Source organism: Shewanella xiamenensis, from assembly GCF_014647135.1.
In the GTDB taxonomy this organism is placed as follows: Bacteria; Pseudomonadota; Gammaproteobacteria; order Enterobacterales; family Shewanellaceae; genus Shewanella; species Shewanella xiamenensis.
In genome coordinates, this window is the sequence record NZ_BMOP01000019.1 from 1 (window position 1) to 57,671 (window position 57,671).

Here is a 57,671-nt window from a genome sequence, read left to right on the forward strand (position 1 = left end):
ATGCACGGCAATTTAAGCTGGATGGTAAACGGGAAAGGGCATATCCACGAGTCCTTAAAATGAGCAAAAACAAGTTTCCGGTTAGACCAAAGAAAAATGCCGTTCACTCTTAAGTGAACGGCATTAGACCCTAGGTCTCCTTTTGGTGAACGTTTGGACTCAATTAACGAGTTTGTAAAGCCGCAATACGCTTCTCTAGAGGTGGATGGCTCATCATTAACTCAGCCATTGAACGCTTGCCGTTAATACCAAAAGCAGACATTTGTGCTGGCATTGCTGAGCTTTCTGGGCCTTGGCGTAAACGCTCAAGTGCTGCAATCATCTTATGCTTGCCCGCTAAGCGAGCTGCACCTTCGTCGGCACGGTATTCACGGATACGTGAGAAGTAAGCCACGATAATTGAAGCCAAAATACCAAACAACATATCAAGAACAAATACCACTGCCATATAAGCAAACATGCCCAAACCTTCGCCTTCTTCATCATTGCTCGAGACGAAGTTGTTGATAATGCCTGCTACAACACGCGCCGCGAAGATCACAAAGGTGTTCACCACGCCTTGGATTAAGGTCAAAGTGACCATATCGCCGTTAGCGACGTGGCTTACTTCGTGGGCAAGTACGCCTTCGACTTCGTCTTGACTCATGCCATACAACAGACCTGTACTTACGGCAACTAATGAGTTGTCCTTACTTGGGCCAGTTGCAAATGCATTCATCTCCGGCGATTGGTAAATTGCCACTTCTGGCATTTTAATCCCAGCTTGCTGGGCTTGGCGGGCAACCGTCTCCACTAACCAACGCTCAGTGCTATCACGTGGGGTGGTGATTACTTCACAACCCATGGTCTTTTTCGCCATCCATTTTGAAATCGCTAAGCTGATGAAGGCTCCGCCGAATCCAAAAATCGCAGCGAACACTAAGAGTCCACCCATAGTAGACGTATTCACGCCTAGAATAGACATTACAATTGAGGCTACTAGCAACACGGCTAGGTTAGTCGCAATCAATAAAAATATACGCTTCATATCAGCTCCTTTACGGCACAAAGGTGCCATTTATTTTGTTCAAAGACATAATATGTCCAATTAATCGAAATTCAAGGGGTAAAGGTAAGAGTTTTTCTAATCGCTAATTTTTCTCTCAATTTAGACACAGCCTTTCATGGCTCGTGAGTCTAGGGACAGTCTATTAAGCCAAACTTAAATCTAGGCGCTGTCAGTGTTACAGCCAAATTCATGTGTGTTTATCTATGTTTATCGTAATTAAACTTTGTTAACATGCCTGCACATTCTGAGATTTAAGGATAAAAAAATGACCGTTAATGCCCTACTGCTAAGCAGTTCACGTGTTGGTGACACGCCTTATCTTTCCCATGCGCTGCCTTTTATCAAACCACTTACCGCTCACGCACAAAAATGGATTTTTATTCCTTATGCAGGGGTAAGCATGAGCTACGATACCTACTTAGCGTCTGTAGTGACGGGACTCAGTGAGCTTAAACTCGATATTAGTGGTATTCATCAACACCCTGATCCGCGCCAAGCGATTAAAGATGCCGACGGTATTTTAATTGGTGGCGGCAACACTTTTCATCTTTTGCATGAGTTGTATAAGTACGATCTTGTGCAGCTTATTCGTAATGAAGTCCTTAGCGGTAAGCCTTACATTGGTTGGAGCGCAGGGTCAAATGTATCTGGATTAAGCATTCGTACAACTAACGATATGCCGATCATTGAACCGCCATCATTCGCGGCCCTAAACATAGTGCCTTTTCAGGTAAATCCACATTATTCAAACTACCGTGCACCAGGACATAACGGTGAAACTCGAGCTCAGCGATTACTCGAATTTACCCGTGTTGATCCGATCACGCCCGTCATTGGCATTGTTGAAGGCAGTGCGCTATGGCGACAGGGAGACACTTTATCACTGTTGGGTGATAACCCTGCCTATTTATTCTGTGGCGAACAGCAGGAGCTCCCAATTCCCGTAGGTAGCGATTTATCTCATTTGCTAAAATAAGATCTCGTTAGCGGCATTCATCGTGGTAAATAGGGTAACATTCATACTCAGCTAACCACTTAACATGCAAATGCCGCTCCTTTAAGAGTTGAACGCGACAAAAAACTAGACTGATTATTGACCTTGCACGCTATCAATATCCTTTCATCATGCAAGGATCGGCATATCTCCCGCAGGAGAAAAAACTTGCACCACTTAAGTATCTGCACTAATTTCGTTGTCGAACACCTTGATAAACAAGATTAATTTTTGCATTTACCCCTAGCTACATTCTGAAACAAATTTTCTAAGTTATTTAAAATTAGGGAGTTATGACCAAGGCACAGGAGTATTTTTTTACCCTTGGTCCATCCAAGTGAGGAGTTTTCATTTTGCGACTGCATTCAACATTGAACCATTCAACCCCGATGAACGGTCATAAAAAGACCAAATTAACACTTTTTTTTGGGTCTATACTGGCCGGCATAATGAGCATCAGTAGTTTAGCCCCCGCCTATGCCGCCACTGCAAGCGATGATAAAAAAGCTAAGGCATTCTCCCATGACACCGTCGTTGAGTTAGCACAGCAACTGGCTCAAAAACCCTTCAAAGAAGCTAGAAAGGCTCCGAAGGAACTGATCGACTTAGATTACGCCACTTATGGCAAGATCAATTATCAAGAAAACGCTGCGATTTGGGGCGGAACACCCACTAAGTTTTCAGTGCAACTTTTTGCGCCCGGTTTTTTATACAAAAATTTGGTGGATATTGATGTCGTTGAAAATAGCCGAGCTTTTCCTATCGAGTTAACAGAATCTTCCTTTAGTGTGCCCAATGATACCATTGAGAAATTGCTCACGCAGGTAGGACAATATGCAGGCGTTCGACTTCATTACCCCATCAATGACGATGAAGTCAAAGACGAGTTCATTATGTTTCAAGGGGCAAGCTATTTTCGTGCATTATCCAAGGGCCAAACCTATGGATTATCAAACCGCGGGTTAGCCATTGATGTTGCCCAACCTAAAGGTGAAGAATATCCCTTATTTAAACGTTTTTGGATAGAGCGACCCTCTAAATATCAAACAGCGATAGTAGTACACGCATTACTAGATAGTCAGAGTGTTACAGGTGCCTATCGCTTTGGTATTTATCCCGGAGCACCGACACGTGTTGATGTCGATGTCACCCTCTTTCCGCGCCGAGATATCGCCCACGTTGGCCTAGCACCACTGACTTCCATGTTTCTTTATGGTGGTTTAGATACGCCTGACAAACCCGATTATCGTCCTGCTGTGCATAACTCTGAAGGATTACAAATTGATCGAGGTAACGGTGAGCGTTTATGGCGACCACTCAATAACCCAAACAAACTGCAAATCAGTGCCTTTGGTGACGAAGATATTAAGGGTTTTGGCTTAATCCAACGCCATCGTAACTTCGACTACTATCAAGATCTTGGTGCGAACTACCAACAACGTCCTTCTGCATGGATTGAACCATTAAACGATTGGGGTAAAGGGCAATTAATACTGCTTGAAATTCCATCAAGCGCCGAAACCAATGATAATATCGTCGCCTATTGGGAACCTCAGGGGGGATTAAAGCAGGCTGAGCCCTATCGCTATTCTTACCGCATTACGGCGTCTAATGACAGCCCTAGTTTTACAAACAAAGCACGGGTAATTCGTAGTTCTAAGGGACAAAAACAGGCCAAAGGCAAAGAACTCCTTATCGACTACAGCAATATCAAGCCACAAGATATTGAAAAAATTACAATTGATGCCAGTATCAGTAAGGGTAAAATCCTCTCATCTCGGATAGTAGCTCACCCTGAAATTAATGGTGCTCGGATCTTCATTACGTTTGAGCCTGAAAGTACCAATGTGGCAGAATTGCGCATTCAATTGCGTAAAGATGAAAAACCTGTCGCCGCTACTTGGCTATATCGCTGGAACAGTGATGATTGGCCCTAGGCCGATAAACTAAGACTCGATTTGCGTTTTACTTAACACCATAAAAATCGCCGGAAATCCGGCGTTTTTTATGGATAAAATCAATATTTCCACACTCATAATAATAACCTTACAGTTAAGCAGTTTAATATTTCCGATAACTTATCACAGTATTTTTCGGAATAAGTAGGATTATTTTTCTCTAACAAAAATAGGGATTTTCAGTTCCAGTTTTTGAATCCTATTTAGCATCTCATAACATTTACACCCCAATCCTACGGCGTTATATTAGCCTCTCAAAAAAACTGAATATTCACACAAGCTACGTTTTTATAAGATATCTACCTATTGTGCTCATCCTATTCAGTGTTTAGTTATTTTTCGCATCATCAATATGTTAGAGAAAAAATGAAGTTACCTACATTAAATGCTGCGTATTTTCGTAAGCCAACGACAATATTGTTAATTACAAGTACGTTACTTATCTTATATTATTTATTACCAATGATTGGACGAGCATTTTGGCTAGCCTTAGTATTACTCAGCTATTTGCTGATTTAACATGTAAACAAGATGCTAACATGGCGATAAAGGTTAACATTCATCTTAATATTCTCCATTAATCTCGCTTGATAATGCTAAGTTTCTTCAACCTATCAAATCTAGCTGACTCATCATCTAGACGGATATTTATGCTATGCCATTTTCACACTTGAAATCAGTTCTCACGCTTTCGTTACTGTTTACCCCGAATGTCTTGGCAACTGCCGTCGATTTTAGTGACTATGGTCCTTTACGCAGCTATGCGCAATCACCGGCCCAAGCAGGCAGTTTAACACCGATGTTAAGATCAGGGTTTTCGTTACCTGAAGGTCAAAAAGAGCTGCACTTATCCGCAAGTGCAGCCAGTGTTTGGGCTGAAAGCGATGACTATTTTGCCGATTACTATCACAACACCCTTGAAGGGGGACTGACTTGGCAAGTCAATGATAAATGGATGATAGATACCAGTTATCACTGGCGTTTTAGTGGCGATAATCACTTAGACTCAGTAACTATGTGGTTTCATGATGCATTTGGTTTTAGTCAAAATGGTCGTGAAGATGCCGCTAAACATCAAAATCAAATATTTTCTAAAGATGGCGTTAATCAGCAAAATATCTCGGGCGAAAACCTCAATAATGTCGTCATACTTTATGTTGGCTACCAATTGTTTGAAAACCAATATCAGGGCTTATCTTTAGGAGGCAGCCTATATTATAACTATGTCGACTCAGGCCCCTTTGAAGATGAAAGCTTTGAACAAGCGTTACAGCTTAATTACAGCTTTGGTTATGAAAAACATCATATTCATTCTACCGCAGCTGTTAGTTTTAGGCAGGGTAATGAGGTTCTTTCGGGGATAAGCTACGATAATCATGCTTATTCCGTCAATCTCGGTTATGAATATTTAACGGGTCGCCATGGCTGGTTGCTTGAATTACATCACTATCAGGGCTTACTCGAAACCGAAAATGACTTTTCAAAAGCCTCTAACGAAATATTACTCGGCTACCGTTACTATTTAGATACCAGTGCAATAGAGTTCTCTATTGTTGAAAACTATTTCAATATGGATAACAGCACTGATATTGCCTTTAACATTGGCTATCGCGTTAAGTTATAATCACAATATTTTAAAACTATGCCAACAAAAACAGAGGCGACATAGCCTCTGTTTTTATATCAAACTTATTATTTGAATAAGCTTATTTCAGCAATAAGGATTGGATATCGATAAAGTTGGCGGCATGCTCCGCATCCGCCTGCTTAAGATGAGGAATACACCCGAGGAAAGGCGATACCATCATCTCTTTAAGCGACGCTAAGTTTTCATCGAACACACTCATATTGGGATCGACACAGTTTGCCACCCAACCTGCGACCGTTAAGCCATCGGCTAATATCGCCTCTTGAGTTAATACCGCATGATTTAGACAACCGAGCTTCATTCCCACCACAAGAATGACGGGTAAATTAAGCTGTTGTACCAACTCAGATAAGTAGCGCCCTTCCCCTAAAGGCAAACGCCAACCGCCAGCTCCTTCGATCAAACAAAAATCCGCCTGCGCAAACGCCGCACGATCAAGCTTGGCCAAAATTGCCTCAGGGAATAAATTAACGCCCTGCTGTTTTGCTGCAATATGCGGTGCAATCGCAGGTTCAAAACTAATCGGATTCACCTGCTCATAGCTCAGTTTAAGGGATGAAGCCGACATCAGTTTTAATGCATCACTGTTACGCAAGCCCTTTTCAGTGATTTCACAGCCTGAGGCAACAGGCTTTACCCCAAGACTTGAGCGCGAAAACCCTGCGCGCAGAACTTCACGGTTGAATGCGGTCAAGAGTGCAGTCGATACTAAGGTTTTACCGCTATCGGTATCTGTTCCTGTTACAAAAAACATGCCTTTTACCTGTTAATCTGTTGGCCAACTATGCGCCAAACCGTTGCTAGAAATTTATACCGAGCCGCCTTGGCGACGCACACGAAATTGGGCGATCTGATAGGTTAAAGGCAGGCCCTGTGCCTCACGAAATTGCTCTGCGCGTTGTTGTAAAGCCTGCCAATCGTCACGGCCACGCAATTTACCTAAATGGGCATCGGATTCAGAAGAAGTTAGACTCTGTACTGAGGATTGCACCGATGCGCCCACGCCTTTAATGGAATAGAGTAAGGCTTTAAGATCTTGAAAATAGACGGTCATTGGCATGAGCTTCACATCAAGAAATTGCCAATCTGTGTCGTCAAATGCCGCTTGTAAGCTTTCAAGGGATAAGAAACAGTTGACCCTCAAACCAAGATTGGATAACTGCTCAAGGCTGCCTGCCGCCACGATACTCAGGTGAGCTTCTCCACCCGATGTTAAGACTCTGGCCATTTCACTGGTTGCAGCCGAAAAGTCATGGCACCACTGCAGTGCCAAATTGGAGTAAATATTATCGATGCACGCATCGGCAAAGGGTAATTGCTCGGCATTACCGCAAACACACTGTTGATAAGGGTAAGTCGCGTTAAGCTGTTGCAGCATGCCCAAAGCGATATCGAGTGCATAGACCCTGATATCTGTGCCTGTGGCATTATGATCAAAATTGGTTCCCGGCCCTGCGCCAATATCAAGAATTGCGCCCTTGGCTACAAATCCCTGCAACAAACTCGCGCCGCTTAAACGCTGCAAACAGTTATGTTCTTGATAGCGCTTGGCCGCAGCAGAAAACCGATCGGCAATATGCTCGACCTGACTGGCAGACTGATGGGAATTAACACTCACGCCAAGCGGCATAGACATCACAGATTATTCTCACTTTTACATCAAACTTTTACTTAGAAGCTTTTACGTTCAAGCTCTTACTTTCAGACTCTTATCTTCAAGCTCTCAATACTCGAGCATTTCAAGAACTCAATACCCGAGCATTGAAGTGCCCTGCCTTTCACCTGATATGTGAATCAAGTACTGGCTTACCGTTCAGGCCGCTCAGAAACCCTCGGCAGTGCGCATTCCTTCAGCACAGTGGCAATACTACTGACGCAGCGCCTTATTACCGCCTCGCTATGGGATGCGCTTAAGGTGATGCGCAATCTTGCCGAGCCGACCGGCACTGTGGGTGGACGAATGGCGCCGACCCAAATGCCTAATGTCTTTAGCTTTTCCGCCACCAGCAAGGTTTGCGTCGCATCACCAATAATCAAAGGTTGAATTGCCGTGTCACTTCCTAGGAGTGGAATGTCCGCATCTTGGCACAACTGCTTGAACAATAAGATATTGCGCTGCAATTTTTGCTTAAGCTCAGGATGGGTCTCAGCGTATTCAACAGCGGCCAAGGCAAGAGCCGCATTAGCGGGCGACAGCGCCGTAGAATAAATATATTCCCGTGCATTGCTGACCAGAAATTCAATCAACTGCCTACTCCCGAGGATCGCGGCGCCCTGACAACCTAACGCCTTACCAAAGGTCACGATCTGGATATCGATAAGGTTTGAAGCTGGAGCCGATTCAACTTGAGCACTCACAGCATCCACCACGCCAAAGCCATGGGCATCATCGACAATCAACCAAGCATTATGTGCCCGGCAAAGGCTGGATAAGGCCATAATCGGCGCGATATCGCCATCCATGCTGAACACACTCTCAGTGATAAGGGCAGATACAGCGTTCTTTTCTAATAAACGCTCGGCACTTTCGATGGAATTATGTAAAAAGCGCTTAAAATCCGCGCCGCTGTCGCGCAATCCATCAATAATCGATGCATGGACCAGTTTATCGGCCAGTACCACATCATGCTTATCGAACAAGGTTTTACACAAGGTGGTATTGGCACTAAACCCTGAGCTAAAGAGTAGTGCCGCCTCAAATCCCGTTATCTTGCACAGCTTAGTTTCTAGCGCCAAATGCGCCTCGCTGTAGCCCGTCACCAGTGGTGATGCGCCGCTACCCACGCCATATTGCTTAGCGCCAAGGTGCAGCGCCTCGACCAATGCGGGAGCACGGGATAGGCCTAAGTAATCATTACTGCTGAAGTTAAGATAGTGCTGCTCCGCTAAGCCAAACTGAGGGCCATCCTTACTGAGTGCTGCCGCGCTCGACAGCGCCTGACGCTGCCTAAGCAAACCTTGCTCGGCTAACGCCTGCTGACGGGCGAGGATTTTTGAACTCAGTTTTGAGGTGAGTGATGAACTCATTTTTTCTTACTCAACTTGTCTTGCTCAACTTTTCTTGCTGTGCAATTTACTTTGCTGGCTTACTCGGCGTCTTGACTGGTTTTTCGCCCAGTCTCGGCACAACGTCAGCTCAAATGCTCACAGAGTCTCACCGCCGGCATCACTCTTTGGAACCTGCGCTTCGCCGCTTAACGAAGCGCAACTCCAAAAAGCGAGTTTTACTGAGGCGATAAGTTTTAGTTACAGCGCCGCCGCATCATAAAAAGGTGCCGAGGCTTTATCTTGGTGGGCCGCAGCTTTGGCTAAGACCGCCTGCTCATCATCGATAGTTGCAGCAGCGCCCTGCTCAGGGCGTAAGCCCAGACGGCGGAACAGCCCCATATCATCACTTTCTTCAGGGTTTGGCGTCGTCAGTAACTTGCAGCCGTAGAAAATCGAGTTCGCACCCGCAAAGAAACACATGGCCTGCAATTCGTCAGTCATGTTTTCACGGCCCGCGGATAAACGCACACGGGACTTAGGCATTAAAATACGTGCAACGGCGATGGTACGGACAAACTCCAACGGATCTAAATCATCGAGTTTTTCGAAAGGAGTACCGGCCACTTTGACTAGCATATTGATCGGCACAGAATCCGGATGCTGGGGTAAATTCGCCAGTTGTTGCAATAAACCCGCTCTGTCGGTGGCCTTCTCACCCATACCAACAATGCCGCCAGAGCAAACTTTCATGCCCGATGCGCGCACATGGCTTAAGGTATCTAAGCGGTTTTGATAGGTACGGGTGGTGATCACATCGCCGTAATATTCAGGCGAGGTATCTAAATTGTGGTTGTAATAATCAAGGCCCGCATCGGCCAACTCGTTGGCTTGCTCGGCGCTTAACATCCCTAAGGTCATGCAGGTTTCCATGCCGAGGGCTTTCACCTCTTGCACCATTTGCTTAAGGTATGGCATGTCTTTATCTTTCGGGTTACGCCAGGCGGCGCCCATACAGAAACGCGAAGCACCCGCGGCTTTGGCACTGCGCGCTTCGGTGAGCACGGTTTCCATCGCTAATAGACGCTCTTTTTCAAGGCCAGTGTCGTAACGCGCACTCTGCGGACAATATTTACAATCCTCAGGACAAGCACCGGTTTTGATCGACAGTAAGCGGCTGATCTGCACTTCGTTAGGATCGTACACTTCACGGTGGATACTGTGGGCTTTAAATAATAAGTCATTCATCGGCAGCGCAAATAAGGCTTCGATTTCTTCCCGCTTCCAATCATGACGAACTTGCAACTGCGACATTGAACACCCTTTTATTTTTGTATTTTACCTTGGCTAGGATAACCTCAGCCCTTAAACTGTCAACGCCAACCAGTGATACAGGTTTACCACTGATTAATTTTCAATCAACACTGTGAGCTTTTATGCGCAATTTACTCGACTTGGATTTTGATAGCGCCCATATTTGGCACCCTTATACCTCCATGACTCGTGCACTTCCTGTTTTTGGGGTACATAGTGCCCAAGGCTGCGAGCTGGAATTGGTCGATGGCCGTAAACTTATTGATGGCACCAGCTCTTGGTGGGCCTGCGTGCATGGCTATGGTCATCCGGCAATATTAACGGCGATGGAGCAGCAATTGCACCAACTCAGCCATGTCATGTTTGGTGGCATTACTCACGAGCCCGCCATTGAACTCTGTAAAAAACTGTTGGCGATGACCTGCGAACCCCTCACTAAAGTCTTTCTCTGCGACTCAGGCTCCATTGCCGTCGAAGTTGCTATCAAAATGGCGCTGCAATATTGGCAGGGGCAAGATTTACCTTTAGCGCAAAAGGCCCAAAAACAGCGCATTCTTACGGTGAAGAAGGGCTACCATGGCGATACCTTTGCTGCCATGAGTGTCTGCGATCCCGAAGGTGGCATGCATACCATGTTTGGTGAAGCAGTCACTAAACAGTGTTTTGTCGACGCGCCGCAAACGCCCTTTGGTGAATCGTTACACCAAGACGATTTAGCACCCATGCAGCGTATATTGCGCGAGCAACATCAAGAGATTGCCGCCGTGATTATCGAGCCGATTATGCAGGGTGCAGGGGGAATGCGCTTCTACAGCAGCGAATATTTACGCGGCCTGCGTGCCCTGTGTGATGAATATAATGTGCTGCTTATCCTCGATGAAATTGCCACGGGTTTTGGCCGAACCGGTAAATTATTTGCCTATGAACATGCCGACATCACGCCGGATATCCTCTGCCTAGGCAAAGCATTAACAGGCGGTTATATCAGCCTTGCCGCCACCTTATGCACGGATAACGTCGCCCAAGGCATTAGCCAATCGCCCGCCGGCGTCTTTATGCATGGCCCGACATTTATGGGCAATCCCCTCGCCTGCGCCGCCGCTTGCGCAAGCTTAGATTTAATCAATCAGCAGGAATGGCCAGCACAGGTTGCTGCCATCGAGCAGCAAATGCAGCGCGAGCTTGCCGATGCCATCAATATTCCCAGCGTAAAAGAAGTGCGCGTGCTTGGCGCGGTTGGTGTGTTAGAAATGCACCAAGCGGTGAATACCGCGGCGCTGCAGCAGCAATTTGTCGACCTAGGCGTATGGGTTAGACCCTTTGCCAACCTAATTTATATTATGCCGCCCTATGTGATAAGTTCGGCGCAGCTCAGCCAACTCACCCAAGCGATGAAGCAAGTCGCGGCCACAATTACACCATCGAAAACCACTTCGGATGACGCAAGTCGAGGCCAAAACATCTGCATCAGCCATGGCTAATCGCCATGGCTGCAAGTTATTAAGCCTTCTTGACCAGGCTTGATATCAATGCCCGCAGCGCTGCCGGTTTAATCATTTTGGCCATATAGTGATAACCGCGGCGCTGCACATCTTCCACCAGCTCTTTGCGAGTGTTCGCTGTGATTAAAATGCCCGGTAACTCTTTGCCATAGAGTGCGCGGATCCCATCCATCGCATCAACACCGTTTTGACCATCATCCAAGTGAAAATCGGCTAACACGATATCGGGCGCCACGCCTTTAAGGCCTAACTTAATCCTCGCGTCGGCTAAATCCTTGGCACAAATCACCTCACACTGCCAACGACTGAGTAAGCTCTCAAGCCCCGCAAGAATCGCCTCCTCGTTGTCGATACACAATACTTTAATCCCTGATAACGGTTGTAATAACGATGGCAATGCCTTCACCTGCGGCTGACGCACGGTTTCCCCTAAGGGAACCGTAATGGAAAACACCGAGCCACGCCCCAATTGCGAAGACACCTGAATACTGTGATTAAGTACCCGGCTTATCCTATCGGCAATCGCCAACCCTAACCCTAAACCGCTGACACTTTTACTACGTGGATTATTTAAGCGTTTAAATTCTTTAAATATTTCATGAGTTTCATGCTCATCAATTCCGCAGCCCGTATCGAGTACTTGGATCTCCAATTCGCTGCCGCGATGACGGCAACCAAACAGCACTCGCCCACCACGGGCATAACGGTAGGCATTGGTTAAAAAGTTTTGTAGCACGCGCCTGAGCAAAGAAGGATCAGAATTCACCGTCGCGCTGCAGGGGATCATCTTAAAGCGAATTTGATTGTCCGCCGCCATCGCCTCAAATTCGACCGACAGACCATTGAGTAGCTCAGATATAGCAAAGTCGCGGCGGTTCACTTCGACCATGCCAGAATCCAACTTAGAAATATCCAATAAGTCGGTGAGCAACTCGCCGGCGGTTTTAAGCGAGCTATTCACATGGGATAAGGTGGTGCGTGCCTCGCGATCCAAATTAGGGTATTGGGATAACGACGCAGTAAACAATCTTGCCGCATTCAGTGGCTGCATTAAATCGTGCCCCACCGCCGCTAAAAAGCGACTCTTAGAGGCGTTAGCCATTTCTTCCTGTGCTTTGGCCTCAAGTAACTCACTATTTAGCAGAGCTAATTCGTAGGTACGTTCTTTAACACGCGACTCGAGCGTTTCATTGGCTTCGAGCAACGCCCGTTCTTGCTCACGATATTGGGTAATGTCGGTAAAGGTCATCACAAAACCACCATCGGGCATGGGATTACCTTGAATTTTAATCACTTTACCGTCTTTACGTTGCCGCTCTGAAGTATGCGGCGTGCCATTACGCATATGCTGCACACGTTTTTCAACCTGTTGTTCTATATCGCCATCGCCACAATAACCTCTGGCGGCATTAAAGCGGATCACTTCACTGATAGGCATTCCTTGCTGTAAAAAGCCTTCAGGATATTGATATAACTCGACATATTTGTAGTTCCATGCAACCAAGTTAAGGTCGCTGTCGATCACGCTCATCCCTTCGTAGGCATGCTCGATAGCGCCGCGCAGCATATCTTGACTAAGCATGATTTTGGATGAGGCTTCATCCACAAGGCTAAAGACTTCATCTAAGGCCAAGTCACGCCCTTGTAAGACCGAATCCATAACTAAAGAAGCACTCGAAGCGCCGAGCACGCCAGCGAGTAAACGCTCGGTATGAGCAATCAGTTCTGGAGTCGCGGCCTTATGCCAACTGTCACTTTTAACCGCTTCGGTAGAGAATCGACTAAAACTTTCATAGGCGCGGGTTGGACTCACAAAGCGGCTGGCTAAGATCAATAAATCCTGCTGCGAGATAGGGCCGCTTTTCTTATTGGCATTATTTTTAAGCTTACCAGGGCTGACAAAAGCACTGGCCTGAATACGCTCGGCCACCCCGGCCCTGAACCAAATCGAGCCCAACACATAACAGGCAATATTGGCAAATAACGCCGTAAGCGCATCACGCACATTCGGTGTAATAGCATCTAATAGGTCGAAATTACTAGACATTAATGTCGCTGGGCTTTGGTTACCCGTCATGCCACTGAGCATGATGTAAAACCACAAGCTAAAACCCACACTGAGTCCTAAAAACACCCCTGCACGATTGCCGTGTTTCCAGTAGAGTCCACCCACTAACGCGGGTGCAAGTTGGGCAAAAGCACCAAAGGACAGCATCCCCAGATGCGATAGCGAGTCGCTATCAGCCAGCGCCAGATAACTGCCGTAACCCAACCCAAGGATGATGATAATCGCGAGGCGGCGGGCATTTAATAGCATCTGCGAAAACTGGCTGAAGTTTTTCTCGCGGATATTGCCAGTACGTAACATCACAGGGACGAGCCATTCGTTACTCACCATAACACTGATTGTCACCACGGCCACAATCACCATCCCCGTCGCCGCAGATAAGGTGCCTAATAGCGCAATCACCGCCAGCAGCGGATGATCTAACGCAAGCGGTAAATTAATCACATAGGTATCAGCGGCAACGCTATCGCCCAAGATCAATTTACCCGCTAATGCCAGTGGCCCGACAAATAGGCCAAATAAGGCCAAATACAGCGGAAACAACCAACGCCCTTTAGACAAAACAGACTCATCGGCACATTCCACCACCATCACATGGAATTGGCGCGGCATACACAAAAATGCCGCCATGCCGACAAGCAGTTCAGGCATCAAGGTTTCAATACGGGGGTTTGGGTGATGAATTAACGCTTTATCACTCGCCTGCTGCCAAATATCGCCAAACCCGTCAAATACGCCAAAGCTAATCACCATCCCCACCAGCAAAAATGCTGCGAGTTTCACTAAGGATTCGAACGCGATAGCCAGCATCATCCCGGGATTATGCTCGGTAGCATCGAGCTTACGAGTGCCAAAAAGAATGGCAAAAATGGCTAACAGCGCGGTGATCAGTAGCGCAATCATAATGCCATTTAAGGGGTCATCCGCGGGTTGAAATAGATTAAGGCTGAACACCATCGCCTTAAGTTGCAGCGCAATATAAGGCATGATGCCAAACAACGCTATCAGGGTAACAATGGCCGCCAAGGTTTGCGATTTACCGTAACGGGCGGCGATAAAGTCGGCGACCGAGGTAATATTTTGCGCCTTGGACACGAGGACCATCTTGCGCAACATGCCAAACCCTAAGGTGAAGATAAGAATTGGGCCGATAAAAATCGGAATGAACGACCAAAAATCCTTAGCCGACTGTCCAACCGTGCCTAAAAAACTCCAAGAAGAACAATAAACCGCCAAGCTTAAGCCATAAATGACCACTTGCAGCTTCTTGGTCACGCCGCTAAACCAGCGCTCCGCCCCCCAGGCTAAAAGGAATAAAAGTGATACATAACAAATAGCAATAACGGCGACGACTAAGGTGAGATTCATATTTTTGCTCTTTTTTCCATTATTGTGCGATAAATAATGGCTGAAATCTAGCCAGATTTTCGAGTGCAACAGCCTAAATATAAAGGAAATTTTAAAACTAGACCAAGGTCTAATGGAGTTGACTCCCTCTTGCATACCATACTCAGACCACGCAATTTTTCGAAAGGGAAGCCCTATGAGCTCGCAGTCTCTCTACAAAGTCTCCGGCAATATCGCTGCCAATGCACTTGTAAATAACGATCAATATAAAACAATGTACCAAGAGTCGATTGTCAATCCAGAGGGTTTCTGGAGAGAGCACGGCAAACGCATCGATTGGATAAAGCCATACACTAAAATCAAAAAAACCACTTTTGACGATCATAATTTATCGATTAACTGGTTCTATGACGGCACCCTAAACGCATCGGCAAACTGTCTAGATCGCCATTTGGCGGAGCACAGCGACCGCGTCGCCATTATTTGGGAAGGCGATAACGCCAACGAACAACGCAAAATCACCTACGGTGAACTGCACACTCAAGTATGTAAGTTTGCCAACGCGCTACGCAGCCAAGGCGTACGCCGTGGCGATATCGTCACGATTTATATGCCGATGGTGCCAGAAGCCGCCGTCGCGATGCTGGCCTGTGCTCGCATTGGTGCCGTGCATTCCGTTGTTTTTGGTGGTTTCTCACCCGATTCTATTGCCTCTCGGGTTATCGATGGTAAATCCAAAATCGTCATCACCTCCGATGAAGGTATGCGTGGTGGCCGCGCCATTCCACTCAAACGCAACATCGACGATGCGTTAAAACATCCCGATGTGACCAGTGTTGAGAAAGTCATTGTGCTTCAACGCACTGGCGGCAAGATTGACTGGGTAGAAGGTCGCGATGTGTGGTGGCATTCACTGGTTGAAACCGCATCCGAACATTGCGCTGTCGAAGAAATGGGCGCAGAAGATCCGCTGTTCTTACTCTATACCTCAGGTTCAACGGGTAATCCAAAGGGCGTATTGCACACTACTGGTGGCTATATGGTGTATGCCTCCATGACCCACGAGTATGTGTTCGATTACAAACCCGGTGAGATTTACTGGTGTACTGCTGATGTGGGTTGGATTACTGGTCACTCCTATATGGTATATGGCCCGCTTGCCAACGGCGCAACGGTGCTCATCCACGAAGGTGTTCCTAACCACCCAAGCCCTGCGCGTTTAGGCGAGATGATTGACCGCCATAAAGTCAATATTCTCTATACTGCACCAACGCTTATTCGTGCACTAATGGCCGAAGGTAAACAACATTTTGATAAGTACGATGGCAGCTCACTGCGCATCATGGGCTCTGTAGGTGAACCCATCAACCCAGAAGCTTGGCGTTGGTACCATGAAGTCATCGGCCACGAGCATTGCCCGATTGTCGATACTTGGTGGCAAACCGAAACTGGCGGCATTTTGATTACCCCACTGCCAGGCGCAACCGATACAAAACCAGGCTCGGCGACTCGCCCCTTCTTTGGTGTGCAACCCGCGCTTGTGGACAACATGGGTAACATTTTAGAAGGTGCAACCGAAGGTAACTTAGTGCTGCTCGACTCATGGCCAGGCCAAATGCGTACCGTGTATGGCGACCATGAACGCTTCGTACTGACTTACTTCAAAACCTTCCGCGGCATGTACTTTACCGGTGACGGTGCTCGCCGCGATGAAGATGGCTATTACTGGATAACAGGCCGTGTGGACGACGTGATTAACGTCTCTGGTCACAGATTAGGTACTGCTGAAGTAGAAAGCGCGCTAGTATCACACGAACTGGTCGCAGAAGCTGCAGTAGTGGGCTATCCCCATGATATTAAGGGCCAAGGTATTTATGCCTATGTCACCTTAACCCGCGGCACAGAAGAAAGCGAAGAACTTCGCCAAGAGCTGCGCCAATGGGTTCGCAAAGAAATTGGCGCCTTAGCCACACCGGATCTGATCCAGTGGGCAACAGGCTTACCTAAGACCCGTTCTGGCAAAATCATGCGCCGCTTCCTGCGTAAGATTGCCGCAAACGAAGTAACCAATTTAGGGGATGCATCAACACTAGCCGACCCAGCTGTGATTGAGACCTTGATTGAAACTCGCTTGAATCGCAACGAGTAATCGTTGTCCAACACTTAATCGTGATTTATCACGATTAAGTGTTGCTTTAGCTCCTGTTCATTTGAACACCTGTCCGTTTTAGCAAGTGTTCCTTTTAATCAAGTAAACCCTGTTGAGAAAGTGCCTGATTGCCCCTTTCTCTTAGTTGCCCCTCCAACCAAGGGGCATTTTTTTGGTTCTGTGTTAAGCTTGACGCCAAACTCAGTCGACCAAGAATAGCTAACAGCGTGTCAGTTAATTCCAGCCCAAGCGTTACCCTCAGGGATTACCAGCAACAAGCCGTCGATGCCGCCATCGCGCATTTCAAAAAAAGCACCGATTCCGCCGTGTTAGTCCTACCAACGGGTGCCGGGAAAAGTATCGTTATTGCCGAGCTTGCCCGCATCGCTAGAGGACGCGTGCTGGTTTTAACCCATGTGAAGGAACTGGTTGCCCAAAACGCGCAAAAGGTCGGATTACTGACGACTGAAGCCAGCATTTACTCCGCGGGGTTAAATCAAAAATCGACTGACGGCAAAACCGTCGTGGCCAGTATCCAATCCGCCGCGCGCGCATTAACTCAATTCGATGAGCCCTTCTCACTGGTGATTATCGATGAATGCCACAGAGTCAGCCTCGAAAAAACCAGCCAATATCAGCAGATATTAAGTCATTTACAGCTGCGTAATCCCAAGCTGAGGTTATTAGGCCTGACTGCCACCCCTTATCGACTCGGGACGGGTTGGATTTATAAACGCCACTACCACGGCAAAGTCGGCTCGCCCGAGCTTGGGGTCTTCGAGCAGTGTATTTTCGAGCTTCCCATCCGTCCGCTGATTAAACAAGGCTATTTAACTTCACCAACCTTATTTGATGGTTTAAGCGCCCAATATGACTTCAGCCGAATCAAACCCAATGACAATGGCGAATATCCCGAGGCCCAAGTCAATGCGCTGCTGAACCACGCTGGGCGCGCCACAACGGCGATTGTGAAGCAACTGATTGAACTGAGTCATCATCGCCAAGGGATCATTATTTTTGCCGCGACCGTGCGCCATGCTGAAGAAATTGTTAGCCAGCTCAACAAGGATCACAGCGAGCAAACAGCAATCGTCACGGCGCAAACGCCAGATAATGAACGTGATGAGCTTATCGAGCGCTTTAAAGCGAAGGAGCTTAAGTTCCTCGTCAACGTCTCGGTATTAACAACTGGCTTCGATGCGCCCCATGTGGATTTGATTGCGATTTTACGCCCCACCGCATCGGTGAGTTTGTTTCAGCAAATGATTGGCCGAGGCCTTAGGATCTGTGAAGGTAAAAAAGATTGTTTAGTGATTGATTACGCGGCCAATGGCTATGATTTGTATTTTCCAGAAGTCGGCCAAGCTAAGCCCAATAGCAAATCTGTTCCGGTACAAGTGCATTGCCCTGTCTGCCAGTTTGCCAATATCTTTTGGGGATTAACCGACAAGGATGGCGATATTATCGAGCACTTTGGCCGTCGCTGTCAGGGCATTGTCGAGCATCATGGGCAAAAGCAGCAATGTGACTTTCGATTTAGGTCTAAATCCTGTCCCGATTGCGGACAAGAGAACGACATTGCGGCGCGAATTTGCCAGCATTGCCAATCAACCTTAATCGACCCCGATAAACGCCTTAAGCAAGTATTGAATAAGCAGCACCATCATCTGTTCCGCTGCCAGCATATGACGTTAATGGATGATGCGGGCGATCTTAAGGTGCAATATCTAGACATTGACGGAAATGAGTTTAATCGGCACTTTAAGCTGCAAACGCCCGCCCAATGGCGTGCCTTGTATGCGCTGTTTATTTTCCCCCATAGTCGCACGCCAGGCATTAAACCTAAGCAATACAAAAAAGTGTCTGAGCTGATTGCCGATAGTGCCGCCTTTCGGATGCCAGATCTGTTACTGCTGAAAAAGCACAAAAAAGGCTGGGATCTGCTCGAAAGCTATTTCGATTACCAAGGGCGCTATCAAACTGAAAATAAACACATCTGACATTATCAATTCGGTTAGCGCTATGGTATAAAACGCTTAAAGTAATCCTAAGGAGCTATTATGTACGTTGTTATTTTTGGCCGTCCTGGCTGTCCTTATTGCGTGCGAGCAGTACAACTGTCAGAGCAACTCGTTGAAAAACGTGATGACTTTAAATTTAGATATGTAGATATCCACGCCGAAGGGATTTCTAAAGCGGATCTCGAGAAGACTGTCGGCAAGCCAGTCGAAACGGTGCCCCAGATATTCGTTGATGAAAAACACGTAGGTGGTTGCACCGATTTCGAACAATATGTTCGTGATAACAATCTGTTAGGTTAACCCTAATACGAGATAACAAGGAGACCTGTGGTCTCCTTTTTTACTTTTGCATCAGTTGTTACATCAATAATGTTGCAGAGTAAAGCAACCCCAATTTTGCTTGTTTCATTTTGTGTTTCCCCAGTTGTTATTATTTATCCGCAGCCAATATGGACCAATTAACACCCGAGCAAAACTGACAATAAGTCTATGAGCAAAGTAGAAAATGCAGTGAAATTAAGATTTTTAGTGATGAGTAGCGAAGGAAGATTTTTACTAGGAGAGATAAAGAGTGGTGGGTCGTGAAGGATTCGAACCTTCGACCAATTGGTTAAAAGCCAACTGCTCTACCGACTGAGCTAACGACCCATCGAGTGAACGCTGATTTTACACTTCAGTAAGTGGTGGGTCGTGAAGGATTCGAACCTTCGACCAATTGGTTAAAAGCCAACTGCTCTACCGACTGAGCTAACGACCCATCTAGTGAACGCTGATTTTACACTTCAGTAAGTGGTGAATCATGAAGGATTTCAACCATTCGATTGATTGGTTAAAAGCCAACTGCCCTAGCTTTATAACATAAGCGACTGAGCTAACGACTCATCTAAGAATTCTGAATTTTACACTTCCAGAAAAGTGGTGGGTCGTGAAGGATTCGAACCTTCGACCAATTGGTTAAAAGCCAACTGCTCTACCGACTGAGCTAACGACCCATCTAAAGACTCTGAGTTTTACACTTTCAGAAAAGTGGTGGGTCGTGAAGGATTCGAACCTTCGACCAATTGGTTAAAAGCCAACTGCTCTACCGACTGAGCTAACGACCCATCTAAAGACTCTGAGTTTTACACTTCCAGAAAAGTGGTGGGTCGTGAAGGATTCGAACCTTCGACCAATTGGTTAAAAGCCAACTGCTCTACCGACTGAGCTAACGACCCATCTAAAGACTCTGAGTTTTACACTTTCAGAAAAGTGGTGGGTCGTGAAGGATTCGAACCTTCGACCAATTGGTTAAAAGCCAACTGCTCTACCGACTGAGCTAACGACCCATCTAATCTACTACACTTCAAATACCGTTAACTTATTCTATTTACTAGAGTAAGTGGTGGGTCGTGAAGGATTCGAACCTTCGACCAATTGGTTAAAAGCCAACTGCTCTACCGACTGAGCTAACGACCCATATACTGGTATTTTGCGCCCCGAACGACCTCGCCGTTCCGAGGGCGCCTATAATACCTTTTTCATTTCCCCATGCAAGCGTAAATTCCCAATTTTTTGTCGTTTGCATGAAAAACAGACTAAGAGTATGTTTTTTAGTTAATTACGCTTTAATTGCAGCCAGTTGTTGCTGGGCAATGCGTGCTGCAGCGCTGTTGGCGTAGTCTTTTACTACCTGTTGGTAATATTGAGTTGCACCAGCTTTATCGCCCATTTTCTCTGCGATCATGCCAAGCTTCACTAAACTGTCACCACGTTTGTTGGAATCACTAAAACGGGTCACGACCGTATTGAAAACTTGCTTAGCTTCAGCAAACTCACTTTTATTAAACAGCAATTGTCCTAACCAATAATTAGCATTGGCGGCGTAAACTGAATCTGGATATTGTTTAATGAAAGCGCGAAAGGCTGGGATTGCATCATCATACTTACGCTCTTTCAGCACGAGATTAACTGCGCTTTCGTAGCTGGCCGTTTCACTTAAACTACTGGCGGCCGCATTCGCGGTTGCTGCTGCAGCGGCAGGAGTGGAAGGCACTGAAGCGGCTGGAGTCGCTGCTTTAGAAGATAAATTAGCAATTTCATCATAAAGCTGACGCTGGCGTTGCTGCATCTGCTCTATTTGATAATTTTGTTGTTCAGTCAAACCACGTAAGTCGAGAACTTCTTGCTGCAAAGTATCCAGACGGCGCTGCATATCAATTTCGCTTTGTTGTCTCGATTTTACAATGCGCTCTAAACGAGCAAGTCTGTCATCACCTGAACCACCAGCAAGGTCTTCAACAGGAGCAGGAGCTGCAATTGCAGCTCCTGCGCCGAAGAACATTGCCGTAATTAAGACGGCACGTTTCATCTCGTTACTCTCCGTAATTCAATCTTAGTAAACTAAAACTGCACGACGGTTTTTAGCAAAACCTTCATCGGTACGAGTGAAGTCAAGTGGCTTCTCTTCGCCATAGCTTACGATGCTCATTTGGCTTGGTTGTACACCCATGCCTTGTAAGTATTTAGCAACAGCTTTAGCACGACGCTCACCCAGTGCGATGTTGTATTCTGGCGTGCCACGCTCGTCGGCATGACCTTCAATCAATACACGAACACTTGGGTGCTCAACTAAATAAGTACCGTGGGCTTCGAGGACAGCTGCATATTCAGTTTGAACTTCACTGCGGTCGAAATCGAAGTAAATAATGTGCTCTTTTCTCAACTGCTCGAGTTGCTGACGTTGTTGCTCTTCAGGCGACAACATTCCACCAATACCGCCCGTTTGAACACCACCATTGAGTTCACTACCAGAACCGCTTGTAGAGCCCATAGCATCAGTTTCTGATTCAGAAGTTGAGCTACACGCACTAATAGCCATAATTGGAAGTGCTACCAACATAGCTTTTAACAACTTGTTCAGATCCATTACTTGTTCCTTATAAAATTAAATGTTAATAAATCAAACTAATACACTAGAGAAACGGAGACCAAGAAGGTGATTTCACCTCGCCCTGACCTACCGGTAATCTCGCTTTAAAGCGTCCGTCCGTAGAAACAGCTGCTAAAACTTGCTTGCCTTGATACGTAGTGCCATAAATCACCATAGTACCATTAGGGGCCACACTTGGAGACTCGTCCAAACGTGTCGATGTCAGCACCTGCATAAAGCGCGTACTTAAATCCATACGTGCAATATTAAATTTACCATTTGTGCGATTCACAAAAATCATGCTGCGACCATCAGGGGTAATTGAACCACCTAAATTCCATTCACCTTCAAAGGTTTCACGGGTCACTTTGCCTGAATTTAAATCTACACGATATAACTGTGGTCTACCACCACGCTCGGAGGTAAACAACAATGACTTGCCATCAGGATACCAAGAAGGCTCAGTATCGATGGAATAGTGGTTGGTAATACGTTTAATCGCCTTAGTGGCAATATCAATGACATAAATCTCAGGTTGACCATCCTTAGAGAGGGTCACGGCCAATGATTTACCATCGGGCGAGAAAGAAGGCGCACCGTTAATGCCAGGGAAACTACTCACCTTCGTACGCACTTGAGTGTATAGGTCCTGAACAAAAATCTCGGCTTTTTTGTTTTCAAAACTCACATAAGCTAAACGACGGCCATCGGGTGACCACGCGGGTGACATCAAAGGCTCAGGAGAGCGCAATAACATCTGCTCATTGTAACCATCATAGTCAGCAATCATTAATGAATAAGCCGCTTTTTGACTGTGGTTAACCAATACATAAGAAATACGCGTTAAAAACGCACCACGAATACCGGTCAATTTTTCATAAACGATATCGCTTATACGGTGGCCATACTGACGAAACTGGGTCGCAGAAATCACGGTCTGACGACTATCCATCAAAAATTCAGTTGGACTTGCAGGACCTTTTAGTGCTTGGTTTTGTGCTTTAACCAAATCAATAAGATCAAAGCTCACCAAAAACTGATCCGTGCCGTAAGGCTTAACCGAACCAACCACAACGGCTTCAGCACTAACATTAGCCCAAGCATTGGCATCAAACTGTGCTAAGGCTCCAATACCACGTTGAGGTAACCCTAATTCATCTAAAGGTTTAAACGTACCGCTGCGCACTAAGTCAGACATAACCACATCGGCAATCGCCTGTGGTGGCGCACCGGCACCTTGCCATTGGAATGGCATCACAGCGATTGGTCGCGCTGCATCCACACCTTCGGTAATCACAATATCCAGCGCCGCTTTTGCCGGCATAGTGCAAAGCAGAACTGCCAATGCTAACCATTTTGCCAAAATTTTCATGGGACTCCTTTAATTAAACGTTGGTTCAACGATTAAGTTAATTTCTTTCATCAAGTTATATACCGCAGGGTCTGGAGACACTGGTAACTTACCCGCTTTTAAAATCGCCGCTTTAGCTGAACGACACACATTCGGATCACCACCTTGTGTCTGACTGCTAATCACAAATCCATCATTCGCTAAACGCACAGAAACAGTACACGTTTTACCACGCATCGATTCATCAACCACAAGGTTACGCTGAATCGTTGATTTAATCATAGCGGTATACTTACCGACTTCCGTTTGCATCTGCTTATTCATGGTTTGCGATAAGGCTGCCTGCTCGGCGGCTAACGCATCAGCCATTTCCTGCTCCTGTAGAGCACGGGCTTCAGCATCCGCTTTCGCCTTAGCATCTGCTTTTGCCTTAGCTTCGGCTTTTGCTTTCGCCTCTGCATCAGCCTTGGCTTTTGCCTCTGCTTTGGCTTTAGCTTCTGCCTCAGCTTTTGCCTTGGCTTCGGTTTCTTTCTGCTTACGGTCTGCCTCAGCTTTCGCGGCAGCGGCCTCTTCTACTTTACGTTTTTCCGCGGCTTTTTGAGCTGCATCTTCAGCAAGTTTACGTTCTTGCTCCTTCTGCTTGCGATCGGCTTCGGCTTTTTGTGCTTTTTCCTTTTCCTGTTGCTGCTTCACCTGCGCGGCTTTCGCGGCATCATTGGCCTTTTGGGTCTCAATTTCTTGCTGCTTACGTTCTTCCGCCAGTTTCTTCAACTGTGCTTGTTCACGCTCACGGGCTTGCTTTGCTTCCTGTGCTTTGCGTTCAAGTTCGGCTTGGCGCTCACGTTCTCGGCGCTCTGCATCGCGCTTTTCCTGCTTTAGCTTTTCAACTTGATTAGCGACTTGTTGCTGATCAACCATAACAGCTTTTACTGCAGGGGCGCTAACTTGTTGCACAGGTTCAGGTTTATGGGTGAAATCTATGCCAATGGCCAGAATAATTATCACGCCAATATGAATACCTGCTGAAATTGACAGAGGTAATGCAACATTTGAATTATCCGCCACCTATTTCTCCTTGGGTGAATCCGTCATCAAACCGACTGAGGGAACGCCTGCCTGTTGCAAGGTCACCATCAATTGGATCACGTTATCGTAAGGAATAGTTCTATCGGCTTTAACCACCACAGGACGTTCAGGCTCAGTCACCATAATCGCCGCCACGGCGGTGGCTAACTCTTCCAATTCCATTTCTTCGTTATTGGAACCGCCCTGATTAAGAAAATAAGTACCGTCGGCATCAATAGACGCTACAACCGGCGGCTTACTATCCGCGGGTAGCACTTCGGCCGCACCTTGCGGCAGCTCCACCTTCACCCCTTGGGTCACAATCGGTGCTGTTACCATGAAAATAATCAGCAACACGAGCATGACGTCGATGTAAGGCACCACGTTGATTTCGGCAACAGGGCGACGACGTTTACGCTGATAACCGACTTGCATTATACGCCTTCCTTCTCACTGTATGCTTGGCGATGCAGGATGCTAGAAAACTCTTCCATAAAGTTAGCGTAACCGATTTCCAGCTTTTCAACCTGAGTCGCAAAACGGTTATAAGCGATAACTGCTGGAATTGCCGCAAACAGACCCATAGCGGTAGCAATCAGTGCTTCTGCAATACCTGGCGCTACCATGGCTAATGTTGCGTTTTCCATCGAGCCAATTGCGATAAATGAATTCATAATACCCCATACCGTACCAAACAAACCGATATAAGGGCTAGTCGAACCAATGGTTGCCAATAAAGGTAAGTTAGCTTCTAACTTTTCTAATTCACGGGATAAGGTCACACGCATCGCCCGCGAAGTACCATCCATCACCGCATCAGGCACTTTGCTATTTAATTTATTCAGACGTGAATATTCTTTAAAACCCGTCACAAATAATGACTCTAAGCCCGTATTATCTGGACGAGCCGATAATTCTTTATACAGACGATTTAAATCGACGCCTGACCAAAATTTATCTTCAAATTTTGCCGATTTATTTTTTGCAGATGTCAATAAACTACGGCGTTGTAAGATCACCGTCCAAGACATTACAGACAAGCAAAGTAAAGTGAACATAACAAATTTCACTAATAAACTGGCTTGTAAAAATAACCCGACAATCGACATATCAGCTTGCACTGTCAAACTCCTGCACAATATTTAAGGGGATAGCTCGGGGCCGCATACGTGATAAGGCTACACAGGCTACTAGCACTGTGCCTTCACAATAACAGTCTCCCAGATGATCAACCAAACGTTGATGAAATACCAACGAGGCCTTTTTCAACTCTATGACCTTAGTTTCTACAATAAGGTTCTGTTCAAAACGTGCGGCTTTTTTAAAATCCAATTCCGCCCGCTTAACCACAAACGCCGTATCATCGGCCAACAGTGCAGTCTGACTTACGCCTAAGGCTTTTAACCATTCGGTTCGCGCTCGCTCAAAAAAATTGAGATAGTTCGAATGATAGACAACGCCACCTGCGTCGGTATCTTCGTAATAGACTGAAATGGGCCAATTAAACGTCATGCGAAATCAGTAGATTTTGGTTGAAAAATTGACGCTACTATACCTAGTGAAACAAGACTTGTGAATGACCCGATGAAGATATAGATAGGGATGGCAGGGGTTTCAACGCAATTGAGGGATTTGTAAATAACAATGGGGTCAAACGACCCCATTTAATTAACATAGTTAGCTATTTTGCAAGGGTTTGCGGTAGTGCCAAACCAAAGCTTTGCCACAGGAAGCTATAAATATCGGCAAACTCGTCGATCTTCATCGCGGTTGGTTTACCCGCACCATGTCCGGCATTAGACTCAATGCGCATTATCACGGGTTTATCGCCCTGCTGTTTTTCTTGCATCATGGCGGCAAATTTAAAGCTGTGTAGCGGCACCACACGATCATCGTGATCAGCCGTCATCACCATAGTTGCAGGATAAGCCTGCGCTTTAACATTATGGTAAGGCGAATAAGCTAATAATGCCGGGAACTGCTCTGCATTATCTGCACTGCCATATTCACTGGTCCAAGCCCAACCAATGGTAAACTTATGGAAGCGCAGCATATCCAGCACACCCACTGCTGGTAGCACGGCAGCAAACAGCTCAGGACGTTGCGTCACCGCGGCGCCCATCAATAAACCGCCATTACTGCGGCCATAAGCGCCTAACTTTGTAGTGTTGGTGTATTTTTCGTTGATCAGGTATTCGGCAGCAGCAAAATAGTCATCAAACACATTTTGCTTTTTATCGAACATACCTGCCTGATGCCAGCTTTCACCATAATCCGCGCCGCCGCGTAAACTTGGTACGGCGTAAATGCCGCCCATATCTAACCATGCGATGTTGGCAGGACTAAAACGCGGTGTCATTGAAATCGCAAAACCGCCATAGGCATACAGTAACGTTGGGTTTTGACCATTCTTCACCAGCCCTTTCTTGTAGGACACCATCATAGGGACGCGAGTACCGTCCTTACTGGTGTAGAACACTTGCTCAGACACATAATCATCGGGATTGAACGACACCTGCGGCTTAGCGACCACTGTCGACTCTGCCGTTTTAAAATCGAACTTATAGGTAGTTTCGGGTTGAATATAGCTGTTAAAGACATAGTAGAAATAGTCTTTACTCGCCTTGCCGAAAGGTCCGGCGACATTACCTTTACCAGGTAAAGTAACATCCTGACGCTTTTGTCCGCCCATGCTGAAAATCGATAACTGCCCTAATACATCGTGCAAATAACTCACGACTAAGTGGTCATTAATAATGGCCACTTTATTAATAGGATCTTTCGATTCTGGAATAATGGTTTGCCACTGGGATTTATCACTATTACGGGTATCGATGGCAATCACTTTACCGTTTGGCGCATCTAAATCGGTCTTGAAATAAAATACGGCGCCATCATTACCTAAAAACTCATATTCCGCTTCGAGGTTAAGGATTAATTCCACCACCTGCGCTTTAGGTTCAAACAGTGATTTATAGAAGAAACGATTACGTTTGTCTGTGCCTTGGGAAATTGACAACAGTAAATATTCGCCCTGCTCAGACACATCGATACCGAAGCCCCAATCTTTATTTTGTGGGCGTTCGTAAATCAATAAATCTTGGCGCTGATCTGTGCCTAACTTGTGGTAATACACTTTTTGATTAAAATTCACATCGGCCAGTAAATCACCGCCTGCGGGCGCATCGTAACGGGCATAGAAAACACCTTGGTTTTCCTTATCCCACACTGCGCTGGAGAATTTAATCCAGTTGAGTTCATCTTTCAGCTTTTTACCCGTGGCAATATCGATAAACTGCCACTGCTGCCAGTCAGAGCCTGACTTAGACACACCATAGGCTAGAATCTTGCCGTCATTACTGACGGAAACGCCAGAAAGCGCCACAGTCCCATCGGCTGAAAAACCATTTGGATCCAGTACAGGTTTCTCAACCCCATCTTTGCCTTTTACATAAAGCACCGATTGCGCTTGTAAACCATCGTTACGGTAATAAAACTGGTTATCGCCATTCTCGAAAGGAGCTGAGATTTTCTCGTAGTTCCACAGCTCAGTGATACGATCAACTACGGCTTGTTTATTGGGGATCTTCGCCAAGTATGCTTGACCAAAGGCCTGTTGTTCTTTTACCCAACTTTCGGTTTCTGGCGTGTTTTCTTCAAGGTGACGGTAAGGATCCGCCACTGCCACACCGTGAATTGTCTCGACTAAGCTGTCTTTTCGAGTTTCTGGGTAAACCAATTTGTTGGCGCTGACCTGCTGTGCAGCCTCTTCTGGCGTATTGCCACTCTGGCAGGCGGCCAACGCCATGCCCAATGTGGCCACTAATAAACCTTGCTGGGCAAGGCGAAATCTTAATGCCATCTTTTATCGTCCTTTTGGTGATGTCCGGCTTAACGCTCTTTTGCAGCAAGTACTATACAAGCAAAATTTTTCATGGCAATGCCGCAGCAAAAGATGAGCTTTTCTAGCGAAGAGGCAAGATTTAACAAAGTGGTAGCAATGATGAGTTTATTGAAGTGTATTTTTATGCATTAATTCTGACTGACAAGTTGTTAATCAAGCTAAATAGTGACTTAAGTGAGCCAGATCACTTAATTAATCATTAGTTTTGCTAATGCGTCTGGGCAATTTTTCTCGTTTGCTTGAGCCCTTGGGACGCACTAGAATGTGCTTGTTTTCAGGAGATATCCGCTAGCGGATATGGAAAACAAAGAACTTTTAAACTGGTGTCTTTTTAAGATGTCAGTTCATCCCTGGTTCTTATGCTTGACTTCCTTCCTTCAATTTGTTGATTGCAAATGCATTTTTTGCGGCCCGCTTAGATTAAGCGGGCTTTTTTTTACCCAGAATCAAACATCAAGCGACACTTATCGGCGTTCAGTATTTTTTGTTACATAAAAACCACTGGAGCCTCTCAATAAATGACGCTTATCTGCGTGTTGCCATCTAAATCAACAGATTGCCATAGTATTTTGAGGTGAATACAAACAGCGTCAATAAACAACAATGCCAAGTCAGTAGACTTGGCATTGTTAGGTTAAGCTTTGATTTAGAGGGGCTTACTAATGCGGATCACAACTCGGCGGTTTAGCGCCCTTTCCTCAATATCGTCATTTGAAGCCACGTGACGCCGCTCGCCGTGACCCACAGTCACAATTCGATCTTGCGGAATACCACTTGAGACAAAGAAATCTTTTACCGATTCAGCGCGTTTGTCCGAGACTTTCTGATTCACTGAACGACCACCATAACTATCGGTATAAGCATCGACTAATACTAATTCTACATCTGGATCGTATGACAAATATTCCTGTATTCGCGTAAGCTGTTGCTGTGAGAAGCGAGTTAAATCCGTTCCCCCTTCATCATAATTAAGCACGGTAAAAGCAATATCTTCAAAGCTATAAGGCAATAGGTGCGATAAACACGCCTTAAACTCAGCATATTTTCGGCCAAAATTCGCTGCCGACAGCCCTACAGCAATTTTATTGGACTCATCATACCAATCGGCATAGTAAAATGTCGGCTCCATACCACGGCTTAGCTCATTTAACATGGACCACGCGGCGCGTTTAGGCACTTCACCATTAAAATACTTTTGGTAACGTAACGAAGTGATTTCTTTTGACACCACACCTGGTCGCCATTTGGGAGCTCGGCTCATCAACTTGGCTTGGGTCACTTGATCAGGTTTTACCCACATATCCAAAGTGAAATTGAGATTTAATTGCTTACCCGCTTCACTGGTAAAAATCGCTTTACCGTAGGAAGGAATATCATGCTCAAGACGGCACACGATCGGACTGTTTTGACTGACTCGCCATTGGGATTCACCCAAAGAGGCCACATAGTGGCGCAACTCTGCCATTGCAGTTGCTGGAACGCATAAAATTGATACTAATATCAGTTTTCGCCACATAGCCCTTACTCGTGTTTATTCGGTTACGAGGTTTTATCGGCAAACTTTTTAGTTCCTTTAGCTCATAAAACCAGCAATCAAACATGACACATCCTAGTTCATTAAGCATAATAGCGCCCTGTGATTTTTCTTGGGTACTTTAATGAGCGATATTTGCGACGCAAACAAATTGAAACACCGATTTCGTGGCTACTTTCCGGTAGTGATAGATGTCGAAACCGCGGGCTTCAACTCTCAAACCGATGCGTTGCTGGAAATAGCCGTCACGCTACTGAAAATGGATGATGAAGGTGTGCTCGGGATTGATAAAACCCTGCATTTCAACATTGAGCCCTTTGAGGGTGCAAATTTAGAACCCGAGGCGCTGGCTTTTAATGGTATCGATCCCACCAATCCATTACGCGGTGCGGTCAGCGAAAAAGAAGCCTTTTTAGAAATATTTAAAGCCGTTAAAAAAGCCCAAAAGGCATCTGATTGTCACCGTAGTATTATTGTGGCGCACAATGCGGCCTTCGATCATGGCTTTGTGAGTAAGGCTATTGAACGTTGTGACTTAAAACGCTCTCCATTCCATCCGTTTGCCACTTTTGATACCGCGACGTTGGCAGGATTAGCGATTGGCCATACGGTATTAGCAAAAGCCTGTATTATGGCAGGCATCCCTTTTGACAATAAAGAAGCCCATTCTGCACTCTACGATACCGAGCGCACTGCTGAACTCTTTTGTTATATCGTCAACCGCTGGAAATCTTTAGGTGGCTGGCCACTCTTAGCCACCAACGAACCTGATGATTCGGATAGCGAAGCATAGCTTTACCAACAATTGCCTAAAACAAGAAAGCTGCCATTTGGCAGCTTTCTTTTTACCTAACAAAAGGTTTGTAAATTACAGAGAACTTGCGTTTTCAGCTAAGTAAGCCGCAACACCTTCAGTGCTTGCGTTCATACCTTTGTCGCCTTTTTCCCAACCTGCTGGGCAAACATCACCGTGCTCTTCGTGGAATTGCAGTGCGTCGATCATACGCAGCATTTCGTCAACGTTACGGCCTAATGGCAGATCGTTAACCACTTGGTGACGTACCATACCTTCTTTGTCGATCAGGAATGAACCACGGAAAGCCACGCCAGCTTCTGGATGCTCAACATCATATGCTTTACAGATGTCGTGTTTAACGTCAGCAACTAAAGTGTATTTCACTTGGCCAATACCACCTTTTTCTACTGGGGTGTTACGCCATGCGTTGTGAGTGAATTGAGAATCGATAGACACACCGATCACTTCAACACCACGCTTAGTGAACTCTTCCATGCGGTGATCAAAAGCGATCAACTCTGATGGACAAACGAAAGTGAAGTCAAGTGGATAGAAAAATACCACTGCAGGCTTGCCTTTGATGGCTGCAGTTAAGTTAAAGCTATCTACGATTTCGCCAGAACCTAATACAGCTGCTGCAGTAAAATCAGGAGCCGGACGGCCTACTAATACGCTCATTTTATATCTCCATCTATGAGTTGAACTAACTATAAAAGTAAAACATCCCTTAAACACGCTTGCACATTTGTGCGAGTGTATTTGAGAGCGCTTACCAATCAAATCTTTAGGCATTATAAGTCGTGCGTTTTGCCTTACAACCTATTTAAGACCAATATCACATTTTTCAAGGGCATTTTGACGTTACTGCTTAAGGATAGAGCAATCTGTGCCATTGATAAGCGCTTTAGCCCACATTCATCTAACACTAAAAGCCCTCTGGATTCACATTTTCAGATATTTTTCAGATTAAGGCTCGGTAAACTGGACAGACACGGCCTTCGCAGTCGAAAATAACCCTTTTGGTTTACAGAATTAAGAATTTGTCTATGAATGCAGTCGTCATTGCTGTGTGTTTAATGTTAGCCCTTAGTTTGGCGAGGGTGAATGTAGTGGTAGCGCTCACCATCAGCGCCCTCGTTGCTGGTTTAGTCGGGGGAATGGATCTGCATCAAACGATTGATGCCTTCAATACAGGATTAGGTGGCGGCGCACAAATCGCCCTGAGTTATGCCTTATTGGGTGCATTTGCCGTAGCATTATCCCATTCAGGCTTGACGACGCTGATCTCCAACTCGATCATTAAAAGCCTTGGCCAAGAACCTAATCCGACTAACACTAATTGGGTGCGCTGGTTACTGCTGTTATCCCTGCTCGTGATGTCGATGGCCTCGCAAAATATCCTGCCGATCCATATCGCCTTTATTCCGATACTCGTGCCGCCACTGCTGCATGTGATGACCAAGCTGCATATTGACCGCCGTTTGGTCGCCTGCGTGCTGACCTTTGGCCTTGTCACTACCTATATGATTTTACCCGTGGGCTTTGGCGGTATTTTCTTAAATGATATTTTGCTGTCAAACCTCACCAGCAACGGCTTAGTCGCTGTGCGTGACCAAATCCCCCCTGCCATGTTGATCCCCGCAGCGGGCATGGTAGTCGGTTTATTGATCGCCGTATTTGTTAGCTATCGCAAGCCAAGGGTATACGATGAAACTAAAGTGCTCAGTGCCGAGCCCGAAGAGACGCTCAATAAGCGCAATATCGCTATCGCAGCGGTAGCAATTCTTGCAACTTTATTTGTACAGCTTGAGACTGATTCGATGATCTTCGGCGCTTTAGTCGGCTTTATGATCTTTAGTTTCTCTGGCGCACTAAAACACGTTGCTGACCAAGATATCTTTACTCAGGGCGTGCGCATGATGGCCAATATCGGTTTTATCATGATCTCCGCCGCGGGTTTTGCCGCAGTAGTGAAAGAAACTGGTGAAGTTGGCACCCTGGTTTCATCATTGAGTAGTCTGATTGGCGACAATAAAGCCCTCGCCGCCTTTTTGATGTTAGTCGTTGGACTATTAATTACTATGGGTATTGGCTCATCCTTCTCGACCATTCCGATTATTGCGACCATTTATGTGCCCTTGGCGCTAAGTTTTGGCTTTTCAGTACCCGCAACTATCGCGTTAGTCGGAACTGCTGCTGCGTTGGGCGATGCAGGCTCGCCAGCGTCGGACTCAACATTGGGTCCCACATCGGGTTTAAATGCCGATGGTCAGCACGACCATATCCGCGACAGCGTGATCCCCACCTTTATTCATTACAATATTCCACTATTAGTATTTGGTTGGATTGCCGCCATGGTGCTCTAAGCGTAGGAAAGACATATAAACATAAGCAAAAGCGTGGTAATGCCACGCTTTTTTTATGCTAGGGATTTAAGCATTGAGTATTAGAACGTTACCGCAAAACATCATTTTCATCATCGGATCTTTTTTGTGTCTTATCCGCGTATAACGCCTTATCTGCCGCCAGAAATACCGCCTCAAAGGATAGGCAATCCATTGAATCTGCGACACCACAAGAAACAGTTAGCATATTTAAAAAATGTCGCTGCCGAATGTTATCTTTAAGTCTATCCGCAAGTTGTTGTGCTTTATCAATAGGACAGTTGGCTAAAATCACTACAAACTCATCACCACCAGTGCGGATAATAATGTCGTTTTCTCGAAAAACGGCTCGCATCGCTTCGACAATTTGCATTATTGCCAAATCACCTAATTGATGCCCATGGGTGTCGTTAATCGTTTTTATTTTATCGCCATCAATACAAATCACAGCATATTGAGACGCAGTTGCAGCCTTAAAAATAAGTGTTTCATAGATTTTTTTATTGTAGGTCTTCGTAAATGGATCCAACAGCATAGCTTCAGAAAATTGCTGACGCTCAGTACGTAACTGCTTGAGACGCATAAATTTAAGTTGGAAAATAATTGTTAAGCCCGACAGCAATAACCAAAGAGGCAGATATTGCATAAAAAACCTTAAAGTACTGATTTTGTACGTTAAAACACTCTGATTATCTAAGTGATTACTCATAGCATAAAACAGAAAGTTGGGCGTGATCCGTGTCCAAAAACTATCTCCACTAATGACAATCTCAGTGCCATAAGCCGAGTTCTGAGTTTCAAACACTTTTCTTTGCATAAAATCCGTTGCCATAAATGATGTATCAGCAATCACATCTCCCCAAAGATGCTCAGGCGCATGTGAGGATGAAATGGGCGCCGCCATAGAAAGAATAATGTTTCCCGTTACTTCATCACGATAAGGAACGGACAGCACAATATCATCAACTAAGGAGTCAGCAGAGGCATCCTTACTGCAATAATGCAGCCGTTGGCAAAACTCATTGGTGAAAGAATTTTCGTGTATTAAGCGACTTTTCACCTCATCAGGAATCGTGGAGGCAAAATATAGCGCATTACTTTTGTATAGACCGATATATATAAACGCACTTCTGACGGGATTCTTATTATTTGAATATAAATAGTCAAAATAGCGCAGGATCAGCTCTTCTTCTGGTGATAAAGCACCGCCTGAAGGCAATAATAAGCGGGAGGAATCAAGCTTAAATGGTGTCAGTAGCGCACTATCAAAATCAATAATATCGTGTAAAGATAAGCTCTTACCAAGCAACTCTAAATAACTTGGCACCACGTGTTTCGCCCGTACAAATTTGACAAATGCCCGGTGTTCTTTCTCTATTCGCAGGGGTAAAAGGACCAGCAGTAACACAACAAATATCAAGGTAGCCAATGAACAAGATTGGCGAACAAGTGACCAACTTAGTTTTGAAACCATCATAATCCCCGATGATGACCCGAGTTAAATCGATTTATTGCAAACCTACTGCGCCGCGCAAAACGCATTATGTCAAAATTAATCTTATCGTTAACTGTAGAACGAGTCGGCAAAAATGGAATCATAAAAAACAAAAAGGGAGCCTAAGCCCCCTTGTCAAATCGAGATAGCATTTAAGCCATCAGAACATTATTTCGTCCCAAAAATCTTATCGCCCGCATCACCTAAACCAGGCAGGATATAGCCCTTCTCGTTTAAGCATCTGTCGATTGCGGCAGTATACAGCTCAACATCCGGGTGAGCCGCTTCAAGGGCTTTGAGCCCTTCGGGCGCGGCAACTAACACTAAGGCTTTAATTGAGGTACAACCGCGTTTTTTCAGCAGGTCGATAGTCGCAATCATCGAGCCACCAGTTGCCAGCATAGGGTCAACAATCAGCGCGATACGCTCGTTCATGTCGCTGGCCAGCTTTTCAAAATATGGCACAGGTTCTAGGGTTTCTTCGTCGCGGTAGATACCCACAACCGAAATACGCGCACTTGGAATATGCTCAAGTACACCGTCCATCATGCCTAAACCCGCACGCAAGATAGGCACAACAGTCACTTTCTTGCCTTTGATCTGATCCACATCTACCGGACCATTCCAGCCTTCAATCGTAACAGTTTCGGTTTCGAAATCTGCGGTAGCTTCATAGGTTAACAAGCTGCCGACTTCAGCGGCTAGCTCACGGAAACGTTTAGTGCTAATGTCACCTTCACGCATTAAGCCGATTTTGTGACGCACTAACGGGTGTTTAACCTCGACAACTTTCATTTTTCTCTCCTACTATTGTTCGCGAATTATCTTAGGCAAATTTTTCAGATTTTAGATGATTTGTTTATTGGGTAAAACATAAAGTTTTTCCATTCGGACTAATCGTGAGCAATATCGCAAGAATTATTACTTATCGCTTAAGATACGCCCACTAACACACTATTTTATGACCAATCACTAGATTGAAAATGTGAAATATCCCCCTGTGAAGCTAAAAAAACTTCAGAGATACTGATAAATCCAAATCATGACTTTCGACCCCTAGCACAAGCTGATAGAATACCGCCGCATAAAAATCCAATAACGATGTACCCGAGAGGATCCTCCGTGAGCACTCCTACCCCACTGAGCTATAAAGACGCTGGCGTTGATATTGATGCTGGTAATGCACTGGTAAATAACATTAAAGCGGCTGTTAAACGTACCCGTCGTCCAGAGGTAATGGGCAACTTAGGTGGTTTTGGCGCATTATGTGAATTACCCACTAAATACAAGCAACCTGTTTTAGTGTCAGGCACCGATGGTGTTGGTACTAAATTGCGTTTAGCTATCGATTACAAAAAACACGACACAGTCGGTATCGACTTAGTGGCCATGTGTGTGAACGATTTGATCGTTCAAGGCGCTGAGCCATTGTTTTTCCTCGATTACTATGCAACAGGCAAGCTCGATGTAGAAACAGCAACTTCTGTTGTTAACGGCATCGGCGAAGGTTGTTTCCAATCTGGTTGTGCGTTAATCGGCGGCGAAACCGCTGAAATGCCAGGCATGTATGAAGGTGAAGATTACGACCTCGCAGGTTTCTGTGTGGGCGTGGTTGAAAAGGCCGACATCATTGACGGGAGTAAAGTGGCTGCGGGTGATGCACTGATCGCCTTAGCTTCAAGTGGTCCTCATTCAAATGGCTATTCATTAATTCGTAAAGTATTAGAAGTCAGCCAAGCGGACCCTCAACAGGATCTCAATGGCAAGCCATTGATCCAACATCTGTTAGAACCAACCAAAATTTACGTTAAATCATTGCTCAAGCTGATCGATGCATCAGATGTGCACGCAATGGCACACATCACTGGCGGTGGTTTCTGGGAGAACATTCCTCGCGTACTGCCTGAAAACTGCAAAGCCGTTATCCAAGGTGATTCATGGCAATGGCCAGCTGTTTTCAATTGGTTAATGGAAAACGGTAACATTGCAGAATATGAAATGTACCGCACCTTTAACTGTGGTGTAGGCATGATCGTTGCGCTGCCAGCCGATAAAGTGGATGCCGCACTTGCGCTGCTTGCAGCGGAAGGCGAACAAGCATGGCTTATCGGTGCTATCGCTGCTCGCGAAGGCAATGAAGAGCAAGTGGAGATCCTGTAATGCCCCAAAGCTGTCGTGTAGTTGTATTAATTTCCGGAAATGGCAGTAATCTGCAAGCCGTTATCGACGGTTGTGACGATAATTTGCAAGCCGAAGTTGTCGGAGTGATCAGTAATAAACCCGATGCCTACGGCCTAGTTCGTGCCCATCATAGTGAAATTGATACCAGCTGCGTGATTGCTCGCACAGGTGAATCTCGCTCTGATTACGATGCACGGTTAATGGCTGCAATTGAACAATACCAACCGGATTTAATCGTGTTGGCTGGATTTATGCGCATTCTAACCGATGAATTCGTGAATCATTATTTAGGTCGCATGATCAATATCCACCCTTCATTGCTGCCCAAATTTACCGGATTACACACCCACCAACGTGCCATTGATGCCAAAGAAACAGAACATGGCGCAAGTGTGCATTTTGTTACCCCAGCGCTAGATGCTGGTCCGGTGATTTTACAGGCGAAAGTCCCAGTTTATGAAGACGATACCGCAGAGATGCTCGCTGCGCGTGTCCACGAGCAAGAGCATGCTATTTACCCCCTAGTGGTGAAATGGTTTAGCCATCAACGCCTAAAAATGCAAGACGGCCAAGCCTATCTTGATGGCACGCTCATCGGACCTAATGGTTACGCACCCGATTAATCTCTGAATATTGGAAGAAGAGACCTTAAAGGTCTCTTTTTTTTTGGGCTATGACATACAAAACCATTGTTTTATGGACTAATGTGGCATTAGATAAGCTAACGAAAAGTGATTTTGTTCGGCATAAAAGAGATTATTAGATGAAAAATATTATCTGCGATATCGATGGTGTACTCCTGCACGACAATAAGCTGATCCCCGGCAGTGATAAATTTATCCAGCGCATTCTCCAGCAAGGCAATCCCCTTGTCATTCTCACTAACTATCCGGTACAAACAGGCAAAGATCTGCAAAACCGCCTTAGCGCAGCAGGGATAGACATCCCAGAAGAATGTTTTTATACCTCGGCCATGGCTACCGCCGACTTTTTAAAACATCAAGAGGGTAGTAAAGCCTTTGTGATTGGTGAAGGTGCCCTCACCCATGAACTCTATAAAGCCGGTTTTACTATTACCGACATTAATCCCGATTTTGTGATTGTTGGCGAAACCCGTTCCTACAATTGGGATATGATCCATAAGGCCGCCGGATTCGTCGCCCGTGGCGCCCGTTTTATCGCCACCAATCCCGATACTCACGGCCCCGCTTACAGCCCCGCCTGCGGCGCCCTGTGCTCCCCTATTGAGCGAATTACTGGCAAAAAGCCTTTCTACGTCGGTAAACCAAGCTCATGGATTATCCGCTCGGCGCTCAATCATATTGACGGTCACTCCGAAAATACCGTGATCATCGGCGACAATATGCGCACCGATATCTTGGCGGGCTTCCAAGCCGGACTTGAGACCATTCTGGTTACCAGCGGCGTAAGTAAGCTTGAAGATATCGATAAAGAACCTTTCCGCCCAAATCATGTTTTCGCCTGCGCGGGCGATATCGATGTCGTTTAAGCATCAAACTACCAGCTTCTCAGCACCTTAGCGTGCTGAGAAACACCACTGACCTTAACATTAAGTAACATATTTGCCGTTGGACTTCCCTTGTACCCCATTGTCGCTTGATTCATGATAAGGCACGACATACCCCTTCGATATTCGCGTTAAACACGCCCTAAAAATAACAGTAGGATCAACCTATGCGACGTTTGTATCCGTTTTGCGCACTAGCCTTGCTCAGTGCCTGTAGCCCCAACTCGGCCCAGCCCGATGCCAACAGCAGTGCCGCACTGAAACCCGTGCAAATGAATGAAGCACGTTTTAGAGACGATATTAAAAACCTGTCTTCCGATGAGTTTGAAGGCCGCGCCCCAACCACTCAGGGTGAAAAACTCACCTTGGATTATTTATCCAAGGCCTTTGCAGAGATGGGACTTAAAGGTGCTTACCAAGGTAGCTTTTTACAACCTGTGCCTATGGTGAGCTATACCGCAGATGAAGCACAGCAAGTCACGTTAGCAGGATTACCCTTTAAATACCGTCAAGATCTGGTGCTCAGTAGTCGCCATGATAACGGTGGTATTAACATTGAAAACGCGCCATTGGTATTTGTTGGCTACGGTGTTAATGCACCTGAATATGGCTGGAATGATTACCAAGATGTGGATATGAAAGGTAAAATCGCAGTCATCTTAGTGAACGATCCCGGTTTTGCCCGCCCAGACTCAGGCAAATTTAATGGCAAAGCGATGACCTACTACGGCCGCTGGAGTTATAAATTTGAAGAAGCTAGCCGCCAAGGCGCACTCGGCGCGCTGCTGATCCACGATACTGAGCCTGCATCTTATCCTTGGTCTGTCGTCGAAAACAGTTGGACGGGGCCACAACAGGATTTAGTGCACAGCAAAGCTGAGCAGGATAGCCGCGTCCAAGTTGAAGGTTGGTTAACCTTAGATACCGCCACAAAACTGTTTGAAAAGGCTGGCCTATCACTTCCTACTCTCATGGCTCGCGCTGCCGATAGCCCAATTAGCTTATCCCTAGAGCAAACGGCCAGCATCGCCTTTAAAAACAAAGCGGAATACGCCAACAGCTATAACGTCGTCGCCACCCTTCCTGGCACCAAGCAAGTAGATGAGCAAATCCTGTTTACTGGCCACTGGGACCATATTGGCAAAGATGACAGTAAAGAAGGCGATAAAATTTACAACGGTGCCATGGACAACGCATCGGGCATTGCGGGCATTTTAGAAATCGCCAGACAACTCGCCGATAACGCTAAACAGGGCCACGGCTTAGCTCGCTCGGTGACCTTTATCGCCACCACGGGCGAAGAGCAAGGGTTGCTTGGCTCACGTTATTATGCCGCTAATCCTATCTACCCCATTGATAAAACCGTGGCAGTGCTAAACCTAGATAGCACCAATATCTATGGAAAAACCAAGGACTTCACTATCGTCGGTAAAGGCAAGTCCGAGCTTGAAAACTACTTAATCGATGCCGCCAAACAGCAAAACCGCATTGCTTTGGGTGAAAAGAATCCTGCATCGGGCGGTTTCTTCCGCTCTGACCACTTCAGCTTCGCTAAACTCGGCGTTCCTGCGGTTTTTGCCGGTGGCGGTAGTGAGCCAATCGATGTGGCAACCGCGGACTATAAGACCCAAATGCAGGCGACCATGAAGGGCTGCTACCACAATGTCTGCGATGAATACCATGAAGACTGGGATTTGAGGGGTGCGATTCAAGATCTGGAAATTTACTATCAAGTGACTCGCAGCTTAGGCAACAGCCAAGATTGGCCAGGCTACTATCAAGGTACTGAGTTTAACAGCCTGCGTCCCGCCAAAACAGAACTTGCCACGACCGCAAAGTAAGCGGCTTAAGCAAAGGGATTAATCGCTAAAAAATCTAATAAGGCACCTTGAAGGGTGCCTTATTATGTTATGAGTATTTTATGAGCCGCCCCACTTTACGCTCACTGTTGACCTTGACTGTAGCAACACGGGCAATAACTGCCGATATGCTGCTTATAAAATCAGCGATTATGACGCTTGGATCACTATCTTGCTCACATTTATCATGATTTTCTCAAAAACGGATTTTCTTGAGTGAACATTATGTATTTGCCAATATCCCGCCTAGCAATCAACACCAAAAAACACTTTGTGTATAAAAAAGCGAAACTAATTAAACAAAATTCAATTAAAACCATTTTCAATATAGATTAAACTCACCTAAAACACCTAAAAACGAACAAATCATCAAAAATAATATTTGGCAAAATCCCGAATCGCTGGCACATTGATACTCAATTGAGACATCCTCAAATGAAATACAGCGGTTTAGGAGTTGCATTATGTGTTCGATTTTTTCAATTTTAGATATTCAATCCGATGCGAAAGAGCTACGCCAAGTGGCACTAGAAATGTCCAAACTGATGCGCCATCGCGGCCCCGATTGGTCAGGCATTTACGCCAGCGATAAAGCGATTTTGGCCCACGAACGCTTGGCCATTGTCGATATTGAACATGGCGCGCAGCCACTGCTAACCGAAGATGGCAGCCTTATCCTCGCGGTCAACGGTGAAATCTATAACCACAAAGAACTCAAAGCCCAACTCGGCGATAAATACAGCTATCAAACCAACTCAGATTGCGAAGTCATTCTGGCGTTGTATCAGGAATATGGCACTGAATTTCTTGATAAATTAAACGGTATTTTCGCCTTCGTACTCTACGACAAAGCCAAAGACGCCTACCTAATCGGCCGCGATCATATGGGTATCATTCCGCTCTACACGGGTCGAGATGCGGCAGGTAACTTCTATGTCGCCTCCGAAATGAAAGCCCTGATGCCAGTGTGTAAAACGGTGGAAGAATTCCAGCCGGGCCAATACTTATACTCAAGCGATGCTGCGGCAGTGAAATACTACACCCGCGATTGGCAACAGTATGATGCAGTTAAAGATAACGGCGCCAGCCAAGAAGAATTGCGTGAAGCTCTAGAAGCCGCAGTAAAACGTCAATTGATGTCCGATGTACCTTACGGAGTATTACTCTCCGGCGGTTTAGACTCATCGGTGATCTCGGCTATCACCCAGACATTTGCCAAACGCCGTATCGAAGATGACGGTGAAACAAACGCTTGGTGGCCACAGCTACACTCCTTTGCTGTCGGTTTAAAAGGCGCTCCGGATTTAATCGCGGCCAAAAAGGTTGCTGATGCCATTGGAACGATTCACCATGAGATCAACTTTACCTTCCAAGAAGGGCTAGATGCGATTAAAGAGGTCATCTACCACTTAGAAACCTATGATGTCACCACCATTCGTGCTGCCACACCCATGTATCTGATGGCGCGTAAAATCAAGGCGATGGGGATCAAAATGGTGTTATCGGGTGAAGGTGCCGATGAACTCTTTGGCGGTTACTTGTACTTCCATAAGGCGCCAAACGCGCAGGCCTTCCATGAGGAACTCGTGCGTAAACTGGATAAACTGCATCTATTCGATTGTCTACGCGCCAACAAAGCCATGGCGGCGTGGGGATTGGAAGCCCGTGTGCCTTTCCTCGATAAGGAATTTATGGATGTGGCGATGCGTATCAACCCTGAAGCAAAAATGTCTAAGGATGGCCGGATTGAGAAACACATTCTGCGCCAAGCCTTTGAGCATAAATTACCTAAAGAAGTCGCCTGGCGTCAAAAGGAGCAATTCAGCGATGGCGTAGGCTACTCTTGGATTGATGGTTTGAAGGCCCATGCCGCAGAACAGGTCGACGATTTGCAACTAGCCAACGCGAAGTTCCGCTTCCCGTATAACACGCCAGAAACCAAAGAGGCTTACTTCTATCGCTGTTTCTTTGAAGAGCATTATCCACTGCCAAGTGCTGCCGAAACGGTTCCTGGTGGTAAGTCGGTCGCCTGCTCTACCCCAGAAGCGCTGGCATGGGATGAAAGTTTACGGGGTATTATCGACCCATCAGGCCGCGCCGTGCGCTCAGTGCATGCCGCCAGTTATTAACCACTGATATCCCATCCTAATAATAAAGCCACCCTCGGGTGGCTTTATTACCTTTAACGCTTTGCCCCATTCATTTAGCTTTGCCAAGCAAGCTAAAATACGGCCGAGCAATAATACCTTGAGTGATTCAAGAAGAAGCGAACCAATGATCTAGGCCGATATTGCCAATGGTAAAACTGGCGTCACATCTTTAACCTTGGCAATTTGCCCAGAAGACTTAGCAAGAAACGCCTCCCCCGCCTTTATCCCTTGCTGGTAATCAATCCGTAAATCCGCATCTGTGCTACCTAACAGCTTACTCTGTAATGGTGACTTCGCAAAAATCTGCACAATTTCAACATCATCGGGAGGATTTGCAATAAAGTCTAGCTCGGCCTGATAGGCCTCTTCATGCTGCACTAAGTAATCAATGGTCTTAGGACAAAAACCTGAGACGCAGATCCACGACTTGAGTTTATGTACCCAAGCGGATTGGGCTTGAAAATCCTCATTCACCGTTCTGACCACCACAATTTTACGGGCGCCGCGTCGATACGCTTCACGCACAGGTAGCGGCGCAGCTAAACCACCATCGAGATAAAAATCCTGCTCTGGCTCAGCCATAACTTCGGCATGATTAGCAGATTCAATCGCTAACCAAGGTGTTAACTTCACCCCTTGTTTATATAAAAAAGGCAATGCGCTAGAGGCTTTAAGTAGTTCACGCCAGTGATCGTGGTTGGTTGGGCTCAAGAAATACCCTTGGCGATCGCTGACTCGCGTGGTGGTGATAAGAAGTTCTCGCCCACGGAGGGATTGACTCGCCGCGGCTAAATCTAGCTTAAAGCTGCCACGTTGAATCTGGTCAAAATACCAGTCGAGATCGATCACATTGGCGCCAATCAGACCTCGTCCTAATTGATAGAAGCGTTTATGACGCGTTAAGCCACGGATAAGTTTTTTAGCGTATCCCTTTTGCCTAGCTAAGAAACTCGTCAAGTTTTGCGAGCCAGCGGAGGTACCAATCAATAAATCGAAAGGGTCGAACTCCGCATCAAGCCAAGCATCGAGTACGCCTGCGGTAAAAATACCGCGCTGACCACCACCCTCTGCAATTAACGCCACTTTAGGCGCGGTAACAGATTGAGAAGCTGAGGATAAATGGTTAATCGGCGGCATAACTGACCTTATCGCAATGGAGAATAGATAAGCCCAGTCTAAACAAAGAAAGCCATAGTAAAAAACGGATAGAATCTATTGTTGTAATCGATAAATAAATATAAGAAGCGTTTTGCGTGAATTAAAGCACTTTAGCAACGATGCAATACTCGCATACATAGTTAAAAGCTATAGGTAACGTTGCTTGTAGATAAATCTAAGCCCGCGAATCGTCACGCTGGCTTAGATTGCACTTGGTTTCTTAACGTTAGAACTTATGGCTCAGTTCAAGCGTGATATTGCGCGGCTCGCCAGGGAAATGGCCATTGCGCTCACTAAATCCGCTAACAGCATATTCCTTATCGAAGATATTCTTCAGATTTACGCGCACTTGGGTTTGGTCCCACTGAGTCGTCCAGCTCATATCAAACACCGTATGGGGTTTTACCGTTTGACCATTGAGGCTAAATTGCTCGCCCACATAGTCCATCCCAAAAGCAATGGCGGAATCAATCGCTTGAATATCGTAGCGCGTCCATAGCCCTGCTTGATGGCGCGGCGCATTGGCAAAGTGTTTGCCGTCGCCAAAGGTGTTGGTTAGGCTGTCGTTGGTCACGCCCTTGATCACTTCCGTATCGTTATAGGCATAGTTAGCCGTTACGGTAAGGTTATCTGTGAGATCGCCCACCAGCGTAAATTCCACCCCTTGGCTACGTACTTCGCCAAAATTAACTAAATTCGGAATACCATCGTCATCCCCAGTATCTAAAGGGTTAGCCTGGGCCACATTTTGTTTTTCAATGCGATAGAGTGCAAACGTGGTCATAAACTGGCCATCGAGCCACTCGTTTTTCATCCCAAGTTCTATTTGATTACCAGTTTCGGGATCGAGTGCGCCGTCACTTTTGATGCTCTCTTGATCAGACAATGCTGCCGGATTGAAACTCTCTGAGTAGTTCAAGTAGAAAGACATCGCATCGATTGGACGATAATTCAATCCAGCCCTTGGGGTAATGGCATTATCGCTAAAGGAGAATCCGGTCTTTTTATCGTAATCATCAAACTGGCTAAAGCGTAGACCCGCAATTAAAGACCACTGCTCGTTGAAATGCAGATGCTCTTGCAAATAGAGGCCAAAACGGTTGGCACGGGTACCGTCGGTATCCATGTCTTTTAACTGATAAGCACTTGGGTTTGTTTCACCGTAATTCAGCTCAAAGATATTCAGATTACCCACGCCTTCCTTACTGGTCGCCAACTTGTAACGGTATTCGGTTTCGACATAGTGATAATCACCACCAAACAGGAACTCATGCTCAAAACCTAAGGCATTAAAACGATAGACAAAATCATTGGTTAAACTGATTTCGTCATTGGCACGGGATTGGACACGATATTCACGTTTGATGGTGCCATCGGCACTGTTTGCCTTGCCATCACCATTCACATCGACCCAACCACGGGATTCGTGATATTGCTGATCGGATTCATTATTCAGGTAACGAATTTGAGTTTTTACCGAAAAATCATCACTAAATTGATGATCGAGAATCGCTTGCAGCACCAAGGCATCCATTTTCTGGAAATCGCTTTTCTCGTTGGCATTGTAGGAAGGATCGACAAGGAAATTACCCGCATCATCCACGGGTACACCACGGAGTCGATTGCCACCCAAATCCTGCCTTATCAGATCGAAGGTGGTGGTGACTTTGGTATCTTCACTGATTTCATAGAGTAAACCACCTGCCACTTCGGCATTTAAGCTATCGGCATTGTTACGAAAGCTATCTTCCTGCTGATAGTAGCCCCCCAATCGATAGGCTAAATCCTCAGTTAAACCGCCAGTGAAATCCAGCGAGCCGCCCATCATATCGTAGCTACCCGTGCTTAGGGTGAGATCTTTACGCTCGACAAAGGTCGGTTTCTTCGTCACATAGTTAATCATTCCGCCGGGTTCACCGCCGCCATAGAGTGCCGATGCAGGGCCTTTTAATACTTCAACCCGCTGTACGTTGAACAGTTGTGGCACCGAAAATCCCGAATACGGGTCGCCACGTACACCATCATAAAACACGTTTGCATCATCGCGAAAGCCACGAAAAGTCACGCCGGAATAGCTAAATTCACTCACACCGGCAATGGAGCGATATAAGTCAGTAATATTACGAGCGGCTTGATCGTCAATCAGTTGCTCGGTCAGCACTTGTACAGACTGCGGCAATTCCATCACATTGATTGCCGTTTTAGTGCCGATTTCAGTCTCTTTATCAACATACATTTGCATGGCGCGACCACGCACGACAATTCGCTCTGGCGCCTTAGTCTCAGCTTGTGTGCTGGCTTGCGCTTCGGCCTGTGTGTTGGTTTGTATATCGGCTTGTGCCGTTGAAGCACTTTCTTGCTCGGGTTTACTCTCTTGAGCGTTAGGCGCAGCCGCAAAGACCAAATGCGGCATCAGGGCAAGCGTTAGTATTGAATAGGCAAAACGTGATTTCACAAAGTCCCCCAACCTTGAGCAAACCTATGGTTTACCCATGTCATCTAAAATGTGCCGTCATTATAAAGTTTGATTGCTAGATGACAATAATTCTCATTTAAATTTACATCGGTCAGGATTGGTAACAATTGTAAAGAGAGTCTACTCGTTATGTGTGGATATAGCGGCATGGCTCTTAGTGCATAGCACTTACTAAATGGCGCTTAATGAAAGCCATCTCCAATAAAAAAGCCAGCATCACTTTGCTGGCTTATTGTTGTTTTTTACTGGATATAACACTGCGGATGTAAATACTTAAAAAATAGTTTCATCAAGCGTGGTTAGCATCGCACTCGCCTGCTCCAACTGTTTACGCAAGCTGCGGCTCTGCACAGCCCAATACGCCATATAAAAGTCCGCCGTTTTCAGTTTAGCCTGGTAAAACTCCGCCTCTTGCGTGCCATTTGCGAGCGCAGTTAGTGCAATCTTGGCCATACGCGCCCACATCCATGCCAGAGCCGTAATGCCAAATAACTCCATATACGCCATCGATGCCGCGCCGATAATGTCGGGATTGCTGGCTGCATGGCTCGCTAAATAACCACTCGCCTTTTGTAAATCGGTGGCGCAATCCATTAGCCCACTCACGTAGGGCTGCATTTGCGCATCTTTGCCCTGTGATTGAATAAATTCAGTGACCAGCGTTGACCATTGCTGCATGGCAGCACCGCGATCGCTCAGCAGTTTACGCCCAACTAAATCGAGTGCCTGAATACCATTAGTTCCTTCATAAATCAGTGCAATACGGCTATCACGCACAAATTGCTCCATCCCCCACTCGTGAATATAACCATGACCACCAAACACTTGCTGGGCATCCACGCAGGCATTAAAGCCTCGGTTTGTGATAAACCCCTTCACTACTGGCGTAAACAAGGCCGCTAATTGCGAGGCCGCTTTGGCTTTTGCAGGATCGCTATGGCGCTCAGCCTCATCTAACCACAGCGCCTGCTGGCCAACGAGTGCACGGGCACCTTCATTAAAGGCTTTTTGCGATAACAACATCCGGCGCACATCACCGTGTACCAAAATCGGGTCGGCAACTTTTTCAGGCGCTTTAGCGCCACTAATGGCGCGGCTCTGCAATCTGTCCTTGGCGTAGGCTAAGGCATTTTGATAGGCGATTTCGGAGACGCCTAATCCCTGCATTCCAACCCCCAAACGCGCTTGGTTCATCATGGTAAACATGGCGCGCAGCCCTTGGTGGGGTTCTCCCACTAACTCACCGAGTGCCCCCTCAAATACCATCACACAGGTTGAGTTACCGTGGATGCCCATTTTGTGTTCAAGCCCACTGGCATAGAGGCTGTTCGCCTCACCTAAACGGCCATCACTGTTCACTAACACTTTGGGCACGGCAAACAGCGAAATGCCCTTAACCCCTTCGGGCGCATCGGGCAAGCGTGCTAACACTAAGTGCACTATGTTATCGGTAAATTGATGGTCGCCCGAGGAGATAAAAATCTTCTCACCAGTGATCGCAAAGTAGCCGTCCGCCGCAGGCACGGCCTTAGTACGCAATAGTGCTAAGTCGGTTCCGGCATGGGATTCGGTTAGGTTCATGGTGCCAGTCCATTCACCACTCACTAATTTCGCTAGATACTTCTGTTTAAGTGCCTCACTGCCGTGGGCATGAATGGCCGCATAGGCGCCGTGGGTAAGGCCGGGATACATGGCAAAGGCCATGTTAGTTGAGGTTTGCATCTCGGTGGCGAAAATCCCGACTACTTCGGGCAGTCCTTGGCCACCGTACGCAGGATCGCAGGTCAGTGTCGGCCAACCATTGTCGACAAACTGCTGATAGGCGTCGGCAAAACCTTCGGGGGTAACCACTTTGCCATCCACGAGTTTGCAGCCCTGCACATCCCCCACGCTATTTAACGGCAACATCACCTCAGTACTGAAATCCGCCATACCTTGGAGGATGGCATCGACCAAATCGGGGTCGATCTCATCGAAGCCTTTTAGGGCATCTTGCTGATAAATATGCAACATTTCATCGAGGATAAATTGATAGTCACGCAGTGGTGCTTGATAGACTGGCATAATCGCTTCCCTTTCTTGTTTTATGGCAATGGACTAAGTGCTCTGACCACTTTAGCTAAATCTGTTGAAAAAGGAAGCATCTGAGCCTCTGTGCAGTGACTTTTGTTTGCACAATCGAACAGCAAAACCGTAAATTGATCGCAACAAAGGCTTATGCTCAAGTGCAAAAGTTTGTAAGCTAAGTGTCTGTATTGCTGATACGTCATCAGGTTGAGGATATTGTTACTATGGGTTCTGTTACCACCAAAAAACACGCAAACGGGCTCGATTATGTCGAAGTGAACACTGCGTTATGCCAAGCAAGGATTTTTTTACAGGGCGCGCAAATCGATCATTTTCAACCCGTAGGTAAGCCCCCCTTATTATGGGTGTCTTCAGCGGATGACTATCAACCCGGTAATGGGATCCGTGGCGGAGTGCCCGTCTGCTGGCCTTGGTTTGGTATGAGCAATCAAGCTAATTTCCCACAACATGGTTTTGCCCGTACCCGAATTTGGACACTCGAGTCGGTTGAGATGCGTAATCAACTGGTGGATTTACGTTTTAGCTTAACTATCAGCGAAGAAGATAAGGTCTTTTGGCCGCACCATACCCAAGTCAACGTACTCTTTACCTTAGGTGAAACCTTAAGTATCAGCTTAGTTAACACTAACCTTGGCGATGTGCCGGTTACACTCACCCAAGCGCTACACAGCTATTTTCCGATTGAAGATATTCACCAGCTTAAAGCCACTGGTTTTAGCGGTGCTCAATATATTGAGTTTTCCGAAGGGCCTTACCCGCAAACGACGGATGACGTGTTATTTGACCGCGAAACCGACCGCGTTTACACCAACCTAGGTCCAGTACAACACTTACATACGCCCAAAGGTGTGATTGAAGTGAGCCGTGAAAATAGCCACTCGGCCGTGCTGTGGAACCCTTGGATTGAAAAATCGACCCGTCTTGCCCGCTTTAATGACGATGACTATCTCACCATGGTGTGTCTCGAAGCCGCCAATGTGCTTGAAGATAAGTTAACGCTGGCTCCCGGCGAGAGCCACAGTTTAGTTACCCATATTCGCTGGGCAGACTAATCGGTCTTTATCCCCAATCAATGCAAAAGCCCAGTGCATGACTGGGCTTTTTTATGCCATCAAATTCACGATGGTCATCTGTTTGGCAATCACCGCCTACTTAGTGTTTTTCTCAAAACGCGCTAACAAGCTTGAGGTATCCCAACGATTACCGCCCATGGCTTGAACTTCAGAATAAAACTGATCCACTAGCGCGGTTAAGGGTAAGTGCGAGCCATTGCGGCGAGCTTCTTCTAGGGCAATGCCTAAATCCTTACGCATCCAATCGACGGCAAAACCAAAATCATAGCTTTGACCCCACATGGTTTTGTAGCGATTTTCCATCTGCCAACTTTGCGCCGCACCTTTACTGATCACTTCAACCACTTTTTCACCGTCAAGACCAGCCTTACGGGCAAATTGCAGCGCTTCTGCAAGGCCTTGAACCACACCTGCGATACAAATTTGGTTGACCATCTTAGTGAGTTGGCCGGCACCAACCTCACCTAAGCGCTCTGCGCAACGTGCAAACGCTTCGATAACGGGCTTTACACGTTCGAATACGGCTTGATCGCCCCCGACCATCACGGTCAGTACGCCATTTTCGGCGCCAGCCTGGCCACCCGATACAGGCGCATCGAGAAAATCGACGCCTTTTTCGGCCAGCACTTTATGTAATTCACGGGCCACATCGGCAGAAGCCGTCGTATGGTCAACTAATACTGTGCCTGGCGCCATGCCATGGATCACGCCATCATTGCCTAATACCACTTCACGCAAGTCGTTATCGTTGCCTACGCAGGTAAAAACAATATCTTGGCCAATAGCCGCTTCTTTAGGCGTTGGGCAGCAACGACCGCCGTAATTCTCGACCCAAGTTTGTGCCTTAGCAAAAGTGCGGTTATACACAGTAACCTCATGGCCCTTGTTGAGTAAGTGTCTTGCCATGGGGTAACCCATTACGCCTAAACCAATAAATGCGACTTTTGCCATGAGGAATTCCTTTAATTGATAAACAAGGTGAAACGTTTTACACCACACATTTGCACTGCGTTCATTTAACCTCACTGAATTAACACAATAGATTAACGACACACAGGATGCGCGCTTATGTTACTCCGAGAAAGACCCGACCCAAACTAAAAAAATGCGAGCAAGTGTTTCAACTTAAAAGGTCAATCTGTAGCTAAAACTGTGGCGGCAGTGTAGCACTCGATTAGGCGAGCGTCAGAGTAAAAATGCCCTTGGTAACAAACGCAGTGTTCGACAGAAACAACAAAGGCGCACAGAGGCGCCTTTGTTTTTATAACTAACCCAAATCACTTTTGTACGTGTGCTTCCATTTCGGCGCCAATTTTCTTGCGCATTTCCATTAAGCGCAGTGCGGAATCACGCAGATGAATATCATACTCAGTCTGCGGCACCCATTCAGGCACGGGTGTAGGTTGACCATTTTCATCCACGGCAACCATGATGACGATACAGTGAGTGGTGAGATGACGCTCAGAGACCTTAGGATCCCCTGCCCGCACATCAATACCGATGTGCATAGAGGTCTTACCGGTATAAATCACCTTAGCGCTGACTTCGACGATATTTCCCACGAGGATTGGCTGAACAAAACGAATTCCACCCGCATAGGCGGTAATACAATATTTACCACTCCAGCCAGCAGCACAGGCATAAGCCGCAAGGTCAATCCATTTCATCACAGCGCCACCGTGAACCTTACCACCAAAATTCACATCTGCGGGTTCTGACAAAAATCTCAGGGTAATTTGTCTATCGATACCAGCCATATAACCTCAACTTATTCAGCCTCTGTGGCTCAATGATTTTGCAATGAGTTGAGTTTACGATAGAAATGCGCAATAGCGTAAAGATAATTACGATTGTCTCAGTGGAGAGAACCGATTTAGCCAAAGTAACTTATCAGCCCACAAGAGAGTAATAATCCCGGCAACGCCAGGCGATACAACCACAGCTGTAATTGACTGCTAACAAAGCGAGTGCCCTTGCCATAAGTGTAAACACCCAACCCAGCCAAAAACAGCCCAATCACTTCAAATCCCGATGACATATGGTTACTACCACCGACACTGATGGCGGTCACCAATAAGGCGAACCACACCAACACATATGCCGCAATCGCAAAGGTGAAGGTCTTCATGCCGATATCCATATTAGGATGCCAAGCTTTGGATTCTCCACGAATTAATTCGGTCAAATTTGCGGTTACGGCACCAACGATAGGCACAAGCGGGATCACCAGAGGGTTTAACATGACAGATTTCCTTTTAAATAGAATATGCCTGTCATTATCGGCGGCAAAGGGCATTAAACAAGCTTGATGAACAAAGGTTAACTATTTGGATATCAGCAGGTTAGAAAGTGATATTAGGCACAATTCGAGCATAAAAAAATGCGCCAGTAGGCGCATTTTTTATCGAGCTAACCGCTGTTTAGACTTTCTTAAACAGCAATGAACCGTTAGTGCCACCAAATCCGAAGGAGTTACACAGAGCATACTCTAACTTTACATCACGGGCAGTGTGCGCCACGAAGTCTAAATCACAGCCTTCATCTGGATTATCGAGGTTGATGGTCGGTGGTACGGCTTGGTCGCGCAGCGCAAGCAGAGTGAAAATCGCTTCAACCGCACCCGCAGCGCCCAGCAAGTGACCCGTCATAGACTTAGTCGAGCTGACAAGCAGGTTGTAGGCATGATCGCCAAACACAGATTTCACCGCGGCCGCTTCCGCTTTATCACCCGCAGGCGTTGAAGTGCCGTGCGCATTGATATAACCAATTTTTTCAAATGGCAGCTTAGCATCATTGACTGCATTGACCATAGCGGCCGCAGCGCCCGCGCCATCACTTGGAGGCGATGTCATATGGAACGCATCACCACTCATACCAAAGCCGACAAGTTCACCATAAATGGTCGCACCGCGCGCTTTAGCATGTTCGTATTCTTCCATCACCATCACACCCGCGCCATCACCGATGACAAAACCATCACGGTCTTTATCCCACGGACGACTGGCTGCCGTTGGGTTATCGTTACGGGTCGACAGCGCTTTAGCTGCGCCAAAACCACCTACGCCTAATGGACAAGTCACATCTTCGGCGCCACCGGCAACCATCACGTCAGCATCGCCATAGGCGATAGTGCGCGCCGCAAAACCGATGTTGTGCACACCAGTAGTACAAGCGGTCGTGACGGCAAAGTTAGGGCCAGTCATGCCGTACATAATCGATAAATGGCCGGCAATCATGTTAATAATGGTGCTTGGCACGAAGAAAGGCGAAATTTTACGAGGGCCACCGCTTAATAGCGCGCTGTGGTTTTGTTCAATCAACCACATACCGCCCATGCCAGCACCGATTGCGGTACCCACACGGCCAGGGTTTTCTTTGCTCATATCCAGACCTGAGTCTTGGATAGCTTGGATGCCCGCAGCCATACCATACTGAATAAAGAGGTCCATTTTGCGGGCGTCTTTTTTAGTTAAGTACTGCTCAACATCGAAATCTTTTACAGAACCACTGAAACGAGTGGTAAATTCGCTGGCATCAAATTTGGTTATGGGCGCAATCCCACTCTTACCCGAAAGCAGGGCTTTCCAAGTAGTGTCGACAGTATTGCCCACGGGCGTTACTAACCCTAAACCGGTTACCACTACACGACGTTTAGACACGGCAGTCACCTTTTGAATGCTAAATAGATTAAGTTATGACAGACAAATGCGGTTCTATCATTAAAATGTCTTCGCCAATCTGCGGCGAGCATCTCATGGATAAATTCAACACAGCTTCCAGAGACGATTGAATGGCACTATTGCAGAATGAGGCGGGGCTAAAACAAAAACAGGCGGCATATATGCCGCCTGTTCTCTAGAATTCAGAATTACTGATTCTTAGAAACGTAATCGATCGCTGCTTGAACAGTAGTGATCTTTTCAGCTTCTTCATCAGGGATCTCGGTATCAAACTCTTCTTCCAGAGCCATAACCAACTCAACAGTGTCCAGAGAATCTGCACCCAGATCGTCAACGAAAGATGCCGCTGGTTTAACGTCTTCTTCTTTAACGCCCAGTTGCTCTACAATGATTTTCTTTACACGTTCTTCGATGTTGCTCATTAGTTTTCTTTCCTATTCAAATTACGCACTTGCGTAAGATTGCGAGTAGTTTATTAGATTTGGCTGACAATGCAAGCTTAGTTTTCGTGGTCTAACCACGAAATTTAGCGACCAATTGATACAGATCACTACTCAGTTGCGACAGTATCCCTGCCATCCGCCCTTAAACCATGTACATTCCGCCATTCACATGCAAAGTCTCGCCTGTGATATAAGCGGCAGAATCCGACGCCAAGAAGAGTACGGCATTGGCAATTTCTTGCGCTTGCCCTAATCGTTCCATCGGAACCTGAGACATGATAGCTTTTTGCTGATCTTCGGTCAGCTCATCAGTCATATCGGTCTGGATAAATCCAGGAGCGATAGCATTAACTGTAATTTGACGAGATGCAACCTCTCTTGCAAGAGATTTTGTAAATCCGATCAAACCAGCTTTTGCTGCCGAGTAGTTAACTTGACCTGCATTGCCCATAGTGCCTACCACTGAACCGATATTGATGATCCGGCCGAAACGCTTTTTCATCATGGTACGCATCACAGGTTTTGATAGTCTGAACAATGATGTCAGGTTGGTATCGATGATATCGTTCCATTCATCATCTTTCATTCGCATCAGCAAATTATCACGGGTGATACCCGCGTTGTTGACTAGAATATCAACATCACCCGCTTTTTCTTTGATCGAATCGAATAAATCGGTGACGGATTGACTATCGGTAACATTAAGCACTAAACCAAAACCTTTGTCACCCAGATATTCTTGAATTGCTGCGGCGCCCTTCTCACTTGTGGCAGTTCCAACCACAATCGCACCGGCTTCGACTAAGGTTTCGGCAATCGCGCGGCCAATACCACGACTCGCGCCTGTCACTAAGGCAACTTTGCCCGCTAAACTCAGATTGATACTCATACAAACTCCTTATTCAGTTAACGCGGCAAGGGATGCAACGTCATTAACTGCTTGGGCAGAAAGAGATTTATTAATGCGTTTCGCAAGACCTGTCAATACTTTACCAGGACCACACTCAACTAACTGGGTAATACCTTTTTCGGCCATTAACTCAACGGTTTCGCTCCAGCGTACTGGGCAATACAGTTGACGAACCAGCGCATCTTTAATGTCGGCAACCACAGTGGGTGATGCCACATCTACGTTATTAATAACGGTGATGCTCGGCGCATTAAACTGCACATCGTTTAACGCAAGAGCTAATTTATCAGCAGCAGGTTTCATTAATGCGCAGTGTGATGGCACGCTGACAGGCAAGGCTACCGCCATTTTGGCGCCCGCAGCTTTACAGGCCGCAGCAGCGCGTTCAACCGCATCTTTTTGACCGGCGATAACCACTTGGCCAGGGCTGTTGAAGTTAACTGGGCTTACCACTTCGCCTTGAGCGGCTTCAATACACGCATTAGCAATACCGTCATTATCTAGACCGATAATCGCGTACATAGCGCCAGTACCGGCGGGTACGGCTTGCTGCATCAATTGACCACGTAGCTCAACCAGTTTGATCGCATCTTTAAAGTCGATGACACCAGCACAAACTAATGCAGAATATTCGCCTAGGCTGTGACCCGCTAACATCGCAGGCATAGCTTTACCAGAGGCAACATAGGCACGCCAAATCGCCACACTTGCCGCTAATAAAGCAGGCTGAGTTTTATCGGTTTCATTTAAGGTTTCAACGGGGCCGTCTTGCACTAATGCCCACAAGTCATACCCTAACACCTCACTCGCTTCGGCAAAGGTTTGTCCCACAATCGGCTGTACAGCAGCCAGTTCGGCTAACATGCCTAGGGCCTGTGAACCTTGGCCAGGGAATACAAAAGCTACATTTTCCATATCAAATTACCTATGGCGAACTTAATTTATTGAACACTAAACCGTTATCTTGGACAGCTAACCAAGATAACGATGAGCAGGAATTTATTCGTATACAGATACGGTTAAAAACGGACGAGCGCACTGCCCCACGCAAAACCAGCGCCAAAGGCTTCGAGCAGCAAGAGCTGACCACGTTGGATCCGACCATCACGCACAGCTTCATCCAGAGCAATAGGTACCGAAGCCGCCGAGGTATTACCATGCTTAGCAAGGGTTAACACCACTTTATCTAAGCTCATGTCTAGCTTTTTCGCCGTGGCATTAATAATGCGGAAGTTAGCCTGATGCGGCACCAACCAGTCGATTTCCGACTTATCGATATTATTCAGGCGCAAGGTTTCAGTCACGACATGGGATAACTGAGTCACCGCCACTTTAAAGACGTCATTGCCTTTCATCGTCATAAAACCAACCGCTTCAGAGGTTTCCCCCTGACGTGGTGGGAAAGCGCACTTAAGCAAATCGCCTTGACGACCATCGGCATAAATATGGGTTGAAATAATCCCGGGCTCATCGGAAGCACCGATAACCGCCGCCCCCGCACCATCCCCAAACAGAATAATGGTGGTACGATCTTCCGGCTCACACAGACGGGATAATACATCAGCGCCAATCACGAGGACTTTTTTCGCGGTACCGTTTTTAACAAATTGGTCCGCAACCGATAAGGCATAGACAAAACCTGAACAAGCCGCCGCAATATCAAAGGCTGGAATGGTATGCACACCGAGCATGGCTTGGATTTCGCAGGCCGCGGCAGGGAATGCATTTGCCGCACTGGTTGTACCGCAAATGATCATATCTAAATCTGATGCCTCAATACCGGCCATCTCTAACGCATTTAATGCCGCCTGATAGCCCATCGTTGAGACAGTTTCGTCTTGCGCTGCAATGCGGCGCTCTGAAATACCAGTGCGTTCAACAATCCATTGGTCACTGGTTTCCACCATTTTTTCCAAATCTTGATTACTACGCACCTGCACCGGTAGGTAACTACCAGTTCCGAGAATTTTTGTATGCATAAGGAGGAATCAGTTATTTATATCTAAAAGAATCGACTCCAAACGATCTTTTATCATTTCGGGGAGTCGACGTTGCGCTTCAGTCACTGCCAAACTAATTGCTTGTAAATAGGCAGTTTCATCCGCATTTCCATGGCTCTTTACAACTATGCCGCGCAATCCTATCAGACTTGCACCATTATAGTGGTCGGGGTTCATCTGGCTGAGAACCGCCTGAATGCGGGGGGCGATGAGTTTTGCCAAAAAACGCACGAAGAAACCTTGAGTTAGGCCCCGTTTTAACTGATGTACCAATAGCTTGGCAATGCCTTCAGAGGTTTTGAGCGTGATGTTACCCACAAAACCATCACAAACAATCACATCAACATTCCCAGAATAGATTTCATCACCTTCAATAAAGCCGGTGTAATTAATCTGATCAGTGTTTTGCAGTATTTGTGCCGCTTGTTGAACCTGATCGTTGCCTTTGATTTCTTCTGTGCCCACATTAAGGAGTGCGACTTTAGGGCGAGATTTTTTATCCACGGCCTCACACAGCACTGAGCCCATCACGGCAAATTGGAATAGCGTTTCGGAATCGCAGGAAATATTGGCACCTAAATCCAATAAATAAACTGGCTTTTGCGTCACGGAGGGTAAACAACTGACCAATGCAGGTCTGTCCACGCCGGGCAAGGTTTTTAACAGCACCTTGGCCATCGCCATTAACGCGCCGGTATTTCCCGCACTCACACACGCAGCAGCACGTCCATCTCGCACCAGTTCAATCGATAAACGCATAGAACTATTTTTACGAGTGCGCAAAGCGTGCACGGGCCTGTCAGACATACTCACCACTTCATCGGTGTGAATGACTTCAATACGGGAGAGTAACTCTTGTTCTGCTTGGTGCAGATAGACATCTATTTCAGTCTTATCACCGACTAAAATGATTTTAAGGGAAGAATGAGATTTTAGTGCCCGCAAAGCTGCAGGCACTGTGACGTGGGGGCCATGATCGCCACCCATCGCATCTAACGCGAGCGTCAGACTCGTCATTAGGAAACCAACAAATTACTTGTTGATTACCTTTTTACCGCGATAGAAACCATCAGCAGTCACGTTGTGACGCATATGGACTTCACCGCTGGTAGCGTCTACAGACAGCTGAGCAGTGCTCAGTGCGTCATGTGAACGGCGCATACCGCGCTTTGAACGAGATTTTTTATTCTGTTGTACAGCCATTGGCCCTGTCTCCTAGATTACTTGCTCTTCAGTTTTTCTAACACTGCAAACGGATTTGGACGCTCCTCTTGAGCGGGTTCGATCTCGCCTACAACTATATCCATTGACCCGATATTGCAATCAGTTTCTTCATGCATCGGGATGATGGGCATAGCGACTATCAATTCATCTTCGATCAATTGATGCAGACGTACTTCGCCAATCTCATTGCACTCAATTGGGTCATACGCATCCGGGAGCTCATCGATTTCTGCCTTAGTCCGGCATGGACCGAAGCAAAACTCGACCGTAACCTCAGTGGTAAATAGTGTCATGCAACGTTGACAAACCAGAGTGAGCTCCGTCACAGCCTTCCCTTTCAGGTAGACTATCCCCTGCAAATCTACGCCACATTCAATCGACACTGCCACATCGGAACAGTCGCCGGCACATAACTCATTTAATCTTTTCA

The 57,671-nt window shown here is 46.4% G+C and carries 47 protein-coding genes and 8 tRNA genes (1 of these 55 running past the window's edge); 15 read left to right on the plus strand and 40 right to left on the minus strand.

Annotation, left to right across the window (positions count from 1 at the left end):
* Window positions 1-163: 163 nt before the first annotated feature.
* The gene (gene htpX, locus IEY09_RS14965; protein WP_037419467.1) at window positions 164-1,027 is read right to left on the minus strand and encodes a protease HtpX; all 864 of its coding nucleotides are present in this window, start codon (window positions 1,025-1,027) and stop codon (window positions 164-166) included.
* Window positions 1,028-1,313: 286 nt separating this feature from the next.
* Here htpX and pepE point away from each other — a divergent pair, with 286 nt between their 5' ends.
* The 3 genes from pepE (at window position 1,314) to IEY09_RS14980 (ending at window position 5,624) form a co-directional block, all read left to right on the plus strand.
* Window positions 1,314-2,024: a dipeptidase PepE gene (pepE, locus tag IEY09_RS14970; RefSeq protein ID WP_037419465.1), complete on the plus strand. Its 711-nt coding sequence runs from the start codon at window positions 1,314-1,316 to the stop codon at window positions 2,022-2,024.
* 371 nt (window positions 2,025-2,395) lie between these two features.
* The gene (locus tag IEY09_RS14975) at window positions 2,396-3,979 is read left to right on the plus strand and encodes a glucan biosynthesis protein G (protein WP_069455146.1); all 1,584 of its coding nucleotides are present in this window, start codon (window positions 2,396-2,398) and stop codon (window positions 3,977-3,979) included.
* 676 nt (window positions 3,980-4,655) lie between these two features.
* The gene (locus IEY09_RS14980) at window positions 4,656-5,624 is read left to right on the plus strand and encodes a DUF3187 family protein (protein ID WP_188871679.1); all 969 of its coding nucleotides are present in this window, start codon (window positions 4,656-4,658) and stop codon (window positions 5,622-5,624) included.
* Between the two features lie 82 nt (window positions 5,625-5,706).
* Here the strand turns inward: IEY09_RS14980 and bioD are convergent, their stop codons facing one another.
* The 4 genes from bioD to bioB form a co-directional block, all read right to left on the minus strand.
* Window positions 5,707-6,402, minus strand: a complete 696-nt coding sequence (gene bioD / locus IEY09_RS14985; protein ID WP_188871681.1) for a dethiobiotin synthase — start codon at window positions 6,400-6,402, stop codon at window positions 5,707-5,709.
* A gap of 54 nt (window positions 6,403-6,456) precedes the next feature.
* Window positions 6,457-7,284, minus strand: coding sequence for a malonyl-ACP O-methyltransferase BioC (gene bioC, locus IEY09_RS14990; protein ID WP_188871713.1), 828 nt, complete (start codon window positions 7,282-7,284; stop codon window positions 6,457-6,459).
* A 170-nt stretch (window positions 7,285-7,454) separates the two neighbouring features.
* On the minus strand, window positions 7,455-8,675 hold the full coding sequence (locus IEY09_RS14995; RefSeq protein WP_188871683.1) for an aminotransferase class I/II-fold pyridoxal phosphate-dependent enzyme: 1,221 nt from the start codon (window positions 8,673-8,675) through the stop codon (window positions 7,455-7,457).
* A gap of 219 nt (window positions 8,676-8,894) precedes the next feature.
* A complete protein-coding gene (gene bioB / locus IEY09_RS15000) occupies window positions 8,895-9,947 on the minus strand; it encodes a biotin synthase BioB (RefSeq protein WP_011623120.1) in 1,053 nt (350 codons plus the stop codon).
* Between the two features lie 122 nt (window positions 9,948-10,069).
* Between bioB and bioA the strand changes: the two genes are divergently transcribed.
* Window positions 10,070-11,428 carry an adenosylmethionine--8-amino-7-oxononanoate transaminase gene (gene bioA, locus IEY09_RS15005; RefSeq protein WP_188871685.1) on the plus strand — a complete coding sequence of 453 codons (1,359 nt, stop codon included), beginning with the start codon at window positions 10,070-10,072 and terminating at the stop codon, window positions 11,426-11,428.
* 19 nt (window positions 11,429-11,447) lie between these two features.
* Here the strand turns inward: bioA and IEY09_RS15010 are convergent, their stop codons facing one another.
* Window positions 11,448-14,885 carry a hybrid sensor histidine kinase/response regulator gene (locus IEY09_RS15010; protein ID WP_037427492.1) on the minus strand — a complete coding sequence of 1,146 codons (3,438 nt, stop codon included), beginning with the start codon at window positions 14,883-14,885 and terminating at the stop codon, window positions 11,448-11,450.
* A 175-nt stretch (window positions 14,886-15,060) separates the two neighbouring features.
* Here IEY09_RS15010 and acs point away from each other — a divergent pair, with 175 nt between their 5' ends.
* From acs to IEY09_RS15025, 3 genes are all read left to right on the plus strand, one after another.
* Window positions 15,061-17,013: an acetate--CoA ligase gene (acs, locus tag IEY09_RS15015; RefSeq protein WP_047535065.1), complete on the plus strand. Its 1,953-nt coding sequence runs from the start codon at window positions 15,061-15,063 to the stop codon at window positions 17,011-17,013.
* A 227-nt stretch (window positions 17,014-17,240) separates the two neighbouring features.
* Entirely contained in the window at window positions 17,241-19,013 is a 1,773-nt protein-coding gene (radD, locus tag IEY09_RS15020) for a DNA repair helicase RadD (RefSeq protein ID WP_188871687.1), read from the plus strand.
* Between the two features lie 60 nt (window positions 19,014-19,073).
* Window positions 19,074-19,334 (plus strand): GrxA family glutaredoxin, encoded by a 261-nt coding sequence (locus IEY09_RS15025; protein WP_011072684.1) that lies wholly within the window; start codon window positions 19,074-19,076, stop codon window positions 19,332-19,334.
* 272 nt (window positions 19,335-19,606) lie between these two features.
* On the opposite strand, the gene IEY09_RS15030 is transcribed toward IEY09_RS15025, so the two are convergent.
* The 17 genes from IEY09_RS15030 to motY all read right to left on the minus strand — a co-directional run bounded on the left by IEY09_RS15030 (window position 19,607) and on the right by motY (window position 29,778).
* Window positions 19,607-19,682: transfer RNA gene (locus IEY09_RS15030), tRNA-Lys, on the minus strand.
* Window positions 19,683-19,715: 33 nt separating this feature from the next.
* A tRNA-Lys gene (locus IEY09_RS15035) sits at window positions 19,716-19,791 on the minus strand.
* A 33-nt stretch (window positions 19,792-19,824) separates the two neighbouring features.
* Window positions 19,825-19,915: transfer RNA gene (locus tag IEY09_RS15040), tRNA-Lys, on the minus strand.
* A gap of 35 nt (window positions 19,916-19,950) precedes the next feature.
* A tRNA-Lys gene (locus IEY09_RS15045) sits at window positions 19,951-20,026 on the minus strand.
* Window positions 20,027-20,061: 35 nt separating this feature from the next.
* A tRNA-Lys gene (locus IEY09_RS15050) sits at window positions 20,062-20,137 on the minus strand.
* A 35-nt stretch (window positions 20,138-20,172) separates the two neighbouring features.
* Window positions 20,173-20,248 (minus strand) — tRNA-Lys (locus IEY09_RS15055).
* Between the two features lie 35 nt (window positions 20,249-20,283).
* A tRNA-Lys gene (locus tag IEY09_RS15060) sits at window positions 20,284-20,359 on the minus strand.
* A gap of 54 nt (window positions 20,360-20,413) precedes the next feature.
* Window positions 20,414-20,489, minus strand: a tRNA-Lys gene (locus IEY09_RS15065).
* Between the two features lie 142 nt (window positions 20,490-20,631).
* The gene (gene ybgF / locus IEY09_RS15070) at window positions 20,632-21,381 is read right to left on the minus strand and encodes a tol-pal system protein YbgF (RefSeq protein WP_037419433.1); all 750 of its coding nucleotides are present in this window, start codon (window positions 21,379-21,381) and stop codon (window positions 20,632-20,634) included.
* Between the two features lie 24 nt (window positions 21,382-21,405).
* Window positions 21,406-21,939: a peptidoglycan-associated lipoprotein Pal gene (gene pal / locus IEY09_RS15075; protein WP_037419429.1), complete on the minus strand. Its 534-nt coding sequence runs from the start codon at window positions 21,937-21,939 to the stop codon at window positions 21,406-21,408.
* A 46-nt stretch (window positions 21,940-21,985) separates the two neighbouring features.
* Entirely contained in the window at window positions 21,986-23,314 is a 1,329-nt protein-coding gene (gene tolB, locus IEY09_RS15080) for a Tol-Pal system beta propeller repeat protein TolB (protein ID WP_037419426.1), read from the minus strand.
* Window positions 23,315-23,323: 9 nt separating this feature from the next.
* Window positions 23,324-24,358, minus strand: coding sequence for a cell envelope integrity protein TolA (tolA, locus tag IEY09_RS15085; protein ID WP_188871689.1), 1,035 nt, complete (start codon window positions 24,356-24,358; stop codon window positions 23,324-23,326).
* Complete coding sequence (gene tolR, locus IEY09_RS15090; RefSeq protein WP_037419420.1) at window positions 24,359-24,793, minus strand: protein TolR; 435 nt, start codon at window positions 24,791-24,793, stop codon at window positions 24,359-24,361.
* Complete coding sequence (gene tolQ / locus IEY09_RS15095; RefSeq protein ID WP_037419415.1) at window positions 24,793-25,479, minus strand: protein TolQ; 687 nt, start codon at window positions 25,477-25,479, stop codon at window positions 24,793-24,795. The genes tolR and tolQ overlap by 1 nt, the downstream gene beginning before the upstream one ends.
* Window positions 25,469-25,870 carry a tol-pal system-associated acyl-CoA thioesterase gene (gene ybgC, locus IEY09_RS15100; protein WP_011072691.1) on the minus strand — a complete coding sequence of 134 codons (402 nt, stop codon included), beginning with the start codon at window positions 25,868-25,870 and terminating at the stop codon, window positions 25,469-25,471. The genes tolQ and ybgC overlap by 11 nt, the downstream gene beginning before the upstream one ends.
* A gap of 169 nt (window positions 25,871-26,039) precedes the next feature.
* On the minus strand, window positions 26,040-28,220 hold the full coding sequence (locus tag IEY09_RS15105) for a prolyl oligopeptidase family serine peptidase (RefSeq protein ID WP_188871691.1): 2,181 nt from the start codon (window positions 28,218-28,220) through the stop codon (window positions 26,040-26,042).
* A 688-nt stretch (window positions 28,221-28,908) separates the two neighbouring features.
* Window positions 28,909-29,778, minus strand: a complete 870-nt coding sequence (gene motY, locus IEY09_RS15110) for a flagellar protein MotY (RefSeq protein WP_037419408.1) — start codon at window positions 29,776-29,778, stop codon at window positions 28,909-28,911.
* Between the two features lie 142 nt (window positions 29,779-29,920).
* Between motY and rnt the strand changes: the two genes are divergently transcribed.
* Window positions 29,921-30,589 carry a ribonuclease T gene (gene rnt, locus IEY09_RS15115; RefSeq protein ID WP_069455157.1) on the plus strand — a complete coding sequence of 223 codons (669 nt, stop codon included), beginning with the start codon at window positions 29,921-29,923 and terminating at the stop codon, window positions 30,587-30,589.
* Between the two features lie 75 nt (window positions 30,590-30,664).
* Here the strand turns inward: rnt and IEY09_RS15120 are convergent, their stop codons facing one another.
* Window positions 30,665-31,270, minus strand: a complete 606-nt coding sequence (locus tag IEY09_RS15120; RefSeq protein WP_011623136.1) for a peroxiredoxin — start codon at window positions 31,268-31,270, stop codon at window positions 30,665-30,667.
* Between the two features lie 368 nt (window positions 31,271-31,638).
* Here IEY09_RS15120 and IEY09_RS15125 point away from each other — a divergent pair, with 368 nt between their 5' ends.
* On the plus strand, window positions 31,639-32,958 hold the full coding sequence (locus IEY09_RS15125) for a Na+/H+ antiporter family protein (protein ID WP_037419402.1): 1,320 nt from the start codon (window positions 31,639-31,641) through the stop codon (window positions 32,956-32,958).
* 88 nt (window positions 32,959-33,046) lie between these two features.
* Here IEY09_RS15125 and IEY09_RS15130 read toward each other — a convergent pair whose 3' ends face one another.
* Entirely contained in the window at window positions 33,047-34,450 is a 1,404-nt protein-coding gene (locus IEY09_RS15130; protein WP_086024005.1) for a GGDEF domain-containing protein, read from the minus strand.
* A 189-nt stretch (window positions 34,451-34,639) separates the two neighbouring features.
* Window positions 34,640-35,266: a uracil phosphoribosyltransferase gene (gene upp / locus IEY09_RS15135; RefSeq protein ID WP_023267861.1), complete on the minus strand. Its 627-nt coding sequence runs from the start codon at window positions 35,264-35,266 to the stop codon at window positions 34,640-34,642.
* A 327-nt stretch (window positions 35,267-35,593) separates the two neighbouring features.
* Between upp and purM the strand changes: the two genes are divergently transcribed.
* The 5 genes from purM to asnB all read left to right on the plus strand — a co-directional run bounded on the left by purM (window position 35,594) and on the right by asnB (window position 42,168).
* Window positions 35,594-36,631 carry a phosphoribosylformylglycinamidine cyclo-ligase gene (purM, locus tag IEY09_RS15140; RefSeq protein ID WP_188871693.1) on the plus strand — a complete coding sequence of 346 codons (1,038 nt, stop codon included), beginning with the start codon at window positions 35,594-35,596 and terminating at the stop codon, window positions 36,629-36,631.
* Window positions 36,631-37,275 (plus strand): phosphoribosylglycinamide formyltransferase, encoded by a 645-nt coding sequence (gene purN / locus IEY09_RS15145; RefSeq protein ID WP_037427506.1) that lies wholly within the window; start codon window positions 36,631-36,633, stop codon window positions 37,273-37,275. The genes purM and purN overlap by 1 nt, the downstream gene beginning before the upstream one ends.
* 140 nt (window positions 37,276-37,415) lie before the next feature.
* Entirely contained in the window at window positions 37,416-38,162 is a 747-nt protein-coding gene (locus IEY09_RS15150; RefSeq protein WP_037419391.1) for an HAD-IIA family hydrolase, read from the plus strand.
* A gap of 185 nt (window positions 38,163-38,347) precedes the next feature.
* Window positions 38,348-40,021, plus strand: a complete 1,674-nt coding sequence (locus tag IEY09_RS15155; RefSeq protein ID WP_188871695.1) for a M28 family metallopeptidase — start codon at window positions 38,348-38,350, stop codon at window positions 40,019-40,021.
* A 482-nt stretch (window positions 40,022-40,503) separates the two neighbouring features.
* Window positions 40,504-42,168 (plus strand): asparagine synthase B, encoded by a 1,665-nt coding sequence (asnB, locus tag IEY09_RS15160; protein WP_144345681.1) that lies wholly within the window; start codon window positions 40,504-40,506, stop codon window positions 42,166-42,168.
* Between the two features lie 150 nt (window positions 42,169-42,318).
* Here the strand turns inward: asnB and IEY09_RS15165 are convergent, their stop codons facing one another.
* The 3 genes from IEY09_RS15165 to IEY09_RS15175 form a co-directional block, all read right to left on the minus strand.
* The gene (locus IEY09_RS15165; RefSeq protein ID WP_188871697.1) at window positions 42,319-43,326 is read right to left on the minus strand and encodes a patatin-like phospholipase family protein; all 1,008 of its coding nucleotides are present in this window, start codon (window positions 43,324-43,326) and stop codon (window positions 42,319-42,321) included.
* A 247-nt stretch (window positions 43,327-43,573) separates the two neighbouring features.
* Entirely contained in the window at window positions 43,574-45,802 is a 2,229-nt protein-coding gene (locus tag IEY09_RS15170; protein WP_188871699.1) for a TonB-dependent siderophore receptor, read from the minus strand.
* Window positions 45,803-46,096: 294 nt separating this feature from the next.
* Window positions 46,097-47,887 carry an acyl-CoA dehydrogenase C-terminal domain-containing protein gene (locus IEY09_RS15175; protein ID WP_188871701.1) on the minus strand — a complete coding sequence of 597 codons (1,791 nt, stop codon included), beginning with the start codon at window positions 47,885-47,887 and terminating at the stop codon, window positions 46,097-46,099.
* 227 nt (window positions 47,888-48,114) lie between these two features.
* On the opposite strand from IEY09_RS15175, the gene IEY09_RS15180 reads away from it, so the two are divergent.
* Window positions 48,115-48,963 carry a D-hexose-6-phosphate mutarotase gene (locus IEY09_RS15180; RefSeq protein ID WP_047536720.1) on the plus strand — a complete coding sequence of 283 codons (849 nt, stop codon included), beginning with the start codon at window positions 48,115-48,117 and terminating at the stop codon, window positions 48,961-48,963.
* Between the two features lie 96 nt (window positions 48,964-49,059).
* On the opposite strand, the gene IEY09_RS15185 is transcribed toward IEY09_RS15180, so the two are convergent.
* The 11 genes from IEY09_RS15185 to yceD all read right to left on the minus strand — a co-directional run.
* The gene (locus IEY09_RS15185; RefSeq protein ID WP_099458277.1) at window positions 49,060-49,935 is read right to left on the minus strand and encodes an NAD(P)-dependent oxidoreductase; all 876 of its coding nucleotides are present in this window, start codon (window positions 49,933-49,935) and stop codon (window positions 49,060-49,062) included.
* Window positions 49,936-50,261: 326 nt separating this feature from the next.
* A complete protein-coding gene (locus IEY09_RS15190; RefSeq protein ID WP_037419717.1) occupies window positions 50,262-50,741 on the minus strand; it encodes an acyl-CoA thioesterase in 480 nt (159 codons plus the stop codon).
* Window positions 50,742-50,857: 116 nt separating this feature from the next.
* The gene (locus IEY09_RS15195; RefSeq protein WP_037419714.1) at window positions 50,858-51,226 is read right to left on the minus strand and encodes a hypothetical protein; all 369 of its coding nucleotides are present in this window, start codon (window positions 51,224-51,226) and stop codon (window positions 50,858-50,860) included.
* 178 nt (window positions 51,227-51,404) lie between these two features.
* Window positions 51,405-52,643, minus strand: coding sequence for a beta-ketoacyl-ACP synthase II (fabF, locus tag IEY09_RS15200; protein WP_188871703.1), 1,239 nt, complete (start codon window positions 52,641-52,643; stop codon window positions 51,405-51,407).
* A gap of 209 nt (window positions 52,644-52,852) precedes the next feature.
* Window positions 52,853-53,086: an acyl carrier protein gene (gene acpP, locus IEY09_RS15205; protein WP_006081231.1), complete on the minus strand. Its 234-nt coding sequence runs from the start codon at window positions 53,084-53,086 to the stop codon at window positions 52,853-52,855.
* 163 nt (window positions 53,087-53,249) lie between these two features.
* Window positions 53,250-53,996, minus strand: coding sequence for a 3-oxoacyl-ACP reductase FabG (gene fabG, locus IEY09_RS15210; RefSeq protein ID WP_011623152.1), 747 nt, complete (start codon window positions 53,994-53,996; stop codon window positions 53,250-53,252).
* Between the two features lie 9 nt (window positions 53,997-54,005).
* Window positions 54,006-54,932 (minus strand): ACP S-malonyltransferase, encoded by a 927-nt coding sequence (gene fabD / locus IEY09_RS15215; protein WP_099458278.1) that lies wholly within the window; start codon window positions 54,930-54,932, stop codon window positions 54,006-54,008.
* A gap of 104 nt (window positions 54,933-55,036) precedes the next feature.
* Complete coding sequence (locus tag IEY09_RS15220) at window positions 55,037-55,996, minus strand: beta-ketoacyl-ACP synthase III (protein ID WP_055647216.1); 960 nt, start codon at window positions 55,994-55,996, stop codon at window positions 55,037-55,039.
* A 9-nt stretch (window positions 55,997-56,005) separates the two neighbouring features.
* Complete coding sequence (gene plsX / locus IEY09_RS15225; RefSeq protein WP_037419691.1) at window positions 56,006-57,034, minus strand: phosphate acyltransferase PlsX; 1,029 nt, start codon at window positions 57,032-57,034, stop codon at window positions 56,006-56,008.
* Window positions 57,035-57,049: 15 nt separating this feature from the next.
* Window positions 57,050-57,220 carry a 50S ribosomal protein L32 gene (gene rpmF / locus IEY09_RS15230; protein ID WP_011072715.1) on the minus strand — a complete coding sequence of 57 codons (171 nt, stop codon included), beginning with the start codon at window positions 57,218-57,220 and terminating at the stop codon, window positions 57,050-57,052.
* 17 nt (window positions 57,221-57,237) lie between these two features.
* On the minus strand, window positions 57,238-57,671 hold the 3' portion of the coding sequence (yceD, locus tag IEY09_RS15235) for a 23S rRNA accumulation protein YceD (RefSeq protein ID WP_011623156.1). It continues 91 nt past the right edge of the window; the window shows 434 of its 525 coding nt (coding positions 92-525); its start codon lies beyond the right edge, outside the window; it ends in the stop codon at window positions 57,238-57,240.

What these genes read in the sequence shown, in the direction of transcription:
- htpX (WP_037419467.1), bottom strand. Translation starts at nt 1,027, where the DNA reads ATGAAGCGTATATTTTTATTGATTGCGACTAACCTAGCCGTGTTGCTA.
- pepE (WP_037419465.1), top strand. Translation starts at nt 1,314, where the DNA reads ATGACCGTTAATGCCCTACTGCTAAGCAGTTCACGTGTTGGTGACACG.
- IEY09_RS14980 (WP_188871679.1), top strand. Translation starts at nt 4,656, where the DNA reads ATGCCATTTTCACACTTGAAATCAGTTCTCACGCTTTCGTTACTGTTT.
- bioD (WP_188871681.1), bottom strand. Translation starts at nt 6,402, where the DNA reads ATGTTTTTTGTAACAGGAACAGATACCGATAGCGGTAAAACCTTAGTA.
- bioC (WP_188871713.1), bottom strand. Translation starts at nt 7,284, where the DNA reads ATGTCTATGCCGCTTGGCGTGAGTGTTAATTCCCATCAGTCTGCCAGT.
- IEY09_RS14995 (WP_188871683.1), bottom strand. Translation starts at nt 8,675, where the DNA reads ATGAGTTCATCACTCACCTCAAAACTGAGTTCAAAAATCCTCGCCCGT.
- bioB (WP_011623120.1), bottom strand. Translation starts at nt 9,947, where the DNA reads ATGTCGCAGTTGCAAGTTCGTCATGATTGGAAGCGGGAAGAAATCGAA.
- bioA (WP_188871685.1), top strand. Translation starts at nt 10,070, where the DNA reads ATGCGCAATTTACTCGACTTGGATTTTGATAGCGCCCATATTTGGCAC.
- IEY09_RS15010 (WP_037427492.1), bottom strand. Translation starts at nt 14,885, where the DNA reads ATGAATCTCACCTTAGTCGTCGCCGTTATTGCTATTTGTTATGTATCA.
- acs (WP_047535065.1), top strand. Translation starts at nt 15,061, where the DNA reads ATGAGCTCGCAGTCTCTCTACAAAGTCTCCGGCAATATCGCTGCCAAT.
- IEY09_RS15025 (WP_011072684.1), top strand. Translation starts at nt 19,074, where the DNA reads ATGTACGTTGTTATTTTTGGCCGTCCTGGCTGTCCTTATTGCGTGCGA.
- ybgF (WP_037419433.1), bottom strand. Translation starts at nt 21,381, where the DNA reads ATGAAACGTGCCGTCTTAATTACGGCAATGTTCTTCGGCGCAGGAGCT.
- pal (WP_037419429.1), bottom strand. Translation starts at nt 21,939, where the DNA reads ATGGATCTGAACAAGTTGTTAAAAGCTATGTTGGTAGCACTTCCAATT.
- tolB (WP_037419426.1), bottom strand. Translation starts at nt 23,314, where the DNA reads ATGAAAATTTTGGCAAAATGGTTAGCATTGGCAGTTCTGCTTTGCACT.
- tolR (WP_037419420.1), bottom strand. Translation starts at nt 24,793, where the DNA reads ATGCAAGTCGGTTATCAGCGTAAACGTCGTCGCCCTGTTGCCGAAATC.
- ybgC (WP_011072691.1), bottom strand. Translation starts at nt 25,870, where the DNA reads ATGACGTTTAATTGGCCCATTTCAGTCTATTACGAAGATACCGACGCA.
- IEY09_RS15105 (WP_188871691.1), bottom strand. Translation starts at nt 28,220, where the DNA reads ATGGCATTAAGATTTCGCCTTGCCCAGCAAGGTTTATTAGTGGCCACA.
- motY (WP_037419408.1), bottom strand. Translation starts at nt 29,778, where the DNA reads ATGTGGCGAAAACTGATATTAGTATCAATTTTATGCGTTCCAGCAACT.
- rnt (WP_069455157.1), top strand. Translation starts at nt 29,921, where the DNA reads ATGAGCGATATTTGCGACGCAAACAAATTGAAACACCGATTTCGTGGC.
- IEY09_RS15120 (WP_011623136.1), bottom strand. Translation starts at nt 31,270, where the DNA reads ATGAGCGTATTAGTAGGCCGTCCGGCTCCTGATTTTACTGCAGCAGCT.
- IEY09_RS15125 (WP_037419402.1), top strand. Translation starts at nt 31,639, where the DNA reads ATGAATGCAGTCGTCATTGCTGTGTGTTTAATGTTAGCCCTTAGTTTG.
- IEY09_RS15130 (WP_086024005.1), bottom strand. Translation starts at nt 34,450, where the DNA reads ATGGTTTCAAAACTAAGTTGGTCACTTGTTCGCCAATCTTGTTCATTG.
- upp (WP_023267861.1), bottom strand. Translation starts at nt 35,266, where the DNA reads ATGAAAGTTGTCGAGGTTAAACACCCGTTAGTGCGTCACAAAATCGGC.
- purN (WP_037427506.1), top strand. Translation starts at nt 36,631, where the DNA reads ATGCCCCAAAGCTGTCGTGTAGTTGTATTAATTTCCGGAAATGGCAGT.
- IEY09_RS15150 (WP_037419391.1), top strand. Translation starts at nt 37,416, where the DNA reads ATGAAAAATATTATCTGCGATATCGATGGTGTACTCCTGCACGACAAT.
- IEY09_RS15155 (WP_188871695.1), top strand. Translation starts at nt 38,348, where the DNA reads ATGCGACGTTTGTATCCGTTTTGCGCACTAGCCTTGCTCAGTGCCTGT.
- asnB (WP_144345681.1), top strand. Translation starts at nt 40,504, where the DNA reads ATGTGTTCGATTTTTTCAATTTTAGATATTCAATCCGATGCGAAAGAG.
- IEY09_RS15165 (WP_188871697.1), bottom strand. Translation starts at nt 43,326, where the DNA reads ATGCCGCCGATTAACCATTTATCCTCAGCTTCTCAATCTGTTACCGCG.
- IEY09_RS15175 (WP_188871701.1), bottom strand. Translation starts at nt 47,887, where the DNA reads ATGCCAGTCTATCAAGCACCACTGCGTGACTATCAATTTATCCTCGAT.
- IEY09_RS15180 (WP_047536720.1), top strand. Translation starts at nt 48,115, where the DNA reads ATGGGTTCTGTTACCACCAAAAAACACGCAAACGGGCTCGATTATGTC.
- IEY09_RS15185 (WP_099458277.1), bottom strand. Translation starts at nt 49,935, where the DNA reads ATGGCAAAAGTCGCATTTATTGGTTTAGGCGTAATGGGTTACCCCATG.
- IEY09_RS15190 (WP_037419717.1), bottom strand. Translation starts at nt 50,741, where the DNA reads ATGGCTGGTATCGATAGACAAATTACCCTGAGATTTTTGTCAGAACCC.
- IEY09_RS15195 (WP_037419714.1), bottom strand. Translation starts at nt 51,226, where the DNA reads ATGTTAAACCCTCTGGTGATCCCGCTTGTGCCTATCGTTGGTGCCGTA.
- acpP (WP_006081231.1), bottom strand. Translation starts at nt 53,086, where the DNA reads ATGAGCAACATCGAAGAACGTGTAAAGAAAATCATTGTAGAGCAACTG.
- fabG (WP_011623152.1), bottom strand. Translation starts at nt 53,996, where the DNA reads ATGAGTATCAATCTGAGTTTAGCGGGCAAAGTTGCCTTAGTGACAGGC.
- fabD (WP_099458278.1), bottom strand. Translation starts at nt 54,932, where the DNA reads ATGGAAAATGTAGCTTTTGTATTCCCTGGCCAAGGTTCACAGGCCCTA.
- IEY09_RS15220 (WP_055647216.1), bottom strand. Translation starts at nt 55,996, where the DNA reads ATGCATACAAAAATTCTCGGAACTGGTAGTTACCTACCGGTGCAGGTG.
- plsX (WP_037419691.1), bottom strand. Translation starts at nt 57,034, where the DNA reads ATGACGAGTCTGACGCTCGCGTTAGATGCGATGGGTGGCGATCATGGC.
- rpmF (WP_011072715.1), bottom strand. Translation starts at nt 57,220, where the DNA reads ATGGCTGTACAACAGAATAAAAAATCTCGTTCAAAGCGCGGTATGCGC.